General features: G+C 71.4%; 58 protein-coding genes, 1 tRNA gene and 1 pseudogene (1 of these 60 cut by a window edge). 30 read left to right on the forward strand and 30 right to left on the reverse strand.

The features are described 5' to 3' along the window. Positions 1-128: 128 nt before the first annotated feature. The 5 genes from ACFY2A_RS23785 to ACFY2A_RS23805 form a co-directional block, all read right to left on the reverse strand. Positions 129-1094 carry a carbohydrate ABC transporter permease gene (locus tag ACFY2A_RS23785; RefSeq protein ID WP_363924611.1) on the reverse strand — a complete coding sequence of 322 codons (966 nt, stop codon included), beginning with the start codon at positions 1092-1094 and terminating at the stop codon, positions 129-131. A 1-nt stretch (position 1095) separates the two neighbouring features. Then, positions 1096-2148 carry a carbohydrate ABC transporter permease gene (locus ACFY2A_RS23790; RefSeq protein ID WP_387174667.1) on the reverse strand — a complete coding sequence of 351 codons (1053 nt, stop codon included), beginning with the start codon at positions 2146-2148 and terminating at the stop codon, positions 1096-1098. 257 nt (positions 2149-2405) lie between these two features. Beyond that, complete coding sequence (locus ACFY2A_RS23795) at positions 2406-3755, reverse strand: ABC transporter substrate-binding protein (protein WP_363924613.1); 1350 nt, start codon at positions 3753-3755, stop codon at positions 2406-2408. A 340-nt stretch (positions 3756-4095) separates the two neighbouring features. Next, the gene (locus ACFY2A_RS23800) at positions 4096-4590 is read right to left on the reverse strand and encodes a TspO/MBR family protein (RefSeq protein ID WP_363924614.1); all 495 of its coding nucleotides are present in this window, start codon (positions 4588-4590) and stop codon (positions 4096-4098) included. A 146-nt stretch (positions 4591-4736) separates the two neighbouring features. After that, positions 4737-5489, reverse strand: coding sequence for a transcriptional regulator (locus ACFY2A_RS23805; RefSeq protein WP_387174670.1), 753 nt, complete (start codon positions 5487-5489; stop codon positions 4737-4739). Between the two features lie 26 nt (positions 5490-5515). Between ACFY2A_RS23805 and ACFY2A_RS23810 the strand changes: the two genes are divergently transcribed. After that, positions 5516-6202, forward strand: a complete 687-nt coding sequence (locus tag ACFY2A_RS23810; RefSeq protein WP_387174672.1) for an SDR family NAD(P)-dependent oxidoreductase — start codon at positions 5516-5518, stop codon at positions 6200-6202. Between the two features lie 190 nt (positions 6203-6392). Here the strand turns inward: ACFY2A_RS23810 and ACFY2A_RS23815 are convergent, their stop codons facing one another. The 4 genes from ACFY2A_RS23815 to ACFY2A_RS23830 are packed head-to-tail and all read right to left on the reverse strand — an operon-like array spanning position 6393 to position 8170. Beyond that, positions 6393-6536, reverse strand: coding sequence for a GPGG-motif small membrane protein (locus ACFY2A_RS23815; protein ID WP_007464364.1), 144 nt, complete (start codon positions 6534-6536; stop codon positions 6393-6395). Beyond that, on the reverse strand, positions 6527-7303 hold the full coding sequence (locus ACFY2A_RS23820; RefSeq protein WP_363924616.1) for a metallophosphoesterase: 777 nt from the start codon (positions 7301-7303) through the stop codon (positions 6527-6529). The genes ACFY2A_RS23815 and ACFY2A_RS23820 overlap by 10 nt, the downstream gene beginning before the upstream one ends. Positions 7304-7313: 10 nt before the next feature. After that, entirely contained in the window at positions 7314-7589 is a 276-nt protein-coding gene (locus ACFY2A_RS23825) for a hypothetical protein (RefSeq protein WP_363924617.1), read from the reverse strand. Further along, positions 7586-8170 (reverse strand): nucleotidyltransferase family protein, encoded by a 585-nt coding sequence (locus ACFY2A_RS23830; protein ID WP_363924618.1) that lies wholly within the window; start codon positions 8168-8170, stop codon positions 7586-7588. Before ACFY2A_RS23830 ends, ACFY2A_RS23825 begins: the two co-directional genes overlap by 4 nt. 176 nt (positions 8171-8346) lie before the next feature. Between ACFY2A_RS23830 and ACFY2A_RS23835 the strand changes: the two genes are divergently transcribed. Beyond that, entirely contained in the window at positions 8347-9048 is a 702-nt protein-coding gene (locus ACFY2A_RS23835; protein WP_363924669.1) for a dTMP kinase, read from the forward strand. Here the strand turns inward: ACFY2A_RS23835 and ACFY2A_RS23840 are convergent. Continuing rightward, complete coding sequence (locus ACFY2A_RS23840) at positions 9033-9728, reverse strand: SDR family NAD(P)-dependent oxidoreductase (protein WP_387174675.1); 696 nt, start codon at positions 9726-9728, stop codon at positions 9033-9035. The two genes, ACFY2A_RS23835 and ACFY2A_RS23840, sit on opposite strands and share 16 nt — an antisense overlap. Positions 9729-9897: 169 nt before the next feature. Between ACFY2A_RS23840 and ACFY2A_RS23845 the strand changes: the two genes are divergently transcribed. Both ACFY2A_RS23845 and ACFY2A_RS23850 read left to right on the forward strand, forming a co-directional pair. Then, on the forward strand, positions 9898-10812 hold the full coding sequence (locus ACFY2A_RS23845; RefSeq protein ID WP_387174677.1) for a MurR/RpiR family transcriptional regulator: 915 nt from the start codon (positions 9898-9900) through the stop codon (positions 10810-10812). A gap of 718 nt (positions 10813-11530) precedes the next feature. Then, positions 11531-12520: a sigma-70 family RNA polymerase sigma factor gene (locus tag ACFY2A_RS23850; RefSeq protein ID WP_363924670.1), complete on the forward strand. Its 990-nt coding sequence runs from the start codon at positions 11531-11533 to the stop codon at positions 12518-12520. A gap of 111 nt (positions 12521-12631) precedes the next feature. Here ACFY2A_RS23850 and ACFY2A_RS23855 read toward each other — a convergent pair whose 3' ends face one another. After that, complete coding sequence (locus tag ACFY2A_RS23855; RefSeq protein WP_363924621.1) at positions 12632-13603, reverse strand: NlpC/P60 family protein; 972 nt, start codon at positions 13601-13603, stop codon at positions 12632-12634. Positions 13604-14062: 459 nt separating this feature from the next. On the opposite strand from ACFY2A_RS23855, the gene ACFY2A_RS23860 reads away from it, so the two are divergent. Further along, positions 14063-14590 carry a DUF6232 family protein gene (locus tag ACFY2A_RS23860; RefSeq protein WP_363924622.1) on the forward strand — a complete coding sequence of 176 codons (528 nt, stop codon included), beginning with the start codon at positions 14063-14065 and terminating at the stop codon, positions 14588-14590. A 10-nt stretch (positions 14591-14600) separates the two neighbouring features. Here ACFY2A_RS23860 and ACFY2A_RS23865 read toward each other — a convergent pair whose 3' ends face one another. Together ACFY2A_RS23865 and ACFY2A_RS23870 are read right to left on the reverse strand one after the other, a co-directional pair. After that, complete coding sequence (locus tag ACFY2A_RS23865) at positions 14601-14942, reverse strand: DUF3817 domain-containing protein (RefSeq protein WP_387174679.1); 342 nt, start codon at positions 14940-14942, stop codon at positions 14601-14603. 26 nt (positions 14943-14968) lie between these two features. After that, positions 14969-15436 carry a hypothetical protein gene (locus ACFY2A_RS23870; protein WP_387174681.1) on the reverse strand — a complete coding sequence of 156 codons (468 nt, stop codon included), beginning with the start codon at positions 15434-15436 and terminating at the stop codon, positions 14969-14971. A 121-nt stretch (positions 15437-15557) separates the two neighbouring features. Here ACFY2A_RS23870 and ACFY2A_RS23875 point away from each other — a divergent pair, with 121 nt between their 5' ends. The 3 genes from ACFY2A_RS23875 (at position 15558) to ACFY2A_RS23885 (ending at position 16814) form a co-directional block, all read left to right on the forward strand. Further along, entirely contained in the window at positions 15558-15881 is a 324-nt protein-coding gene (locus ACFY2A_RS23875) for a DUF6158 family protein (protein WP_363924625.1), read from the forward strand. Beyond that, on the forward strand, positions 15881-16204 hold the full coding sequence (locus tag ACFY2A_RS23880) for a hypothetical protein (RefSeq protein WP_387174683.1): 324 nt from the start codon (positions 15881-15883) through the stop codon (positions 16202-16204). The genes ACFY2A_RS23875 and ACFY2A_RS23880 overlap by 1 nt, the downstream gene beginning before the upstream one ends. A 76-nt stretch (positions 16205-16280) precedes the next feature. Continuing rightward, positions 16281-16814: a DUF1360 domain-containing protein gene (locus tag ACFY2A_RS23885; RefSeq protein WP_363924627.1), complete on the forward strand. Its 534-nt coding sequence runs from the start codon at positions 16281-16283 to the stop codon at positions 16812-16814. 142 nt (positions 16815-16956) lie between these two features. Here ACFY2A_RS23885 and ACFY2A_RS23890 read toward each other — a convergent pair whose 3' ends face one another. The 3 genes from ACFY2A_RS23890 to ACFY2A_RS23900 all read right to left on the reverse strand — a co-directional run bounded on the left by ACFY2A_RS23890 (position 16957) and on the right by ACFY2A_RS23900 (position 18839). Continuing rightward, a complete protein-coding gene (locus tag ACFY2A_RS23890; RefSeq protein ID WP_093410663.1) occupies positions 16957-17154 on the reverse strand; it encodes a hypothetical protein in 198 nt (65 codons plus the stop codon). A 37-nt stretch (positions 17155-17191) separates the two neighbouring features. Further along, entirely contained in the window at positions 17192-17434 is a 243-nt protein-coding gene (locus ACFY2A_RS23895) for a hypothetical protein (RefSeq protein ID WP_373870692.1), read from the reverse strand. 304 nt (positions 17435-17738) lie between these two features. Continuing rightward, positions 17739-18839 carry a 3-deoxy-7-phosphoheptulonate synthase gene (locus tag ACFY2A_RS23900; protein ID WP_363924628.1) on the reverse strand — a complete coding sequence of 367 codons (1101 nt, stop codon included), beginning with the start codon at positions 18837-18839 and terminating at the stop codon, positions 17739-17741. A 303-nt stretch (positions 18840-19142) separates the two neighbouring features. Here ACFY2A_RS23900 and ACFY2A_RS23905 point away from each other — a divergent pair, with 303 nt between their 5' ends. Together ACFY2A_RS23905 and ACFY2A_RS23910 are read left to right on the forward strand one after the other, a co-directional pair. Then, positions 19143-20294, forward strand: a complete 1152-nt coding sequence (locus tag ACFY2A_RS23905) for an alkaline phosphatase PhoX (protein WP_363924629.1) — start codon at positions 19143-19145, stop codon at positions 20292-20294. 97 nt (positions 20295-20391) lie between these two features. Then, entirely contained in the window at positions 20392-20607 is a 216-nt protein-coding gene (locus ACFY2A_RS23910; RefSeq protein WP_387174686.1) for a hypothetical protein, read from the forward strand. On the opposite strand, the gene ACFY2A_RS23915 is transcribed toward ACFY2A_RS23910, so the two are convergent. After that, entirely contained in the window at positions 20574-21308 is a 735-nt protein-coding gene (locus ACFY2A_RS23915) for a phosphodiesterase (RefSeq protein ID WP_387174688.1), read from the reverse strand. The genes ACFY2A_RS23910 and ACFY2A_RS23915 overlap by 34 nt on opposite strands. A 153-nt stretch (positions 21309-21461) precedes the next feature. On the opposite strand from ACFY2A_RS23915, the gene ACFY2A_RS23920 reads away from it, so the two are divergent. From ACFY2A_RS23920 to ACFY2A_RS23950, 7 genes are all read left to right on the forward strand, one after another. Beyond that, entirely contained in the window at positions 21462-22754 is a 1293-nt protein-coding gene (locus ACFY2A_RS23920; RefSeq protein ID WP_387174690.1) for a M16 family metallopeptidase, read from the forward strand. Between the two features lie 23 nt (positions 22755-22777). Further along, positions 22778-24130 (forward strand): M16 family metallopeptidase, encoded by a 1353-nt coding sequence (locus ACFY2A_RS23925; RefSeq protein WP_387174741.1) that lies wholly within the window; start codon positions 22778-22780, stop codon positions 24128-24130. 232 nt (positions 24131-24362) lie between these two features. After that, a complete protein-coding gene (locus ACFY2A_RS23930) occupies positions 24363-25385 on the forward strand; it encodes an aspartate-semialdehyde dehydrogenase (protein WP_387174692.1) in 1023 nt (340 codons plus the stop codon). A gap of 160 nt (positions 25386-25545) precedes the next feature. Continuing rightward, entirely contained in the window at positions 25546-25962 is a 417-nt protein-coding gene (locus ACFY2A_RS23935; protein ID WP_093410484.1) for a CBS domain-containing protein, read from the forward strand. 207 nt (positions 25963-26169) lie between these two features. Continuing rightward, entirely contained in the window at positions 26170-26538 is a 369-nt protein-coding gene (locus ACFY2A_RS23940) for an SCP2 sterol-binding domain-containing protein (RefSeq protein WP_387174694.1), read from the forward strand. Next, on the forward strand, positions 26538-28598 hold the full coding sequence (locus ACFY2A_RS23945; RefSeq protein ID WP_387174696.1) for a glycogen debranching N-terminal domain-containing protein: 2061 nt from the start codon (positions 26538-26540) through the stop codon (positions 28596-28598). The genes ACFY2A_RS23940 and ACFY2A_RS23945 overlap by 1 nt, the downstream gene beginning before the upstream one ends. Positions 28599-28710: 112 nt before the next feature. Beyond that, complete coding sequence (locus ACFY2A_RS23950) at positions 28711-29460, forward strand: lysophospholipid acyltransferase family protein (RefSeq protein ID WP_387174698.1); 750 nt, start codon at positions 28711-28713, stop codon at positions 29458-29460. A 48-nt stretch (positions 29461-29508) separates the two neighbouring features. Here ACFY2A_RS23950 and ACFY2A_RS23955 read toward each other — a convergent pair whose 3' ends face one another. The 5 genes from ACFY2A_RS23955 to ACFY2A_RS23975 all read right to left on the reverse strand — a co-directional run bounded on the left by ACFY2A_RS23955 (position 29509) and on the right by ACFY2A_RS23975 (position 34075). Continuing rightward, on the reverse strand, positions 29509-30210 hold the full coding sequence (locus ACFY2A_RS23955) for a hypothetical protein (RefSeq protein ID WP_363924637.1): 702 nt from the start codon (positions 30208-30210) through the stop codon (positions 29509-29511). 73 nt (positions 30211-30283) lie between these two features. Further along, complete coding sequence (locus ACFY2A_RS23960) at positions 30284-30997, reverse strand: response regulator transcription factor (RefSeq protein ID WP_363924638.1); 714 nt, start codon at positions 30995-30997, stop codon at positions 30284-30286. Beyond that, positions 30970-32118, reverse strand: coding sequence for a hypothetical protein (locus ACFY2A_RS23965; RefSeq protein ID WP_387174700.1), 1149 nt, complete (start codon positions 32116-32118; stop codon positions 30970-30972). Before ACFY2A_RS23965 ends, ACFY2A_RS23960 begins: the two co-directional genes overlap by 28 nt. Positions 32119-32212: 94 nt before the next feature. Then, positions 32213-33391, reverse strand: coding sequence for a sensor histidine kinase (locus ACFY2A_RS23970; RefSeq protein ID WP_387174702.1), 1179 nt, complete (start codon positions 33389-33391; stop codon positions 32213-32215). A gap of 138 nt (positions 33392-33529) precedes the next feature. Further along, the gene (locus ACFY2A_RS23975; RefSeq protein WP_387174704.1) at positions 33530-34075 is read right to left on the reverse strand and encodes a GNAT family N-acetyltransferase; all 546 of its coding nucleotides are present in this window, start codon (positions 34073-34075) and stop codon (positions 33530-33532) included. 258 nt (positions 34076-34333) lie between these two features. On the opposite strand from ACFY2A_RS23975, the pseudogene ACFY2A_RS23980 reads away from it, so the two are divergent. The 3 genes and pseudogenes from ACFY2A_RS23980 to ACFY2A_RS23990 form a co-directional block, all read left to right on the forward strand. Beyond that, a pseudogene (locus tag ACFY2A_RS23980) lies at positions 34334-35437 on the forward strand (PQQ-dependent sugar dehydrogenase); the annotation flags it as partial. 132 nt (positions 35438-35569) lie between these two features. After that, the gene (locus tag ACFY2A_RS23985; RefSeq protein WP_387174743.1) at positions 35570-35872 is read left to right on the forward strand and encodes a cellulose binding domain-containing protein; all 303 of its coding nucleotides are present in this window, start codon (positions 35570-35572) and stop codon (positions 35870-35872) included. Between the two features lie 165 nt (positions 35873-36037). Continuing rightward, the gene (locus ACFY2A_RS23990; RefSeq protein ID WP_363924643.1) at positions 36038-36778 is read left to right on the forward strand and encodes an HAD family hydrolase; all 741 of its coding nucleotides are present in this window, start codon (positions 36038-36040) and stop codon (positions 36776-36778) included. Between the two features lie 149 nt (positions 36779-36927). Here the strand turns inward: ACFY2A_RS23990 and ACFY2A_RS23995 are convergent, their stop codons facing one another. The 5 genes from ACFY2A_RS23995 to ACFY2A_RS24015 form a co-directional block, all read right to left on the reverse strand. Continuing rightward, positions 36928-37410 carry a hypothetical protein gene (locus tag ACFY2A_RS23995; protein WP_387174706.1) on the reverse strand — a complete coding sequence of 161 codons (483 nt, stop codon included), beginning with the start codon at positions 37408-37410 and terminating at the stop codon, positions 36928-36930. Between the two features lie 350 nt (positions 37411-37760). Beyond that, positions 37761-37833: transfer RNA gene (locus tag ACFY2A_RS24000), tRNA-Arg, on the reverse strand. 115 nt (positions 37834-37948) lie between these two features. Next, positions 37949-38989 (reverse strand): alpha/beta hydrolase, encoded by a 1041-nt coding sequence (locus tag ACFY2A_RS24005; RefSeq protein WP_387174708.1) that lies wholly within the window; start codon positions 38987-38989, stop codon positions 37949-37951. A 78-nt stretch (positions 38990-39067) separates the two neighbouring features. After that, a complete protein-coding gene (locus ACFY2A_RS24010; protein WP_363924650.1) occupies positions 39068-39274 on the reverse strand; it encodes a hypothetical protein in 207 nt (68 codons plus the stop codon). Between the two features lie 57 nt (positions 39275-39331). Continuing rightward, a complete protein-coding gene (locus ACFY2A_RS24015) occupies positions 39332-39748 on the reverse strand; it encodes an HPF/RaiA family ribosome-associated protein (RefSeq protein ID WP_363924651.1) in 417 nt (138 codons plus the stop codon). A gap of 348 nt (positions 39749-40096) precedes the next feature. Between ACFY2A_RS24015 and ACFY2A_RS24020 the strand changes: the two genes are divergently transcribed. The 4 genes from ACFY2A_RS24020 (at position 40097) to ACFY2A_RS24035 (ending at position 44347) form a co-directional block, all read left to right on the forward strand. After that, positions 40097-40879: a single-stranded DNA-binding protein gene (locus tag ACFY2A_RS24020; protein ID WP_387174710.1), complete on the forward strand. Its 783-nt coding sequence runs from the start codon at positions 40097-40099 to the stop codon at positions 40877-40879. Between the two features lie 203 nt (positions 40880-41082). After that, positions 41083-42159, forward strand: coding sequence for a cobalamin biosynthesis protein (locus ACFY2A_RS24025; protein ID WP_387174712.1), 1077 nt, complete (start codon positions 41083-41085; stop codon positions 42157-42159). Next, the gene (locus ACFY2A_RS24030) at positions 42156-43697 is read left to right on the forward strand and encodes a cobyric acid synthase (protein WP_387174714.1); all 1542 of its coding nucleotides are present in this window, start codon (positions 42156-42158) and stop codon (positions 43695-43697) included. The genes ACFY2A_RS24025 and ACFY2A_RS24030 overlap by 4 nt, the downstream gene beginning before the upstream one ends. Positions 43698-43729: 32 nt before the next feature. Then, positions 43730-44347, forward strand: coding sequence for a hypothetical protein (locus ACFY2A_RS24035; protein WP_387174716.1), 618 nt, complete (start codon positions 43730-43732; stop codon positions 44345-44347). A gap of 27 nt (positions 44348-44374) precedes the next feature. Here ACFY2A_RS24035 and ACFY2A_RS24040 read toward each other — a convergent pair whose 3' ends face one another. Further along, complete coding sequence (locus tag ACFY2A_RS24040; RefSeq protein WP_387174745.1) at positions 44375-44776, reverse strand: rhodanese-like domain-containing protein; 402 nt, start codon at positions 44774-44776, stop codon at positions 44375-44377. An 86-nt stretch (positions 44777-44862) separates the two neighbouring features. Between ACFY2A_RS24040 and ACFY2A_RS24045 the strand changes: the two genes are divergently transcribed. From ACFY2A_RS24045 to ACFY2A_RS24060, 4 genes are all read left to right on the forward strand, one after another. After that, complete coding sequence (locus tag ACFY2A_RS24045; protein WP_387174718.1) at positions 44863-45492, forward strand: uridine kinase; 630 nt, start codon at positions 44863-44865, stop codon at positions 45490-45492. A gap of 149 nt (positions 45493-45641) precedes the next feature. Further along, a complete protein-coding gene (locus ACFY2A_RS24050) occupies positions 45642-46988 on the forward strand; it encodes a dipeptidase (protein ID WP_387174747.1) in 1347 nt (448 codons plus the stop codon). Between the two features lie 70 nt (positions 46989-47058). After that, positions 47059-47265, forward strand: coding sequence for a hypothetical protein (locus tag ACFY2A_RS24055; protein WP_093410448.1), 207 nt, complete (start codon positions 47059-47061; stop codon positions 47263-47265). A gap of 118 nt (positions 47266-47383) precedes the next feature. Continuing rightward, positions 47384-48964, forward strand: a complete 1581-nt coding sequence (locus ACFY2A_RS24060; RefSeq protein ID WP_387174720.1) for an ATP-dependent DNA ligase — start codon at positions 47384-47386, stop codon at positions 48962-48964. 4 nt (positions 48965-48968) lie between these two features. Here the strand turns inward: ACFY2A_RS24060 and ACFY2A_RS24065 are convergent, their stop codons facing one another. Then, positions 48969-49787 (reverse strand): SURF1 family protein, encoded by an 819-nt coding sequence (locus tag ACFY2A_RS24065; RefSeq protein WP_363924657.1) that lies wholly within the window; start codon positions 49785-49787, stop codon positions 48969-48971. A gap of 284 nt (positions 49788-50071) precedes the next feature. Here ACFY2A_RS24065 and ACFY2A_RS24070 point away from each other — a divergent pair, with 284 nt between their 5' ends. Then, on the forward strand, positions 50072-51553 hold the full coding sequence (locus ACFY2A_RS24070) for a cobyrinate a,c-diamide synthase (RefSeq protein WP_387174722.1): 1482 nt from the start codon (positions 50072-50074) through the stop codon (positions 51551-51553). Positions 51554-51556: 3 nt separating this feature from the next. Here the strand turns inward: ACFY2A_RS24070 and ACFY2A_RS24075 are convergent, their stop codons facing one another. Then, positions 51557-53689, reverse strand: a complete 2133-nt coding sequence (locus tag ACFY2A_RS24075) for a transglycosylase domain-containing protein (RefSeq protein WP_387174724.1) — start codon at positions 53687-53689, stop codon at positions 51557-51559. A gap of 121 nt (positions 53690-53810) precedes the next feature. Here ACFY2A_RS24075 and cobC point away from each other — a divergent pair, with 121 nt between their 5' ends. Then, positions 53811-54842, forward strand: the 5' portion of a protein-coding gene (cobC, locus tag ACFY2A_RS24080) for an Rv2231c family pyridoxal phosphate-dependent protein CobC (RefSeq protein ID WP_387174726.1). Its footprint extends 54 nt past the window's final position; only the first 1032 of its 1086 coding nucleotides appear in the window; its start codon is at positions 53811-53813; its stop codon lies beyond the right edge, outside the window.

Below are 54842 nucleotides of genomic sequence, written 5' to 3' on the forward strand. Positions count from 1 at the left end.
CCGGGGGGCGGGCGGGGGGGCGCGCGCCCGGCCCCGCGGGCCCGTATTGTATTCCCCCCCCCCCCCCCCCCCGCGGCCCCGGGCGGGGGGGGGCCCCCCCGGCCGGCGCCCCCCCCCCCCACGACGGATCAACCCTTGACGCTGCCGGCGAGCAGCCCACGAACGAAGTAACGCTGCAACGACAGGAACACGATCAGCGGTACGACGATCGAGACGAACGCTCCGGCGGTCAACCGTTGCCACTCGTTGCCACGGGTGCCGGCCAACTCGGCGAGGCGGACCGTGAGTGGCGCGGTGACGTCGCTGCCGCCGGCGAAGATGAGCCCGACCAGCAGGTCGTTCCAGACCCAGAGGAACTGGAAGATGCCGAACGCGGCCAACGCCGGGGCAACCAGGGGCAGCACGATGGTGCGGAAGATCTTCGGGTGCGTGGCCCCGTCGACCCGGGCCGCCTCCATCAGATCCTTCGGCAGTTGCGAGATGAAGTTGTGTAGCAGGTACACGGCGAACGGCAGCGCGAAACAGGTGTGCGCGAACCACACCTGGGCGAAGTTCTGCGCGCCGTCGAGGTTCCAGGCGGGCATCAGGGTGATGCCGCCCAGGCTGACTCCGCGCGAGAAGAAGCTCAGCAGCGGCACCAGGGCCATCTGCAGCGGCACGATCTGGAGCGCGAAGATGCCGATGTACACCCAGTCCCGGCCCCGGAAGTTGATCCAGGCCAGCGCGTACGCGGCCATGGCCGCGAACGCGAGCGGGAACAGTACCGACGGCAGGGTGATCACCAGCGAGTTGATGAAGTAGCTGGCGAGCTGCCCGGACGAGGCGGACTGCCCGAACAGCACCTCCTGGTAGTTCTGGAGGGTGAACTCCGGGTCCCGGAAGAAGGTCCACCAGCCGGTGGTCTTGATCTGGTTCTCCGGCCGGAACGAGGAGACGAACAGGCCGAAGGTGGGGATGGTCCAGACGACCGCGATGACGATGGCGACAAGCGTGGCGGTGTGGGTGTTGAGTCGCTTGCGGACCCGTGACGCCGGCGTCGGCCGCCCGCTGGTGTCCTGTGCGCCGGAGGCGACCGGGGGAGTGGTGGTGGTCATCTCAGCCCTCCCGTCGCTGCTGGCGGAGGTTGCGGATCTGGAAGATCACGATGGGGATCACCAGGACGAAGAGGAAGACCGCCAGCGCGGAGCCCTGCCCGTTCTGGCCGTACCGGAACGCCTGGTTGTACATCTCGTTGGCGATCACGCTGGTGTCGTAGTTGCCGTTGGTCGAGGTGCGGACGATGTCGAAGACCTTCAGCGTGGCGATCGAGATGGTGACCACCACCACGATCAGCGCGGGCCGGATGCTGGGCAGGGTGATCTGCCAGAACATCTGCCACGGGCTCACCCCGTCGAGCCGGGCGGCCTCGACGATGTCGGCCGGAATCGCCTTGATCGCCGCGGACAGCACCACCATCGCGAAACCGGCCTGGATCCAGACCATGATCACGATGAGCAGCAGCGTGTTCAGCGGCGAGTCGAGCAGCCACTGCCGGGGCTCGCCGCCAAGGCTGACCACGATCTGGTTGAGCAGACCGATCTGTTCCTGCTCTTCGCCCCGGAAGGCGTACACGAACTTCCAGATGATGCTGGCGCCGACGAACGAGATCGCCATCGGCATAAAGATCAGCGACTTCGCCACCGCCTCCAGTCGGGCCTTGTCGACCATGACCGCGTAGATCAGGCCGATGGAGGTCGCGACAAGCGGAACCAGGGTGACCCAGACCAGGGTGTTGAGCAGCACCCGCACGATCGAGTCGTCGGCGAACATCCAGCGGTAGTTGTCCAGGCCCACGAAGTTCTGGCTGCCGCCGTCCATGAAGGACAGCAGCGTGGTCCGGATCGCCGGGACGACCAGGCCGATCAGCAGCAGCAGTACCGTCGGCAACAGGAAGAACGTGGCGAACAGCCCCTCTCGGGACTTGGTCCGCCCGGGCAGCGGCGCCCCACTTGCGGACGCGGCCACGAGTTGCGCCTCACGTCGCCGTGCGAAGTAGGACGGCACCGCGTCGAGCAGCACGAGCAAGCCGCCCACCACCACCGCGAAGGCGACAAGCCCCCACAGCAGCATCATCAACTTGGGCGTCTGCTCGGCAAAGTCGAAGTTCATCAACCCTCCCCGGGTCCTCGGTAGAGCCGGGGGGGGGGGGCCCCCCACCCCGCCCCCCCCCCCCCCCCCCCAAAAAAAAGGGGGGGGGGGGGGGGGGGGGGCGGGGGGGGGGGGGCCCCCCCCGGGCCCCCCCCCCCCCCCCCCCCACAAAAAACGGGGGCCGTCGCCCCCCAAACTCCTATTTAAAACACCCCCCCCGGGGCGGGGGGGGGGGCGGGGGGCCCCCCCCCCCCCCCCCCCCCCCCCCACCGCCGGAATTACTTCCAGCTGCTCTCGATGCCCTGGAGGACGGTGGCGGTGTCCCGCCCATTGACCCAGTCGACCATGCCCTTCCAGAAGGTCCCGGCGCCGACGGCGGCGGGCATCAGGTCGGAACCGTCGAACCGGAAGACCGTGCTGTCGTCCTGGAGGATCTCCACCGACAGCTTGTCGATCGGGTTGGCGACGTTGGCCAGGTCGACCTTGTTGTTCGCGGACACCCAGTCGCCGATCTTCGCGCGGCTGTTGGCGTACTCGCCGGAGGCGAGGTACGTCTGCACCGCCTGCACCTCGGGACGGTCAGCGAAGGCCGTCACGAACTCGCCGCCACCCAGCACCGGCTTGCCCTTGGCCGGGTCGATGGCCGGGAAGTAGAAGGCGAAGACGTCGCCGTCCTCGGCCACCCGGGTGCCCTCAGGCCACTGGTTGGCGTAGAAGGACGCCTGCCGGTGCAGTGCGCACTTGCCCTGCGTGATCGGCACGCCCGCCTCCTGGAAGGAGGTGGTGGCGATGCTGCGTACCCCACCGAAGCCACCGTTGACGTACTTGTCGTTCTTCAGGATCGTGCCGGCCCGGTCCAGCGCCTCCGCGACCCGCGGGTCGTTGAAGGGGATCTCGTGCGTGGTCCACTGGTCGTAGACCTCGGGGGTCTGCGTCCGCAGCATCACGTCCTCGATCCAGTCGGTGGCCGGCCAGCCGGTGGCGTCACCGGACTCGATGCCGGCACACCACGGCTTGACGTCGCTCTCGGCGATCGTGTCGCTGAGCTGGATCATCTGGTCCCAGGTGGTCGGAACGGTCCAACCCTTCTCCTGGAACATCTTCGGCGAGTACCAGACGAACGACTTCACGTTCGACCCGAGCGGCGCGCCGTAGAAGGTGCCGTTGACGGTGCTGTACTTCAGCCAGTCGGGCGAGTAGTTCTGCTCGGCCATCGCCTTGGTATCGGCGCTGGCCGGCTTCAGCTGGTTGCGCTCGGCGAACCGGGCGAGCAGGCCGGGCTGGGGGATGAAGGCCAGGTCGGGGGCGTTGCCGCCGTCGACCCGTACGGGGAGTTGGGCCTCGAACTCGCCGCTTCCCTCGTGATTGATCGTGATGCCGGTGCAGTCCTCGAACTGCTTCCAGGACTCCGCCAGCCGGTCGGCCTCGATGTCCCGAATCGACGAGTAGATGTTTACCGTCTTACCTTCGTGGCCCTGGTAGCTCTCGTACGGGGCGCACTCCGCGGAATCGGCGTTGCTGCTCCCGCCGTTGCTGCTGCTTCCGGTGCCGCAAGCGGTGGCGCTGAGTGCCAGTCCGATCGCGCCAACGATCGCGACAGCCTGGCGTGGCCTGGCAGAGACCGCCATGCCGTCCTCCTTCCTGTCCGGCGCCGGCCGGGATCGCATCCGGTTGACCTGGCGCCGGTCCGATGGGCGTTTTCACATGTAAGCGCTTGCATCTCCCCGGGGTCCACCCCTGGAGGGACACGAGCGAGTAACAATCCGGAAACCTGGCAAGCAGCCGAGGATCCGCGCCCATCTGCTGGAAAGAGCCTCGTCTATCAGCGGATACTTCCGCCGACCGCGACGGGGCGTGGGGAGGGTTACCGCGGCGAAGGTTGGCTGGCGGGCAGTGGAGCGCCACTGCCGGGCCGGTCGGCACCGCCGGCGCCGTCCCCGACCGCGGCCCAGGTCGGGCCCGGGCCGGTCAGCTGTTCAGCTGCCAGATCGAGTAGTTGAGGGCCGCGGCGAAGGTCACCCACGCCCAGTAGGGCAGCAGCAGCGCCGCCGCCACCCGACTCGCCCGGGCGAACAGTAGAACGGTCACACCGATCGCCAGCCACAGCAGGACGATTTCGGCGAACGCCAGCCCATACCGGTCACCGGCGAAGAAGAGCGGTGTCCAAGCAGCGTTGAGCACGAGCTGGACCGCCCACGCGCCGAGGGCCGCACCGAAGCCCACCCGGCGCCAGACCAGCCAGGCGGCGACCGCGATCGCCACGTAGAGGACGGTCCAGACCGGGCCGAAGAGCCAGGACGGCGGCGACCACGCGGGCCGGTCGAGGTTCGCGTACTGGTCGGCGGCACCCGACGCGGCCAGGTTGCCGATGACGGCGGCGGCCAGCACGGCCACCGCGAACCCGGCGAGGGCCCACCACTGGCCGGCACCGCTTCGTCGGGTCTGTTCCGCACTCGTCCGCATGGTCGGTGGTTCTCCGCTGAGCGGGGGCGGCAAACCTTCCGGACGGTCCTCGTCGGGCCCAGGGCCACCTCCAGTGGCCCGGACAGCCCAGTGGCCGGCTCAACCGCTTCGGGAAAGCCGCCCTCGCCCTCGTGTCGGTTGTTGATCTACCCGAAGCTGTCGACCCGGGGCGTGGTGGGTAGGCCCGCCGAGGCAAGCAGGGCCAACCGGTCCGCGTCGTCTGACCCGGCGTCTGCGTGGTACACGACGAGCATCAGGTGCTCGGCCCCGCCGATGCCCAGTCGTTCTCGGTTCAGGGTCAGCTCGCCGACCTGCGGATGGTCGATCCGGATCGTCGTCCCACGCTGTCCGCGTACCTCGTGGCGGGCCCAGAGTTCGCGGAACAGAAGGCTGCCCTGGGAGAGCTCACCGGCGAGTTCGACGAAGCGCGGATCGTCGATGTCGTTGCCCACGGCCTGTCGAAGGTTGGCGATCAGGCACTCCGTCATGCTCTCCCAGTCCGGGTGCAGAGCCTGCTCGGCCGGATCCAGGAACATGTCTCTCAGCTGGTTGCCGCCTACCGTGAGGCGGGGTGAGAGCGCCCTGGCATGGGCGTTCGAGGCCAGGATGTCGAAGTAACGCCCCTCGATGAAGGCGGGCTGGACGAGGGAGTCCAGGAGTTTGAGCGCCCCGGGCGGTGGCGTCTCCGTGTGTCGTCTGGCCCGGCGTTGCCGGGGTGTTTCCGACACCAGTGTCCGCAGATGGGCGACGTGGTCGTCGTTGAGGTGGAGCACGCGGGCGATCGATTCGAGCACCTGCGCGGACGGGTTGCGGTCGCGGCCCCGCTCCAACAGACCCCGGGCTCGATGGGGCTCCGGCTGTGGCGAGTAGCTGCCCATACCGTTTCGAACGGCCCGCATGGGCCGCGTATCTCGGGAGGAAGAGCATGAGCGTCACGCTGATCACCGGGGCGAACAAGGGAATTGGCTTCGAGACCGCCAGACACCTACTGGAACTGGGGCACGCCGTTTACGTCGACGCGCGTGATGTCGGGCGAGGGGAGAAGGCCGCCGCAGCGCTCGGCGCGCGGTTCGTGCAACTCGATGTGACCGACGACGCATCGGTGATCAACGCGTTGGCGGCGATCGATGCTGCCGAGGGTCGGCTCGACGTCTTGGTGCACAACGCGGGCATCCTCGGCAACGGCGTCACCGACGGTCCCACGGCGCTGCGGGTCTTCGACACCAACGGGGTGGGAATCGTGCGCGTCACGGAGGCGGCACTTCCCCTGCTACGCAGATCCGCGAACCCTACGGTGGTCACCGTGTCGAGCAGTGCGGGTTCGTTCTGGGCAGTGAACAATCCCGAACGGCCGGAATTCCACCTGTCGGTTCCGCTCTATTCTGCGTCCAAGTCGGCGGCCACCATGCTGACGGTCCAGTACGCCAAATCCCAGCCGGCCGTCGGGTTCAACGCACTCGAGCCGGGCTTCACCGCCATCGATCTGACCGCGGCGGTCGGCGGCGGACGACCTCCGGCGGAAAGCGCCAGAACGGTCGTGCGACTGGCGACCCTCGGCGTCGACGGCCCGACCGGTACCTTCCAGGACGAGGCCGGGGAACTGCCCTGGTAAGGCCGCAGGCGGGGTGCCAGGCCGTGCTGTTGCGGGGCGGGTCAACGGCGACCAGGGGCGGGCACGGTCCCCCGACCGACTGACGACAAGCACGCCGGGGTCGCCGCGTCCGGTAGCTCCTGTCGGGAGGACGGAGTACCGGGCGCGACGACCCCGGCGGGTCCGGTGAGCGACGCCCTGCGCCGCCAGGTCAATTGAAGATGCTTACCCCACCCGGGCCGACGAGCAGCCCGACAACGATGAGGACGATGCCCCAGAGGATCTGCCGGCGGAACAGCGCGAGGATGCCGGCGACCACCAGTACGACTGCGAGAATCCAGAGAATCAGCTCCATGGTTGCTGAATACCCCCGGCGGCGACTTCGGAAACCTCGCCCTGATCAAGGTGATCGCCCAGGTGGAAGATGCTGTACGCCTGCTTGATCACCGGGTGGGCAACGTTGCGCACGCGTACTCCTCCCGGGGTGGTGCCCCGCTCGGAACCGTGGTGGGCGTGCCCGTGCAGGGCGAGCGCGGTCGGCGCGGCGTCGACCGCCTGCCCCAGCTGGTAGCAGCCGAGGAACGGGTAGATCTCCAACGGCTCCCCGGCCAGGGTGTCCGGCACCGGGGCGTAGTGGGTGAGTGCCACCAGCACGTCGCAGTCCAGCGAGCGCAGCGCCTCGCTCAACCGGTCGGCGCTCTCGGTCGTGGTGCGTACGAACGCCTTCATCTCCGGCTCGCCGAAGTCGCTGGCGCACCGGCCGGCGAAACCGCCACCGAAGCCCTTCACCCCGGCGACGCCGAGGCGGCCACCAGGGCAGTCCAGCACCACCCCGTCGCCCTCCAGTACGGTGATGCCCGCCTCCTCCAGCGCCCCGACCACCTGGGGCACCTGGTCGCACTGATGATCGTGGTTGCCGAGCACGGCGATAACCGGTACACCCAGGCCGCCGAACTCCCGGGCGACGCAGCGGGCCTCGGCCTCGGTGCCGTGCCGGGTCAGGTCGCCGGCGAGGAGCAGCGCGTCGACGCTGCCCGGCAGTTGCTCCAGGGTCGGCCGGAACCGGCCGACCACGTCCTCGTCCAGATGCACGTCGCCCACGGCGGCGATCCGGATAACCATCGAACCTCCCTCAGGGCAGTTGCTCGATCTCCGTGGGCGCCTGTACGCGGATCACCCCGATGTCACTGGTGATCGGGACGTCCGGGAAGCGATCGGTCACCCGGCGCAGGATCTCCTCCCGCCGGTGTGCGCTCTCGACCTCGCCGTGCAGCACGAGAGCGCGTTCGGTGCGGACCACGGTGATGCCCTGTTCGGCGACGGCCGGATCTTCGGTGAGCAGCCGGTGGATCTCCGCCTCGACGTACTCGTCGGGCGGACCGGCGCCGGAGTCGAGGTGCGCGGTCACGTTGTCCCCTTCCCGTCGGCCGTGCCGGAGTGCGGCACGACGTCCAGCCTGTCCAGCAGCACCAGGAACGACTCGGCGTACGGCGAGTGCTGCGTCTCCTTGCGTACCCGTTCCCAGTCGATCTGCTCACGTAGCGAGCGCGCCAGCGGCAGCCCGCGGGCGAAATCGCAGTAGTGCTGGGAGAAGCTGAGCAGTTTGTGCACCATCAGTTGGGTGGCCGACAGCACCGGCATGTGGATGGCGTCCACCGGCCGCACGACCGTGTCGGCGAAGGTCTCCTCGGTCACCGGCGTCTCGATCGGGCGGTGGATCAGGTCCACCATCCGGCCGCCGTCGTAGACCTTGACCAGCCAGTCCTCTGGCGGCCGCTCGGCGGTGAAGCCGGCCTGCCCCAGCGCCTCCAGCGCGGCTTCGACGTCGGACTCGCGGATGAGGAAGTCGACGTCGTGCTCGCTGGAGTGCCCTCCGTGCGCGTACACGGCGAAGCTGCCGCCGAGAGCGAATGGGATCTCGGACTGTTTGAACACGGCGGCGACCTTCTTGAGGGTGTGTAGGAGAGTCTCGTCGTCGCGCTCGGCCATCTCGCCTCTCCCGTCGCCTCGTCGGGGATGCCACCGGTGGGATCTCCGATCGGTACCCGGCATTCCGGTCGTCCACACCTGCGCCGCACGTGCAACGGGATGAACAGGTCTGAAACCGGATCTATGGTGCACCCGTCGTGCACCCGTCGGATAGCCTTTCCAGGGTGGCCAGATCGATGGGAGCGCCCGCTTCGACGGGAGTCCGCCGTGCCCGGGGCCGGCTCCGCACCGTAGCTCTGATCGGCATCGACGGCTCAGGCAAGACCACCCAGGCGTACCGGCTCGCCGAGGCGCTCACCGCAGCCGGGTTCCCGGCCACCTACCACCGCAACGCGGGTGGGCGGCGCTGGCTCGGCCGGGCGGCACACCGACTCGGTCGGCCGGATGCCCAGAGTCTCCTCGGACGGGACGGAATGCTCCTGATGGAGTCCGTGCTGCGCTGGCTGGCCATCGCGATGACACTGCTCGGTGGTCTGTTCAACGGGCGGGTGGCCGTGATGGACCGCTACGCGGCCTGCCAGTACGCGAGCCTGCGGGCACATGGCGGGCATCGCTGGGAGCGGCTGGTCCGGGCTGCCTACCGACTCTTCCCCCGACCGCAGGTGACGTTCCTGCTGACCGTCGAGCCGACCGAGGCGTACCGGCGGATCGAGCGCCGGGGCACCGACCACGAGAGCCTTGGCTTCCTGGCCGCCGCCGACCTGGCCTACCGCACCCTGCCGGAGTACCCGACGTTCGTGCCGGTCAATGCCGATCTCCCGGCCGAGGAGATCGCCCGGGAGATCCGGGGGCACCTGAACGCCTGGCTGGCAGCCCCGGGCGAGCCGACCGACACCGCGCCGGTGACGGAACTGGTTCCGCTTCAGGCCCGCCCGTAGACCGGTACGGCCGCGCCGCTGGTGGGCGCCGACTCGTCCGACGCGAGGAAGCGGATCACCGAGGCGATCTCGGCCGGGTCCACCCAGCGGGTGTGGTCGGCGTCCGGCATCGAGTCGCGGTTCGTCGGGGTGTCGATGACACTCGGCAGCACCGTGTTGCAGCGGACCCCGGCCGCCTTGTACTCCACCGCCACGGCGGCGGCGAAGCCGAGCACGGCGGCCTTCGCGGTGACGTAGCCGGCGACTCCCGGGAAGGGCGTGACCGCCGCCCGGGCAGCGACACAGACCACCGCGCCACCACCGGCGGCGACCAGGTGCGGCAGCGCGGCCCGGGTGACCAGGTGGGTCGGGCGGAGGTTGAGCGTGAGCATCCGTTCGAAGTCCTCGACCGGCGTCTCGTGCACCAGACCGCCGCTGGCGTACCCGCCGACGAGGTTGACCACGGCGCGTAGTGGCGCCTCGGGATCCCGGGCCGCCACCTCGGCCACCCGGGCGGCGTCCTGCGGGTCGGTCAGGTCCGCGACGATCCGGACGGGAGCGTTGACCTCGGGTCCACCCACCGGGTCCGGTTGCCGACGCTGGGGCGCGACCACCCGCCACCCGGCCGCCACGAACGCGGCGCTGACCGCCGTGCCCAGTCCGCCCGTGGCCCCGGTGACCAACACACTGCGATTCGCCATGACCTGAGGTTAGTGCGGTGCCCGATCGGCGGGTGCGGAGCCCCACCCGACCGGGTGGACCCGGCCCGGCGGGGGAGGCGGTCCGGCAGCGGCGGGTGACAGGCTGGACCGGCCGCATCGGTGCACGTCACGGTTGACCCTCCCGGATTACTGAAAGTAAGTTTCAAAGGTGGCGAAGAGCCCGAAGGTTTCCGCGAATCCCGCGCCCGCTGGGCTGGTCGTCCACATCAGCGGTCTGCTTCCGGCGCTGTCGCCGGCCGAGCAGCGGGTCGCCCGGCTGGTGGTCGCCGACCCGGCCGACGCCGCCCGCCGGACCATCACCGACCTCGCCACCGCCGCCGAGACCTCCGAGGCGACGGTGATCCGGTTCTGTCGTTCGGTCGGCATGGACGGCTACCCGCAACTGCGGCTCCGGCTGGCCGCCGAGGCCGCCCGGCGCGTCGAGCCGCCGGACACGCGGGTGGTCGGCGGAGACATCCCGCCCGGCGCCGACCTGGCCCAGATCATCGCGACCATCGCCTTCAGCGACGCCCGTGCCGTGGAGGACACTGCCGATCAGCTCGACCCAGCGGTCTGCGAGCGGGTGGTGGACGCGATCGTCGGGGCCGACCGGATCGACATCTACGGTGCCGGTGCGAGTGGCCTCGTCGCCTCGGACTTCCAGCAGAAGCTGCACCGGATCGGCCGCGCCGCCTGCTGCTTCCCCGACGTGCACACCGCGTTGACCTCGGCCGCCCTGCTCGGCCGCGGCGACGTCGCCGTTGGCATCTCACACACCGGCACCACCTCGGAGGTGATCGAGGTACTCGGGCAGGCCCGGTCCGGGGGCGCCACGACGGTGGTGCTCACCAACTTTCCGCGCTCTCCGGTCACCGAGGTCGCCGATCACGTCCTCACCACCGCCGCGCGCGAGACCACCTACCGGTCCGGCGCGACGGCCAGCCGACTGACCCAGCTCACCGTGGTCGACTGCCTCTTCGTCGGGGTGGCCCTGCGTAACCGGCCCCGAACCCGCAAGGCGTTGGAGGCGACCGACGAGGCGGTCCGTTCCCACCGGGTGGACTCCCGCCGGAGGAGAGTGTGACGGCCGAAGCCGATGGGCCGCACCATCCCCACCCACGGCGGCCGTCCGGCCCGTCCGGGCCGGCGTACCGACCGGACGGGCCGGGGCGGACGATGCGGGCCCATCCCGTACGTCCTCGGTGCGCTCGCCGCGTCCCGGGCCAACGGTGCCGCGAGTGCGCTGCTCCGTGCGAACCCGGAGACGCCGGTCCGCCGGGCCGTGGACGCCTTCATCCGGTGGACACCGGACCCGAGGTGGTTGCCGGTCCCCACTGTCCTGATCAGGTACGCGGCCTGCGCCCCGGCTCGCGTTCAGGAACGGGGCAGCCAGTCGAGGCGCCCGACCGTGGCGGGCATAGGACCGGGGCGCGGATTGTTCATCAGGGCGTGGGGTATTACCACCGGCGTGGATGAACCGGGCGGTCCACGTACGCGTATCAGGCAGTGACCAGGATCGCAGCACGGCGGTGACCCGGGTCGCTGCGACTATCGGCCGGGCAGTGCTGCCATGGACCGGGACGGACGGCGATCCATCGATCCGTCGACCTCACGGGGTGCCTGCCGACGACAGTCAGGCAGGGTGCTGACAGCAAACGTGGACGCTGCTCTCAGCGGATTATCAGGCATTCGTGACACTTTCGACCCACGACATGGAATCCCCGACACGTCTCATCTGTTGTGTAGATGTCAGCACCGATGGGCACAGCGGAGGTTACGGGGGAGGGCTGATGGGCGTGGGGATGGCAAGGAACCGGGCAACCGGCGCGAGCGAGGGGACCGTGGGCACCGTGGACAAGAACATCGGAATGCGAACTGACGAGGTCGCCGAGGAGCGCGACCTGGTCGGAGTCTACCTGCACGAGATCTCCCGGACGCCGCTGCTGGACGCCGCCAAGGAGGTCGACCTTTCCAAGGCCATCGAGGCCGGCCTGTACGCCGAGCACCTGCTCGGTGAGGACCGCGTCCCCGACGGGGTCACCCGGGAGGAACTGGAGCGGCTGGTCGCCGACGGTGAGCGGGCCAAGGACCTGTTCATCCGCGCCAACCTGCGACTGGTCGTGTCGATCGCCCGACGTTACGTCCGCTCCGGCATGCCCATGTTGGACCTCATCCAGGAGGGCAACACCGGTCTGGTCCGGGCGGTCGAGAAGTTCGACTACGAGCGTGGCTACAAGTTCTCGACCTATGCGACGTGGTGGATCCGCCAGGCCATCAGCCGGGCGATCGCCCAGCAGGAGCGCACCGTGCGGCTGCCGGTGCACCTGGTGGAGGACGTCAACCGGATGCGTAACGTGGCCCGGCAGCTCACCCGTGAGCTGGGCGGCGACCCGGAGCCGGAGCAGATCGCGGCGGCGCTGGGGGTGACCGTCGAGCGGGTCAACGAACTGGTCCGCTGGTCGCAGGACACCGTGTCGCTGGACACGCCCGTCGGCGACGACGGCGACACCAACCTCGGTGACCTGGTCGCCGACAGCGACGCACCCTCCCCGGAGGAGATCGTCCTCACCGGGTTGGAGCGGCAGCGGATCGAAGGGCTGCTCAACCACCTGGACGACCGTTCGGCCGGCATCATGCGGGCCCGGTACGGGCTGGAGGACGGCCGCGAGCACTCGCTGACCGAGGTGGCGTCGCGGTTCTCCCTGTCCCGGGAGCGGATCCGGCAGCTGGAGATCCAGGCGCTCGGCCGGCTCCGCGAGCTGGCCCGAGCAGAGGGCCTGCAAGCGGCCTGATCAGGCGACAACAACGGCGAACGGCCGGCGTCCGACAACGGACGCCGGCCGTTCGCCGTTCTTCGTTGTCGGTTGCGCCGCCGCCGAAAACGGCACGTCACGACCGGCGGCTCAACGCACCCGACCGTAACCGTACGGTGACATCAGGTCCACGGATCGCTTCTCCACGTTGCGGCCGAAGGTCGGCGCGTGGATGACCTGCCCGTCGCCGACGTAGATGGCCACATGGCCGAGGCTGCGGTAGAAGACCAGGTCGCCGGGGCGCAGCTCACTGCGACTGATGTGGGCCACCACGCCCCACTGCATCCGGGTGTTGTGCGGCAGGGACCGGCCCGCCGCCCGCCAGGCAGCCGAGGTCAGCCCGGAGCAGTCGTAGCTGCCCGGCCCGTCCTGGCCCCAGGCGTACGGCTTGCCCAGCGCGCCGTAGGCGTACCGGACGGCGACGCCGGCCTTGCCAGAGACGGCGGGTGCGTCCTGGGCGCTGCTGGCCCGGTTCGTCGCACGTTCGGTCGCCCGGCCGTACGCCTGGCGGCGCATCTCGTAGAGCTTGGCGAGATCGCGCTCGATCCGCTTCTTCGCCGAGGACAGTTCGCGGGACTGCGCCGCCTGACGGCTGAGCGTGACGTCCAGCCGGGTCTTCTCGTCGAGCAGCCGCCGCTGGTCGGCGGTGTAGCTGGCGATGGTGGACTGCCGCTGCCGGGTCAGGTGGTCCAGCGTGCCGAGCCGGTCCAGCACGGAGGTCGAGTCACCGCCGTGCAGCAACGCGTCGACGGTGCCGAGGTTGCCGGTCTTGTACGCGGTCACCGCCAACTCGCCGACGTCCGCCCGGCTCTGTTCGGCCTGCTGCTCCAGCGGGCCGATCCGGTCCTGCAACCGCTCCACCGCGGCGCGGTTCTCCTTTATCTTCTCCCGCAGTTCGTTGTGGGCCTCCACCACGCGTTCCAACTCGACGGAGGCCTTCTCGATCCGCCGGGTCAGGTCGGCGGGGGAAGGTTCGGCCCGGGCCACCGTCGCCGGCACGAGCAGCGCCAGCGTGAGGGCGGCGACCGTCAGGGCTCGCAGCGTGTGCGTCAGGGACGACAAGAGCCCGAATGCTCCTCTCCCGGGGGCCGGCGCGGGGCGGATGAGGCTCCGCGACGGCGACGGCCCGGTGCCGTCCGGGTGGACGGCGGCCGGCCGGGCCGACCTGCCCAACCTAGTACGGGACGGGAGTCATCCGCAGAGAAAGCCGGGACCACTGGGAGTGCTGTGGCGGAACACGCAGCGACAACCAGCGTCAAGCAGGTTATCGGCGACATGTCGGACTGGTCGCTCCCGGCATATGACGTCGGATGCCGGGACGTTTTGACCGACAAGCCGGACTTGACGGGCTCTTTCCGGCGCCGTCGACCGCTCGCAAGCCCTTGACCATCGGAAACGTCGCGGCCGGAGTGGCGCGGGCGGCCCACAATGAATCGCGCGACCGGGAATCCCGTCAACCGGCGTCGATGCGCAAGGCCGACGGAGACCGACCCGGTGCCACCAGCCGTGGGAGGAGGGGGCGTGAATCCTGATGGCGCGACAACGCGGACGCCACGGACACCCCGAGGCGCCGGCACCGGGCCGACGTTGCTCTACGCCCGGCCCGGGATCATCGTCACGGTCGACCGGTTCACCGTCGGCCGCAGCAGCTGGCGCGTCGCCGAGCTGACCCATCTGCACAGCACCCGAGGCCCGCACGACCGGGCGGCGACCCGGGCAGTGCTGGTCTCGACGGTGGTGATCGGCGGGGTGGGACTGCTGCTGGGGTTCACTGGAGGACTGCAACGGCTCACCGCCGGGGCGTACCTTCTGCTCGGTGCCGTGTTCCTGGTGCCGGTGCTGCTCGCGGCGGCGGGTGACCGCTGGCGGCCACCGGCCTACGAGCTGTGGGGCCGCCGGGCGGGGACCGACGAGCTGCTGTTCAGCAGCGACGACGAGCACCAGTTCGGCCAGGTGAGCCGGGCACTGCGCCGAGCCCGTGAGATGAACAGCTACGGCGGTTGGGAGGACCCGCTGGCCGGTGTCGACCCGTGGCGACCGCGACGATGAGGCCGGGCCGCTAGCCGGCGATCGGCTCGGGCGCCTGCGCCTGCTCCCGCTCCCGCTGCTCGGCCGTGACCAGTGCGCTCACCCGCCGCTCCGCCCAGAAGGAGACGAACGGTACGGTGCCGGCCAGCATCACCAGGATCATGCGCTTGAGCGGCCAGTCGGCCCGCCGGGACAGGTCGAACGCGGCGACCAGGTACACCATGTAGAGGAAGCCGTGTGCCTGGCCCACGGTCTCCACCACGATCGGGTTGTCGAAGCCGTACTTGAGTGGCATGCCGATCACGACCAGCAGGATCAGCACCACGCCGACGACCCAGGCGATCACGCGGTAGCGGGTGAGGGCAGCGCGCACTTCTCGTCCGTCCTTCCGGGCCCGGCTCAGCCGGGATAGTCGCCGGGCTTCGCGCCCGGATTGGCGTTCAACCATGACAGGTAGCGGTTGTAGGCGACCAGGTCGGCGTCGTCCTCACCGGGGCCGGCGGAGACCCGGGCAACCCGCACCGGGCGTCGGATCCCCGTCCGTGGCTGGTCGGTGCGGGCGGGGTCGGCCGAGCCGGAGGCGGTGACGTCGGGCTCGGCTGAGTCGGCCGGACGACCGGCGGATGCCAGGACGACCGGGTCCCGGTTCGGCGGGATGACCGTGCGTAGCGTGTGGCGTACCTCTCGCCACCATACGAAGACCACGAAGCCCGCGAAGATCGGCCACTCCACGGCGTAACCCCAACTGATGGCGTTACCCGCTGCGGCCCGGCTGACCTGCCACCAACCCAGACCGAGAAAAGTGGTCACCAGCACGACCATGGCCACGTGGCGAGCGATCCACGCCGGGGTCCAGAGCCGCTTCATGTCCACGAGGGTACCGAAACCGACCGCCTTCTCCGACGCGGTGTCGTAGTGCGGCGGGGTTTGGCCACACCCGGGGTGGGCAACCGTACAGACGCCAGCCCAGGACGGATGAGGGGGCGAGATGACGGCATCGGGACGACCGGACGGATTTCCCACCGGCGGTACGGAGGTGAGCCCCGAGCAGCGGATTCCGGAGTGGGGCGACGACCGGACACCGGCCCCCGCACCCGAAGCCGACCTGCTCGGCATCGATCCCGCCGAGCTGGGCGAGGAGGATCTCATTCGGGAGATGCAGAGCCTGCATCGCACCCGTCTGGACACGCTGCGCCACGCCACCGACTCGGCGCTCGCCAATCACCTGCGGCGCACCGCCGAGTTGGAGACCGAGTACCTCGCTCGTCACCCGGGGCGCGAGGTCGACCCGAGCCGGCTGCGGGATGCGTGATGGCGTACGCGGAGCGGGGGGTGTCCGCGCCCCCGGAGGTGGTGTTCAACACGGCCACCGATCCCGACCGGATCTCCTCCTGGCTGCCCGAGCCGTTGCTGTCGAGTGACCCGGCCCGGGAGGGCGACGCCGGTCAACTGCGGGCCCGCTGGACTGCCCGTGGCGCCGACTGGTCGGCCGAACTGCACGTGGAACCGGTCGACGCGGGCGGTTCGCGGCTCCGGCTGGAACTCGGCGGGGGCGGCGAGGACGTCGACCGGCTCGCCGACGAGGCGCTGAACAGCCTCGCCCGCGAGGTGGCCGACAACCTGCAGGCCGGCTGACTCGGCCGGCGCTGATTCGATCGGACCCGCCGCCGGACCGCGGCGAAATCGAAGCGTGACCCGAAAAGGAGGCCGGGTGAGCGATCTGAAGCAGAAGGTGGCGCGGTTGCGCCAGGCGTACGCGCCGCACGAGCACCGCCCGCTCGGTGGCTACCTGGCGGCGATGGGCACCTACGCCGGGGTGACCGGCGCGATCGCCGGCCTGGTGAAGGTGACCGGGCGAAGCGTGCCCGAGCGACCCGCCACGTCGGACGTGGTGCTGCTCGCCATCGCCACTCACAAGCTCAGCCGGCTGCTGTCCAAGGACGCGGTGACCAGTCCGTTGCGCGCCCCCTTCACCCGGTACGACCGGCCGATCGGTAGCGGCGAGGTGATGGAGCAGGTACGCGACTCGGGCAGCTCCACCCGCCATGCCATCGGCGAGCTGCTCAGCTGCCCGTTCTGCCTGGCCGTGTGGGTGGCCACCGGTCTCACCGGCGGGCTGGTGCTCGCGCCGCGACTGACCCGGCTCGTCGCCACGGCGCTGACCGCGGTGGCAGCCTCCGACTTCCTGCAGATGGGGTACGCGGTGGCCCAGCAGGCGGCCGAGGGCGGTGGCGAGGAGGATTGACGGTAGGTACGGCGAGGCCGACCCGGGATGCGGGTCGGCCTCGCCGTTGCTGCTGTCTGACCGGTTGCCGGCGGCACGTGCCCGGGCGACTCAGGTTGCCTGGCGTGTCGCGCGGGGCCTCAGGCAGCGGCGGGACGGCGGTTCAGCGCTGCATTCCGGACCAGCCGCGGGGCGACTCCGGCTCCCGCTCGTCCTCGTCGGCACCGGTGATGATGTCCCGGTCGACGGCAGTGCGGTCGTGCTCGTTGGCGAAGTCGGGTTCCGGCAGGGTGTCCGTCCCCTCCGGTGGCTGGCCGAGCGCGGGCGGATGGGGGTGCTGGTCTTCCTCGCGCTGCGTCATCGTGTTCCTCTCCTCGTCGCCGGTGCCGGCGGGCTGGTCACCCCGCCGAGCCACCCAGCAGGTCGGTCACCTCGTCGACCGCGTACTCGCCCTGCGGCAGCGCGTTGAGCCGGGACAGCAGCTGTGCCGGCAGCTCCGCGGCGACCGCGCGGCGGTAGATGTCCACCTGACTGATCCGCTCCTGACCGTGGTAGAGATCGTCGAGCAGTTCGTCGAGTGGACGGGTGTCCACCTCCTCGGTTTCCACCTCGTCACCGACTGCCGCAGCCGTGCCGGGCAGGTCGGTGGTGGGCGGATCGAGCCCGGCGGTGTCGACCACGGGCACGTCGGCCAGGATGGCGTCGGGTAGCCGAGCCTGCGTCGTGGGTGCCGTGGCTGCCTCGGTCACGGGTACGTCGTCAGTCACCCGCGTGACCTACCCGCCCCCACCCCGCCAAAACACCCCACCCCCCCACCCCCCACCCCCCTCGCCCTCACCCCTCGCCCCGTCGCGTTGATCATGAGGTTGGCGGCACCGTGGAGATCGAACACTGCCGCTAACCTCATGATCAACACGAAGGTGGGGGGTGGGGAAGGGGAGAGGGTTAGGCGGGGGTGGGGAGGGAGGTGGTGGCGCGGCGGGCGCGGACGGCGGCGGCCAGGTCGGCCAGCACCTCGTCGGTGGTGTCCCAGCCGATGCAGGCGTCGGTGACCGACTGGCCGTAGGTGAGTTCGCGGGTGGGGTCGAGGTCCTGTCGACCCGGTACCAGGAAGCTCTCCAGCATGATCCCCACGATGCCCCGCTGACCGGCGGCGATCTGCGCGGCCACGTCGGCGGCCACCGCGGGCTGGTTACGGTGGTCCTTGCCGCTGTTGGCGTGACTGGCGTCCACCACGAGGCGTTCCGGCAGCCCAGCGGCTCGCAGCAGGTCCAGTGCGCCGGCCACCGACGCGGCGTCGTAGTTCGGCCGGCCGCCGCCGCCCCGCAGCACCAGATGCCCGTCCGCGTTGCCCCGGGTGTGCATGATCGCCGGAGTGCCGGAGACGTCGATGCCGGGAAAGACGTGCGGCACGCCGGCGGCCCGGATCGCGTCGACCGCGGTGGCGATGCTGCCGTCGGGACGGTTCTTCATGCCGATCGGCATGGACAGCCCGGAGGCGAGCTGGCGGTGCACCTGACTCTCCACGGTGCGCGCCCCGATCGCCCCCCACGCGACGGTGTCCGCGATGTACTGCGGGGTGATCGGGTCGAGGAACTCGCAGCCCACCGGCAGGCCGAGACGCAGCACGTCGAGCAGCAGCGCCCGGGCTCGACGCAGACCCGTGTTGACGTCTCCGGAACCGTCCAGCCCCGGATCGTTGATCAGGCCCTTCCAACCCACGGTGGAACGCGGCTTCTCGAAGTAGACCCGCATCACGACGAGTAGGTCCTCGTCGACCCGCTGGGCCGCCGCCTGGAGCCGTTGGGCGTAGTCGAGGGCAGCGGCGGGGTCGTGGACCGAGCACGGCCCGACCACCACCAGCAACCGGTCGTCGGTCCGGTCGAGCACCTGGCCGACCGCCCGCCGGCCGGCCAGTACGGCCGCCGTGAGGGCGTCGTCCAGGGGCAACTCGTGCAGCAGCAGGGCCGGGGTCGTCAGCGGTACGACACGGTCGATCCGCTGGTCGATGACCCGGTGGTTCTCCGGGGTCGTCACGGTGGGCATCCTTCCGCCGACCGCACCCGGGGCCGGTGCCCGGGTCGAGCCGGCTGCTCGTACGCGAAAGGGCAGGAACGAAAGCTCCTGCCCGGCCGGCTCGACAACGGTGACGTCAGATCATGGTGAAGTCACCGGCCTGCGAGCCGGCTGGCTAAACCATCGATACGAGTGCGTCACGGCGGTAAGCGTACCCGACCGCGCCCGAGCGCTCATCCCCTCGTCGACAAAGCCTCGCCTCGCGTTCATCGGCATCGATAAAACTCCCCGGTACTTCAGCGTCACCGAACGCGGATCATCCGGAGGTCCCCCATGGATCGTCGTACCGTCCTGCGCGCCACCGTCGCCGGTGGTGCCGCCGCCTTCTCCGGCAGCCTGTGGGCGGGTGCCGCCGTGGCCGCACCCGCCCAGCCCGGCCCCAGCCCGTACGGTTCGCTCCGGAGCGCCGACGCCAACGGCATCCAGTTGCCCACCGGATTCACCAGCCGGGTGATCGCCCGGTCCCGCCGGACCGTCTCCGGGACGTCGTACACCTGGCACGACGCCCCCGACGGCGGGGCCTGCTTCGTCGCCGGCACGGGCTGGATCTACGTCTCGAACTCCGAGATCACCCCGGGCGGCGGTGCCTCGGCGGTGCGCTTCAACGCCGATGGCAGCATCGCCTCGGCGTACCGGATCCTCTCGAACACCAACCAGAACTGCGCCGGAGGAGCCACGCCGTGGGGCACCTGGCTCTCCTGCGAGGAGGTCAGCCGCGGGTTCGTCTATGAGACGTACCCGCAGGGCGGCACCGCCGCGGTGCAGCGGCCGGCGATGGGACGGTTCAAGCACGAGGCCGCCGCCTGCGACCCGGACCGCCGGGTGATCTACCTGACCGAGGACGAGAGCAACGGCTGCTTCTACCGGTTCCGGCCGAACAGTTGGGGCAACCTCTCCGCCGGCACCCTGGAGGTGCTGGTCGCGGGGACCGCCACCAGCGGCCCGGTGACCTGGGCGCGGGTACCGGACCCGGACGGGTCCCCGACGGTGACCCGCAGCCAGGTCTCCGGAGCCAAGCGGTTCAACGGTGGCGAGGGCTGCTGGTACGACGACGGCACCTGCTGGTTCACCACCAAGGGCGACAACCGGGTGTGGGCGTACGACGCGGTCAACCAGCGCATCGACCTGGCGTACGACGACTCGCTGGTCTCCGGCTCCGCGCCGCTGACCGGGGTGGACAACATCACCGGCACCGGCTCGGGCGACCTCTTCGTGGCCGAGGACGGCGGCAACATGGAGATCAACATCATCACCCCGGCCGGGGTGGTCGCGCCGTTCCTGCGGATCACCGGCCAGTCCTCCTCGGAGATCTGCGGGCCGGCGTTCTCGCCGGACGGCACCCGGCTGTACTTCTCGTCGCAGCGCGGCACCTCCGGCTCCTCGTCCGGTGGCATCACCTACGAGGTGCGCGGGCCGTTCCGCTGAGCCGAGCTTCGAGGTGACCGGCCGGGCCCCTCCGTCGCCAAGAAGGGGCCCGGCCCTGCCCGAGTGCGGGAGACGGGGGCGGGGTATGAGGAGCGGCATGACTGACGAGCGAAGCGACCAGGAGCGGGTGGAGTCCCGCGCCTACCTGCTACCGGAGGAGGCGGCGGCCGGCAGCGACGACGCGCATGCCCAGGCCGGCGCGATCCTCGCCGAGTCCGACGCCCGGGAGGCCGACCAGAACGTCGCCCCCGACACGGTGCTGGAGCGGCGTACCTCGGATCAGACCGTCAACCCCGTCGAACCGCCGGACTGAGCGGTGGCGCCACGCCCGCGGCGGGAGCCTCGGTAGGTGTGCTGGCGAAGCCAGGCCAGGGGGCCGGCCAACCGCAGTTCCTCCGGGATGTTGCCCACCGGGTCGAAGGCCAGCGCGGCGTCGTCCCGCGCGCTGAGCTGATCGCCGATGGTGACCTGCCCGAACGGCCGCCACGGCCCGGCGGCGGAGGCGACGGCGAGGACCAGCCCCGGCCGGCCGGCCGCCACCGCGGTGGACAGGCCGGCCAGGTCGTGGCCCAGGTCGGGTGATTCCGGGTCGGCCAGCGCGGCCAACCAGAGCCGCCGCCGACCGGTCCGGTACGACATGATCGAGCTGTAGGTGCCGGTGAACCGGCGACGGGGCAGCGGCAGGTGTCGCAGCACCGGCGCGGCGGCGCTGGAGCTGACCAGCAGGTCGAACGGACGTCCGGCCTGGCGGTGGATCCGCACCGCCAGGCCGAGCACGTCGGGCCAGGCGTCCGGGGTGGGCGTTCCCTTGGAGAGGCGGACGGTGGCCGGGTAGTGCCCGGGCCGGTCGAGCAGCCGGACCCCGGTCGGCGGACCGGACGTACCCCAGACGAGCACCTCCCCGGCGAAGGACCGGCCAGCCGGGTGCAGCATCCGGCCCCGGCGGAGCCGGGCCAGGGCCCGTGCCGCTCGTTCGGTGTTGACGGCAGGCTGTGGCCAGGGAGTCGTCGGCATGCCTTCCGCATACCCAGGGCCGTACCGTCGATGCCGCCTTCCGGTACTGCCGCGTCACGGGCCGCCGTCGGGTCTGTGGGCGACCCGTCGGCACGGCTCGCCGCTGGGCGTCCCGGGGCCTGCCGGGGCGAAAGATCGGATAGCGTCGGTGCCATGCCCGACAGCGGTTACCCCTGGCCGATCTCGACGACCCGACTGGACAACGGCCTGCGCGTGGTGGTCAGTGAGGACCGCACCGCCCCGGCGGTCGCGGTCAACCTCTGGTACGACGTCGGTTCCCGGCACGAGCCGGCCGGACAGACCGGCTTCGCCCATCTCTTCGAGCACCTGATGTTCGAGGGCTCGACGCACGTGGCGAAGACCGAGCACATGAAGCTGGTCCAGGGGGCCGGTGGCTCACTGAACGCCACCACCAACCCGGACCGCACCAACTACTTCGAGACGGTCCCGGCGGAGCACCTTGAGCTGGCGCTCTGGCTGGAGGCTGACCGGATGGGCGGGCTGGTGCCGGCGTTGACCCAGGAGACGCTGGACAACCAGCGGGACGTGGTCAAGAACGAGCGGCGGCAGCGCTACGAGAACGTGCCCTACGGCGATGCCTGGCTGCGGCTGCTGCCGCTGCTCTATCCGCCCGGTCACCCGTACCATCACGCCACCATCGGCTCGATGGCCGACCTGAACGCCGCCGACCTGGCCACCTTCCAGGCGTTCCACCAGACCTACTACGCGCCGAACAACGCCGTGCTCACCGTGGTCGGCGACACCACCGTCGACGAGGTCGTCACCCTGGCCGAGAAGTACTTCGGCGGCATCCCGCCCCGGCCGGAGATCCCCCCGGCGCCCGACGGTCGGGTCGTGCCGGCCACCGGAGTGCCCGCCGAGGAGACGGTGGTCACCGAGGTCCCGGCACCCCGCGTGTACGTGGCGCATCGCACCCACCCGTTCGGCAGCCCCGGGTACGACGTGGTGACCGTGCTGGCCACCATCCTCGGCAGCGGTCGGGGCAGCCGGCTCTACCAGCGGCTCGCCGACGGCGAACGGATCGCCCAGCCCGATCTGGTCGGGGCGTACGGGGTGGATCTGGCGCACGCACCGGCCCCGCTGATCGCCACCGCCACCGCCCGCCCGGGCGTGAGTGGCGAGCGGTTGGCCGCCGGGCTCGCCGAGGTGGTCGACGAACTGGCGACCGTACCGGTCACCGCCGCCGAACTGGACCGCGCGAAGGCGTTGCTGACCACCGCCTGGTGGCGGCAGATGTCCACCGTGGACGGCCGGGCGGATGCGCTGAGCCGGTACGCCACCCAGTTCGGTGATCCGGCGACGGTGGCCGAACGGTTACCGGCCTGGCTCGCGGTGACCGCCGAGGAGATCGCCGAGGTGGCGGCCGACACGCTCGCCGCCGACAACCGGGCGACCCTGACCTACCTTCCCGAGGAGAAGCTGTGAGCGCGAGCAGTGAGCGGCCCTCAGTGACCCTGATCGCTGACCGGCCCGGCCCGGGTGCGGCCCGCCCGTACCGTTTTCCCCAGGTCATCCGCCGCTCCGTCGCTGGTGGCGAGGTCGTCGCCGCGCACCTGCCGGGTCAGAACCTCGCCGTGGCGATGCTGCTGCTGGACGCCGGCGCCGGCCGTGAACCGGTGGGCCGCGAGGGGCTGGGCGGGGTGTTGGCCAAGGCGCTGGAGGAGGGCACCACCCAACGCGACGCCACCGCGTACGCGCTGGCCATCGAGGCGCTCGGCACCGAGTTGGTGACCGGGCTGGACTGGGACACCTTCCAGGCGAGCGTGCAGGTGCCGGTGGGCCGGCTGGGCGCGGCGGTGGAACTGCTCGCCGAGGCGGTGCGCACCCCGAGGCTCGACCCGGACGACGTCCGGCGGGTCCGCGACGACGAGGTGACCGCACTGCGGATGGACTGGGCCAACCCGGGGCCGCGAGCCGATGCGGCGTTGCGCGCCGACCTGTTCGGCGCCGGCAACCGCTGGGGCCGTCCGATGTACGGCGACCCCGACTCGGTGGCCGGTCTGGACGTGGAGGACGTCACCGTCTTCCACTCGGAGTGGTTCATCCGTCCGGGCACCCTCGTCGTCGCCGGCGACCTAGACCGGCTCGACCTGGACGCCCTCGCCGCCACGGCGTTCACCGGGACCGGCGGCGGGCCGGTGGACCGGGGCGCACCGATCGACGTGCCGGTGCGCGCCGAGCGGCGGATCATCCTCGTCGACCGGCCCGGATCGGTGCAGTCCACGCTGCGGCTCGGTCACCCCGGACCGCACCGGGCGCACCCGGACCATGTGCCGATCTCGCTCGCCGGCACGGTGCTCGGCGGGGCGTTCACCTCCCGGCTGAACCATCTGATCCGGGAGGTTCGCGGTTACACGTACGGCATCCGGGGCGACTTCGCCTCCTCCCGCCGGTTCGGCCGGTTCGCGGTCAGTTCGGGGGTGCAGACCGCCGTCACCGCACCGGCGCTGGTCGAGGCGGTCGGCGAGATCGCGCGCACCCGGGCCGGTGGGGTGACCGAGGACGAGTTGGCGGTGGCCCGGTCCTGGCGGGCAGGCCAGCTCTCGGTCGAGTTGCAGAGCCCACGGGCCATCGCCGGTGCGTTGAGCACGCTTGTGGTGCACGACCTGCCGGACGACTACCACGCCCGGCTGCGCGAGGAGTTGCTCGGTTCCCAGGTGGCCCAGGTCTCGGCGGCCGCCGCCACCCACCTGCGCCCGGAGTCGCTGACCCTGGTGGTGGAGGGAGACGCCGCGGTGATCAGGGACGAGCTGGTGGCCACCGGTCTCGGTGAGCTGATCGACCACCCGTCGGCGAGCTGACCGCCGCTGGCCTGATCGGCCCCGCCGACCGGGAGTGTGACGTCGGTCGCGGCGAAGGTGGGCCGGGCTGAGATGCTGCGGTCGGCGACGGTGGTGCGGCAGTGTTCTTCCGGCCGAACCGGCCGGCGAGGGGCGACTGTCCCGGACCGGACCGGCTCGGCCCTGCCGGTGGGATCCCCGGCGGTGGGAAAGCGTTCCCGGTCCGGGCACCGGGCTGGGTAGCCTCGCGGGCATGAGGATCGGCATTGTGGGAGCCACCGGCCAGGTCGGTGGCGTGATGCGGCAGGTGCTGGCGGAGCGGAACTTCCCGGCGGACCAGGTGCGGCTGTTCGCCTCGGCGCGCTCGGCCGGGCGTACGCTCCCGTGGCGCGGCGAGGAGATCACGGTCGAGGACGCGGCCAGCGCGGACTACTCCGGGCTGGACATCGTGCTCTTCTCGGCCGGCAAGGGCTCCGCGAAGGAGTTGGCGCCACGGGTCGCCGCCGCGGGTGCGGTCGTCATCGACAACTCCTCGGCGTTCCGGATGGATCCGCAGGTGCCGTTGGTGGTGGCCGAGGTCAACCCGCATGCCGCCGCCGTCCGGCCCAAGGGCATCATCGCCAACCCGAACTGCACCACGATGGCCGCCATGCCGGTGCTGCGTCCGCTGCACGCCGAGGCGGAGCTGGTCGCCCTGGTCGTCTCCACCTACCAGGCGGTCTCCGGTGCCGGCCTGGCCGGCGTCGCCGAGCTGGACGAGCAGGTCCGCAAGGTCGCCGAGACCGCCTCCGGGCTGACCTTCGACGGCGGCGCGGTGGACTTTCCCGCCCCCCGTTCGTTCGCCCAGCCGATCGCCTTCAACGTGCTGCCGCTGGCCGGCTCGATCGTCGACGACGGGTCGGCCGAGACCGACGAGGAGCAGAAGCTTCGCAACGAGAGTCGCAAGATCCTGGAGATCCCCGACCTGAAGGTCTCCGGCACCTGCGTACGGGTGCCGGTCTTCACCGGTCACTCGCTCCAGATCAACGCCCGGTTCGCCCGGCCGATCAGCCCGCAGCGGGCGTACGAGCTGCTCACCGACGCGCCCGGCGTCGCGCTCTCCGACGTGCCGACGCCGTTGCAGGCGGCCGGGCAGGATCCGACGTTCGTGGGCCGGATCCGCGCCGACGAGACCGTCGAGCACGGCCTGGCGCTGTTCTGCTCGAACGACAACCTGCGCAAGGGGGCGGCGCTCAACGCCGTGCAGCTCGCCGAGCTGGTCGCCGCCGAGGGCTGAGCACCGACACCGGACGACGACTTCCGCGGGGCCAAGGTGGCCGACCGCCGACCGCCGACCGCCCCGGCTGGGCGTGGAGCGCCTGGGTGGCGACCGGCCACGTTACTGACTGTGGCGGTCGGGTAGACCCCTGGTTGCCCGACACCCAGAGGGAGGTGCCATGACAACTGTCGGAGAGTTCATGACGACCCGGTTGGTGACCATGGACGGCAACGCCACGCTCGTCGCGGCGGCCCAGGAGATGCGCGACTCCGCGATCGGTGACGTGGTGGTGACCGACGGAGACAACGTGGTCGGCATCGTCACGGACCGGGACATCACGGTCCGAGGCGTGGCGGAGAGCATGGACCCGGACACCACCCGGCTGAACCAGATCACCACCAAGGACGTGGTGACGGTGAGTCAGTACGACGACGCCGTCGCCGCCGCCGACCTGATGCGGACGTACGCCGTGCGGCGGTTGCCCGTGGTGGAGGACGGCCGGCTGATCGGCCTGGTGTCCATGGGTGATCTGGCGGTCGAGCGGGAGCCCCAGTCGGTGCTGGCCGACATCAGCGCGGACGATCCCAACAACTGATCGCCTCCGCCGAGGCGAAGCCGGTTCCCGAGCCGTCGGGAGCCGGCTTCGTGCTGCGCGGTGCCGCCCTCGGGAACACCGGCGCCTGCGACCGCCTCACCCGGGCCCGCCTCCCACACCGAGGGCTCACCCCAAGCGGGTGAGGTTGAGCCCCCGGGCGTCGGGGACCCCTCCTGCGGGACATGAGCGACCGGGAGGAGGGGCCCGATGGCGGACGCGACCACGCGGTTTTTCGAGGACCTCGACCAGCAGGGATACGAACCTCTGCTGGCGAAGACCTCCGGAGCCCTGCGCTTCGACCTGCACGAGGGGCCGCAGAGCACGCACTGGCTGGTGCGGATCGACCGGGGGAACATCCAGGTGAGCCGGCAGGACATGGAGGCCGACACGGTGGTCGGCGCCAGCCCCGCGCTCTTCGAGGAACTGGTCACCGGCCGCGAGAACGGGCTGGCGGCGCTGCTCCGGGGGGACATGACGGTCACCGGTGACGCCCGCCTGGTGGTGCAGGTCGAACGGATCTTTCCCGGGTCGCCGTACGCCAGGGGACCGCAGCGCTACCGGAAGGGGGTGCAGTGATGGCGCCCAGCCACACCGTACGGATTCTCGACGGCAACAACTTCGTCGTCAGCGAGGCCACCGGGGACATCGAGGCGACACCTACCGAACCGACCGGCTTGTTCTCCATCGACACCCGCTTTCTTTCCAAGTGGGTGCTCACGGTCAACGGCGAGCGGCTGAACGCCCTCTCCTACGACGACCTCCAGTACTACGAGTCGCGCTTCTTCCTGGTGCCCGGGCTGGCCACGCACTACGTCGACGCGAAACTGTCGATCATCCGGGAGCGGGCGGTCGGTGGGAGCTTCCGGGAACACATCACCATCCTCAACCACGACGAGAAGGCGGTCGACCTGGAGATCCGGATGGACGCCGGCTGCGACTTCGCCGACCTGTTCGAGGTCAAGGACGAGATCCTCAACAAGAAGGGCGAGATCTATTCCGAGGCCGAGCCGGACCGACTCCGCCTGGGCTACCGGCGCGGCAACTTCAAGCGCGAGACGATCATCTCGTCCTCCGAGCCGGCCCGGTACGACCGCAACGGCTTCGGGTACTCCATTCACCTGGAACCGAACGAGCAGTGGACCACGGACATCGACGTGCAGACGCTGGCGCTCGGCCCGGGCGGTCGGGACCTGCGCTTCGGGTTGCAGGTGCACGGCAACGAACGGCTCGCCCTGCAACACGACCTGGAGGAGTGGATCGCCAAGGCGCCGAAGGTGAACAGCGAGCACGAGGAACTCGCCGCGACGTACCGCAGGTGCATCGTCGACCTGGCGGCGTTGCGGTTCTCGCCGCTGTCGCTGGGTGGCCAGACCCTGCCCGCCGCCGGTCTGCCGTGGTTCATGACCATGTTCGGCCGGGACAGCATCCTGACCTGCCTGCAGACGCTGCCGTTCACACCGGAGCTGAGCGCGACGACGCTGCGGATCCTCGCGGCCCTGCAGGGCACCCGGTTCGACGACTTCCGGGAGGAGGATCCCGGTCGGATTCTGCACGAGATGCGCTACGGCGAGAGCGCCGCGTTCGAGGAGCAGCCGCACTCGCCGTACTACGGAGCGGTCGACTCGACCCCGCTGTTCGTGGTGCTGCTCGACGAGTACGAGCAGTGGAGCGGCGACGCCGCGCTGGTCAAGGAGTTGGAGCAGGAGTGCCGCCGAGCCTTCAAGTGGATCGACGACTACGCCGACCTGGTCGGCAACGGCTACATCTGGTACGAGCGGCGTAACACCGACACCGGCCTGGAGAACCAGTGCTGGAAGGACTCCTGGGACTCCATCTCCTACCGCGACGGGACACTGCCGCCGTTTCCCCGGGCCAGCTGCGAGGTGCAGGGGTACGCGTACGACGCGAAGATGCGCGGCGCGCGGCTGGCCCGTGAGTTCTGGGGTGACCCGGCGTACGCCGACCAGTTGGAGCGGGAGGCCGCGGCCCTCAAGGAACGGTTCAACCGGGACTGGTGGGTCGAGGACGGCGGCTACTACGCGCTCGCGCTCGATCCGGACGGGCGGCAGTGCGACGTGCTCAGCTCCAACATCGGCCACCTGCTCTGGAGCGGGATCGTCGACGGCGACCGGGCCGAGCAGATCGCCAACCACCTGGTCGGACCGCGGCTGTTCACCGGCTGGGGAGTGCGGACCCTGGCCGAGGGCGAGGTGCGTTACAACCCCATCGGGTACCACAACGGCACGGTCTGGCCCTTCGACACCTCGTTCTGCGCCTGGGGTCTGCGCCGGTACGGCTTCGCCGAGGAGGCCGCCGCGATCGCCAATGGCATCCTGGACGCCGCCCGGTACTTCGACGGACGGTTGCCGGAGGCGTTCGGCGGTTACCCGCGCGAGCAGACGAAGTTCCCGGTGGAGTACCCGACGGCGTGCAGTCCGCAGGCGTGGTCGACGGGGGCCCCGCTGCTGTTGCTGCGTACGATGCTCGGCCTGGAGCCACACGAGGGGCACCTGGCGGTCGAGCCGCGACTGCCCGTCGGCATGGGCCGGATCGAGGTGCTGGACATCCCCGGCCGCTGGGGCCGGGTGGACGCCTTCGCGCGTGGCCGGGTCGACCTGCACTCGCTCGCCGGGTGACCGGCGCGGCCGGGTTGCCCAACCGGGCGACGGGCGACCCGGCCGCGCCCCCGTAGGTCGTGGTGACCACCGTCCCTACCGGTGCGTAACCTACTCGGGGTAAAGTTCCGGGATGCCGGAACTCGTGTACCCGCCCGTCATCGCCGCCGCCAAGACGATGTTCCGGGTCCTCGACCTGAAGCTCACCGTCAAGGGCGACCATCACGTTCCCCGTACCGGCGGCGCGGTCCTGGCGAGCAATCACGTGAGCTATCTCGACTTCATCTTCTGCGGCCTGGGTGCCCTCGAATCCCGACGTCTCGTCCGGTTCATGGCCAAGGATTCGGTGTTCCGGCACCGCGTGTCCGGGCCATTGATGCGCGGCATGCGACACATCCCGGTGGACCGGCGTGCCGGCGCCGACTCGTACGCCGCCGCCGTGGCGGCGCTGCGCTCGGGCGAGGTGGTCGGCGTGTTTCCCGAGGCGACGATCAGCCGCTCCTTCACCGTCAAGGAACTCAAGAGCGGAGCCACCCGGATGGCCCGCGAGGCGCAGGTACCGGTGCTGCCCGTCGCGCTCTGGGGAACCCAGCGGCTGTGGACGAAGGGGCGCCCACGTACGCTCACCCGCCGGCACACCCCGGTCACCATCCTGGTCGGCGAACCGATGGATCCGACCGCGTACCCGGACACCGCCACGATGACCGAGGATCTGCGTACCCGGCTGAGCGCGCTTGTCGACCGGGCTCAGCGGGAGTACCCGGACCAGCCCGCCACGCCAACGGACCGGTGGTGGCTGCCAACGCATCTCGGCGGCAGCGCGCCGACCCCGCAGGAGGCCGCCGTGCTCGACGCCGACGACCGGCGTTCCGCGACTCCCTGACCACCTCGGTTCGATCGGTCCACGGGTTACCGCTCAGGTGCCGGCGGCCTATCGCTGGCCGGACGCCGCGTCGTACGGCGGCGCGTCGGCGTACCTCGGCCGGTAGTAGTCGTCCCGGGAGTGGAACTCCACCGGCAGGGCACCGGGCAGCAGCACCCGCCCCGCGCCGCAAGGCGATGCGGTCCGGGTCAGGCGGGCCAGCGCGTCCCGCTCGGGCGGGGACAGGTCCACCAGCTCCGGCCGGACCAGCCGGAACGTGGCGACTGCGTGGCGCAGCTGCCGGGCGAGTGCGCCGATCCGGTCGTCGGGACCGACCAGGGCGAGTGCCGGCTGCCGGATCGTCCGCAGGGCGTCACAGACCACCAGCAACGTCGCCGGGTTGCCGCCGGCAGCGGGCAACAACTCCAGCCGGGACGGCCACTGCCAGCGGATCTGCCCGCTGACCAGCCCGGGCAGCCGGGCCGCCCCACGGCGACCGGCCCCCACGAGGGCGAGCTGCGTTCCGCCGCCCACATACGCCATCCGGCGGTCGGTGACGGTGACGGCTACCGGTGCGGGCAGCGCCCAGGCACGGTAGGCGTCGCTGGGACCGAGCAGGTATCCGGCCACGTCCGCCCGATGACGATCGAGCACCTGCTCGCCGCCCTCCGGCACCAGATCGTGCCGCCGGTCCAGCACCGGGCCCGTGCCGTCGTCCGCCGCGTCGAACCGGTGCGGTGCGATGAAGAACGGGGAGACGTCATCGTGCATCGTCGGGACCTCCGGTGCGGACGGCATCTACGTACGAGCCTCGCCGAGGCGTCCGCTGCTGTCATGACGCCCGTTAGGGGGTCGGCTGATCGGTCGACGCCCGCGACCGGTAGATACCAATTTCCTCCGGTCGGACGAGTCCGTCCTCGATCGCCCGGGCGAGCAGCGCCGCCTTCGTGGCGGCCGGTCGGCCGGCCCGCGTGTATTTGATCCTCGCCCGGTCGACGTACTGCTTGACGGTGTGCTCGCTGATCCGCATCCGCCGGGCCACCGACGCCTTCGACATCGACTGGAACCACAGCAGCAGCGCCTCACGTTCCTTGTCGGACAGCACCGGCCGATCCGGCCGGGGATCGCCGACCATCGCGCCGGCCAGCGCCGGTGCGACGTACGGTCGGTCGCTCGCCGCGTCGAGCACCGTCGCCACACAGTGTTCCCGCCCCTCGTGCTTGGCGAGGAACGCCACCGCCCCGGCGTCCAGCGCGGCCAGCATCGTGGCCGGATCGGAGTGTTCGGAGTAGACCACCACACGGCGTCCGGCCGAGCTCAGCTCGGCCAGCTTGTCCAGCACCAGCCGGCCGTGCAACCGCAGGTCGAGTAGGACCACATCGGCCTGCGGCGCCGCTCGCAACACCTCGTCCGGATCGTCGCCGGTGGCCAGCACGGTCAACCGGGGCTCGGTGGCCAACCAGGCGCGCACCCCGTCGATGACCACCGGGTGGTCGTCCACGATAGCCACACCGACAGGCCGCTCCGGCGTCACCGGTGCCAGCGCGTCTGCGTCCATCTGATGTTCCCGTCCCGTTCGTAGAGGTGCTCCACCTGCCCGTCGTCCTCCGCCGGATGCCCGGTGGTGTCCGGGCCCTCCCGGTCGGGTGTGACGAGACTGACCACCACCTCGTCGGGGCCGGAGACGACGGTCAACCGGGCCCAGTCCTGTGCGTCCGCGAGGCCGGCGGTGAGCGGATCCGCCAGGCTCCGGCGAATCCGCACCGGCAACGGTGGCGGTGTACCAATTGTGACCAGGTCGATCGGTAGGCCGTTGCGCTCGGCCAGATCGACTGCGGCCCGCAGCTCGTGCAGCAGCGGGTGGGGCACGTCGTCGGACTCGGCGATCAGGCGACGCAACTGGGCGGCGGCCCGTACGCAGCGGCGCTGCACCTCCGGGTCGGCCGGGTCGGCCCGCCCCCGAGCCAGCTCGGTCAGCACCTCGCTGGCGGCGCGACCGACCAGATTCAACCGCTCGCCCCGCTCGTGCCGGGCCCGCTCGGCGGCTTCCCGCTCGGCCACCGTCGCGTTCGTGGCCGCTGCCGTGGCGGCCCGCTGCCGGGACAGCGTGGCAAGCGCCGCCGCACCGGCGAAGACCGCCACCGGCAGCGACGACGTGCCGTAGAGAGCCATCGTGGCCCGGGCCAGGTCGGCGGCGCCCGTCGCGCCGTGCAGCACGACCGCGGTAAGTGCGGTGGCCGCGTGAGCGGCCAGCAGCACGAGCAGCCGGTGCACCGGTCGCCCCCAGAGCACCACCAGAAAAAACCAGGCGAGGGTGCCCCACACCCAGTTCGCCGGGCTGAACAGGTGCGGTCGGCCCACGGTGGCGAAGACCGCCACGTCGACGACCAGCAGCAGGCCGGCCAGCGGCGCCGCCGGCAGCGGTGTGTCGCGTAGCAACCGGATCCCGGCGAGCACGCCGAGCGCCGCCACGAGTAACCAGCCACCCAGCACCACCTCGGGCACGGCCAGCGTCGACCCGGCGTGAAGCACCGCGGGCAGCCCGATGGCCAGGTGCCAGACCAGCGCGATGGTGACCGCGACGATCCGGGCACCCCGATCGGAGGTGCGGGCCACCGCGGCGGCCGCCCGGACCGCACCGACCTCGTCGGACGCCGGCCCGACCCTCGGTTCCGGCACCGGAACTGGCCTGGTCCGCTGTGGCAGGAACGTGGCCGTGCCGGCCCCCCGCCCGAACCCCGTCTCGCCTGCCCCCGGGTTTCCCGTCAGCCGCTCAGCCGACATCGGACCACTCCAACCGGATCCGGGTGCCCCGGCCGGGTGCGGAGTTGACGTCGGCACGTCCGCCGATCGTCGTCATCCGGCCGTGGACCGACTCGCGCAGACCGTACCGGTGCGCCGGCACGGTGGCCGGGTCGAAACCGGGACCGTCGTCGACCACCTCGACCGTGACGGTGCCGGCGTACCGCCGCAGTCGCAGCGTCGCCCGCGCGCCGCGGGCATGATTCGCCACATTGACCAGCGCGGCGTATGCGCTCTCCGCGACGGCCTCCGCGACCGGCGCCGCCACCGTGCACGGTGGTAGGTCGGCGGCGACCGGTAGGCCGGGCAGCCGGGCGAGCACGGCCCGGAGACGCTCGTCCAGCCGGGCGGTCGCGTCGTGCGGCACCGAGCGCGCCTCCGCCAGGGCGGCGAGGGTACGCAGGTCGGCGGCACACCGCTCGCGTAGCGCGGTGGAGGGCCCGCCCACCGCGCCCTGCCCGACCATGGTGAGCGTCGCCAGCACGGTGTCGTGCAGGTCGCGGTTCTGCCGTCGTTCCGCCTCGCGCGCGATCCGGGCGACCATGGCGTCCCGGGCGGCCCGCTGGGCGGCGACGAAGGCGGTGTCCGCCCGGGCGATGCGTCGGCGCATTACCGCGGTCATCATCGCCGTGCAGGCGGTCTGGGCCAGCAGGGTGGCCGCGTGGGCCCTGGCCTCGGTCGAGTTCCCGGCCGTGTGCGCACCCGTCGCGTACGCGGCGGTCACCAGCAGCCCGGCCGGAATCGACAAGCGGGCCGGGGCGGTCGCCTGGGCGTTGATCACGGTGGTGCTGGCCAGTACGGCGATCCAACTGGCCTCACCGGGCAGCACCTCGGGTGCGACCAGGACCGGAATCGCCAGGCACGCGGCGCTGGTAAGCGCAACGTCGCCGGCGACGAGTGGCGCGCGGACGCCGTCGCGCCAGGCGTGCAGCGCGTACCAGAGCGACCAGCCGGTCAGCACCGCCACGGTCGGCAGCAGCAGTTCCGGACGTACCGGCGGGGTACGCACGGCGAGCGCCACCACGAGGCAGAACAGGCCGCAGGAGAGCCGCAGCAGCGCCGGCAGCCGGGTGAAGATGAACGCGAACGCGCCGGCGGCCGGACGGTCCACCATGGCAGGTGACGTGATCGGGCTGGGCAGGGCCGGCATCGGGAAGGCGTCCTTTGCGACAAACGACCCGATCCGGGTCCGCGCTGCGGAGATCGACGCCGGAGAATAACACGCGGCAGCGGTGCTGATGACCGTGGGTGACGTCGAAATCGACCCTCAGTCGTCCATCCGTCACGCTCAGCCAGTGACGTCCTCGCGTAGCCCGACGCAGTCCTGCTGCCAGAAGGTGGCCGAGTAGACGAAGGTTCCGGTCATCCAGGGCTCGTACCCGGAGAGCCTGGCCACCTGGAAGGCGGGTGCCGGAATGCGCAGCGACGGCCGGCGAAAGCCCAGATCACCGGCGGCGACGAAGCCGAAGCGGGCGTAGTACCCGGGGTCGCCCTCCAGGAAGACCGCCGGCACGCCGCGCTCGTCCAGGAGGCGCAGCCCGTGTCTGATCAGAGCGCCGCCGATACCGCGTCGCTGCCGGCCCGGCGTGACCGCGAGCGGGCTGAGCACCTGCACCGGTACGAGTCGACGCGGAGCGTCGAGGAGGCTGTGGGTGAACAGCACATGCCCCACGACCTCGCCGTCCTCCTCCGCGACCAGGCTGAGGGCCTCCGGGTCGTCGTCCCGCAGGGCCCGCACGAGAGCCGCCACCACTTCTCCGTGGTCACCGAAGGCCAGCCGGTGCAACTCGTGCACGGCATCCCGATCGGCTACCGGTTCGTCGCGCAGCTGCATGCCGGTGACCATACGGTCGGCGGCGCGGCCCGGACCACTGATATCCGGTGGTGCGGTGACAGCCGGCGTCAGGTCAGCGCGGGGGGCTCGGGCGGGTCGAGCCGGAACGTCGGGTGGTCGGCCGGGTCTGGCAGGTCGGCAACCCCGGTCAACTCGGGCGCGGTGGAACTCCGCCGAGGATCGGGTTCGGCGGGCGCGTGTCCGAGCGAGTGCGGGACGACGTGCTAATTTACCGATATCGATATTTTAGGGGGTGGCATGAAGATCCGACTCGCGGTCGGGGCCGTACTCACCGCCGGTCTGGTCGCCGGCAGTGTCGGCGTCGCCGGCCTGGCCGGCGCGGTCCCGAACGCCGAACGTCCGTCCGGTGCCGGCAACGACGCGCCACCCGCGCTGCTCGCCGTCGGCGACTTCGACTTCTCCCGACCCGAGACGGTCGCCACCGGTCTCCAGGTGCCGTGGGGGATGGACTTCCTGCCCGACGGCAGCGCCCTGGTCGCCCAGCGACCCACCGGGCAGGTGGTGCGGGTCCGGCCCGGCCAGTCGCCGGAGCCCGTGGTCACCGTCTCCGGCGTGACTCCGGTCAGCGAGGGCGGCCTACTCGGCCTGGCCGTATCGCCAACCTACGCCCAGGACGGCTGGATCTACGTCTACTTCACCACCGCGACCGACAACCGGATCGCCCGGTTCCGGCTCACCGCACCGCAGACCCAGCAGCCGATCCTCACCGGGCTGAACCGTGCGGCCATCCACAACGGCGGCCGGATAGCGTTCGGACCGGACGGGATGCTCTATGTCGGCGTCGGCGACGCCGGACAGACCGCCTCGGCACAAGACCCGCAGAGCCGCAACGGAAAGATCCTGCGCATCCGGCCCGACGGCACCGTTCCGTCGGACAACCCGATCGCCGGGTCACCGGTCTACAGCCTCGGTCACCGTCACGTGCAGGGGCTGGCCTGGGACGCCCAGGGCCGACTGTATGCCACCGAGTTCGGTCAGAACACCTGGGACGAGATCAACCTGATCGTCGGTGGCGGCAACTACGGTTGGCCCACCGTGGAGGGACGGGCCAACGATCCACGCTTCCGGGATCCGCTGCTCACCTGGACCCCGGCGGAAGCGTCACCGAGCGGTGCGACAATCGCCGGGAACCGGCTCTTCGTGGCCAGCCTGCGCGGCAACCGGCTGTGGAACGTGCCGTTGAACGGGTCCGGAGGCGTCGATACCCCCACCGCCGAGCTGGCCGGCAGCTACGGTCGCCTGCGCACCGTCGAGTACGGCCCGGACGGCTGGCTCTGGGTCACCACAAGCAACCGGGACGGCCGAGGCACCCCGGCGGCCACCGACGACCGCATCCTCCGCTTCCCTCCCCGTGACGCCACCACGCCCCCTCCCACGACACCCCCTCCGACCACACCCCCGCCCACCACGCCACCCCCCACGACGCCGCCTCCCACCACGCCGCCGCCGACCACCGGGCCGGCCGCCTGCACGGTGAGCTGGACGGCCAACCAGTGGAACACCGGCTTCACCGCGGACGTACGTGTCACCAACCGAGGTGCCGCCCTGACCGGCTGGACCATGACCTGGTCGTTCAGCGGCAACCAGCAGATCACCAACGCGTGGAACGCGCAGGTCACGCAGTCCGGGAGGAACGTGACCGCACGCAACGCCGCCTGGAACGGCAGCCTGCCGACCAACGGCACGGTGAGCTTCGGCTTCCAGGCCACGTACTCCGGCGCCAACGACCGCCCGACCGACTTCCAGCTCAACGGCACCCCCTGCCAGCCGAGCTGACCACCGGGATCGGGGTGTCAGGTCGAGTCAATCCTGGACAGTTTCCGATCTTCGCTGACTGTCAGCGCTGACGGGAACTGTCCAAGATTGACGGTGACGTTGGCCGGCGGCGCGGATGCCCCTCCCCGTCCGGTCCGCACAACCGAGGTACGCGAGGATGGGGGCATGCTGCGATCACCTCGCGCGCTCCTGCTGGACTTCGGCGGTGTCCTGGCCGACGCTCCGCGACAGCCACCGGCGCCACCGGAGCTGGTGACTCGGCTGTTCGACCTGGTCGGCGGTGCGGTGTCGGCCGAGCAGATCGCCGCCGACCTGACCGAGGGCGGCCGGGCCTACGCGCTGTGGCGCGACGACGTCGGCCGCTCGGATGATCCGATCGAGCTGTCGCACGCGCAGGTGTGGGCGAACTTCGTGACCCGTACCTGGCCCGAACCGGCCCGCACGGCGGTCGAGGAAGCGGCGACCCCGCTGGCGTACGCGTGGGCGTGGCGACCGGAGTGGCAGGTCCGCCCGGGGATTCCGGAGGCGCTGCGGGCCGCGGCCGAGGCGGGTCTGCCGATGGCGGTGGTCAGCAACGCGCTCTGCGGCGCGGCGCATCGGGACTTCCTCGCCGCTGCCGGGCTGTCCGACCTGTTCGTGGCCGAGTTCTACAGCGACGAGGCCGGGCTCCGCAAGCCCAACCCCCGCCTGGCCTGGTTGGCGGCGGACGCCGTCGGCGTACCGATCGGCGACTGCTGGTTCGTCGGCGACAGCATGCACCGCGACGTGGCCTGTGCTCGTCGGGCTGGTGCCGGTGCCGCGATCCTGATGCGCTCACCGCGCACCGACCGCGAGCCGTCCCACCCCGACCTGCGACCGGACGCCCGCACCGAGGACGGCCACGGCCTACTCGCGCTCCTGCACTGACGCAGTTCCTCGCCGAGGACGATCTGACCGAGCGTGCCAGTGGCTCTGCCCGACGGGTTCATCCTCGGGCAGAGCCACTGGCAGCATCCAGAGTTACGACCGGCATCTCGCTGAAGATCGTCGATCGTGGTGCATCTGTGCGGTCTTGACTACCAGTTCGGGGGGAGGTAGTTGGACTTCGTAACCCCGCGGTTGCTGGTGATGCGGTAGTTGGACCCGCAGTTTGCCTTGGAGTATCCCCCGATACCCACACCGTTGCCGTAGGCGGTCTTCTTGTTGCCTGTGCTCACGTGCTTGCACTCGGTCCAGGCACGGTAGAAGCCGGTGCCACCCCGACACATGACCCCGTAGGTGGCGGTCCCGGGGGTGCCGTTGCAGTTCGTCGGCAGCGCCTGTGCTGGTGAGGCGGTGACCGTGACAACCCCGAGGGTCGAAGTGAGCGCAAGGGTCAGGGTGACCGCTATCCGTTTCGCGGTGCCGACCCTGTTTCCCGTCCCGTTGTTGCTTGCTCGCACGTTGTGTGTCCCCTCTGCCGGTCGGCAGGTTCCGACTTCGGCCTTGCGTCGGTAGCTCTTGGGGATGCCGCATTCGCGCCGGCACGCCGTCGAAATGAAGATCATCACGTTGGTCACGCCGAGATCCGCAGACCCAGCAACACTCCGTTGTGGACGAGCTCGCGGGTCCACCCCCAGTGCAACCCTTTCAGCATGCGGGCCTGAAGATCAAGCGGCGTGGACGTACCGATGTCAACCGCCGAGTGTCAGATTGACGTTGATCCTGGCTGTCGAGCCGGTCAGTGGTTGGCCGGGTGAGCCAACCTTCGGCCAGGCCGAGGATGTCGCGGTGGCCACCCCGGTTCGCAGCGCCGGTGCAGGGCGCAGCCGAAGTCGCGAAAAGGCAGTGGACCACGGTGAGCTGGGTCAGTCGGCTGGCCGTGGTGGCAACGAGCCGCTCGACGACTCCGCCAACGCTGTATTGCCTGCGCGCCCGGCAGGATTCGAACCTGCGGCCTTGGGATTAGAAGTCCCCTGCTCTATCCGCTGAGCTACGGGCGCAACGTGGTATCGCGCGAGAAGGGTACCGCCGCCAGGGCGTCGGCCGGTGGAACGGGTGGTGAGGGCCGGCGTCGTCACTGGCGGGTCGGCCCGGCGACGGGGGTGTCGGCGAGGTTCAGGCGTCCGCGGCGGAGCGGCTTTCCGCCGCCGGTTGTTGCTCCTCGGCCGGGGGCCGGGGCTGCGGCGGGGCCGGGCGGGTGCTCGTCGGTCCGGCGCCGAGGAAGGCTTCGGCCCACCGGCCGACCTCGGCGAAGACCTTCTCGCGTACGGCGGGGCCGGAGAGCGTGAGGTCGTGCAGGCCGCCGTCGAAGCGGGACAGGGTGACGTGCTGGCCGAGCCGGGGTGCCCAGCGGACCATGTGTTCGACGTCGAGGACGGCGTCGGCCAGGGTTGCCGCGTCCTGCCACTTCGTGCCTCGGAACGACCGGGTCGAACAGGCGAGCAGCACCGGCACGGGGATGTCCAGTCCGGCGCGCAGCCGCCGCTGACCGGTGCGGATGGCGTCCAGCCAGCCGGCCCGGACGGGGAAACCGGCAAGCGGCTTCCAGGACAGGTCGTACGTCCACTCGCCGCGATGATCGGCGTGCAGGCTCTCGCCGTACACGGTGCCGAGCCCGAACGGGAGGATGCGGTGCGGCGCCCTGCGGCCGAGGCGTGCGACGGCGGCCGCGAGGGGTCGCCGCACGAACCAGGGAGCGTTGAGGTCGAAGAAGGGGCTGTTCAGGACAAGCCCGTCGACCAGCCCGGCGTCACGGCGGTCGTTGGCCCACAGTGAGATGATCAGGCCGCCGGTGGAGTGGCCCATGGCCAGCAGGGTGTCGTGCCCGTCCTCATCCCGGATGATCCGTGCGGCGGCGTCCAGCTCGGGGAAGTAGTCGCCGAGGTCGCGGCAGAAGTTCGGGGTCTGGTGCGGCAGCAGACTACGACCGTACTTGCGCAGGTCGAGAGCGTAGAAGTCCCAGCCACGCGCGGCGAAGAAGTCGGCCACGTGGGTCTGAAAGAAATAGTCGACGAAGCCGTGCACGTAGAGCACGGCGCGCCCGGTAGGGCGCTCCGACCTGCGGCGGACCAGCGTCGCCACCACCGGACCCTCGTCGTCCCCGCCCAGGTCGATGATCTGCCGCTCGTAGGGCGGGCCAAGCACGTCCGGTTCCACCCCACCGACGGTACTGCGGCTGGCTACCGGGCGGTAGCCCCCGCCCGCCCGCACCCGGCGGACGAGGGCTACCCGCTGTCAGTCGCCCACGGCCTCTCGGCCGGAGGGCTCGTGTGAGGTCGAGGCCCGTCCACGATCGGGACCGTACGGCGACACCTGGTCGACCGGCACCGAGCGGTGCTCCCGTCGGGCCGAGGACGTACCGCCCTCGATCGGGCCGTCACTGTCCTGGACCAGTCGGGTCTCTCCGCTGCGGCGCATCTCGGGCTGCTGCACGTTGGGCATGTCGTTCACCTCCACGGCGGCGCGTCGGCCGGGCCCTTCCACCGCCCGGCCACGCGGTCACCTCTCGTCGGTCGTCCCGGCGCCGGCCAACTCGTCGGTCGGCGCGGCCGGGCCGGGCGGTTCATTGACCCGCAGGTGCTTGTTGTTGCGGGGCTCCTGCCGGGTCTTCGCATCGTTCAACTGGCGACGCAGGTCGTCGCGGACGTCGTTGAGCGCGGCGTGCAGATCCTCCTCGGTCGAGGTCGCGACGACCCGTTGCCGGCCGGCGATCCAGCATTCCAGGGTGACCTTCTGGCCCTTGGCCTCCCGGTCCTTCACCGACAGCTCCATGTCGGTAGCGTCGGCGTGGAAGCCGGCCAGCCGGGCGTCGAGCGTGGTGAACTGCTCGACGATGCGGTTCCGCTCCCGGTCGGAGAAGCCCGCGCCCAGCCGGAGGCACTTGGCCACGGTGGCGGGGTTCTGCACGGCGCTCATCGCCGCACCTGCCCGGTAAGGCGGGTGGAACGGGTGCCGGTCATCATCATGATCGCTGACCTTTCGTTCGACGTCGTGCTCACGGGTGCGCTTACAGAGATCCCTACCCAGGTCGGCTCCGTCCGGAACGTGACCATTTCCGCTTCCCATTGATCATCGGTGGCCGGCCGGTCAGCGGGTCAGGGGCGATCGGCCTACCACATAGGGACCTTGATCAGGTGTTTGTCCACAGGTGGCCCGGTCGTCCACAGGTGCCGCCTTCTGGGCTGTCCGGAGCGAGCTACGGGCGGCAGGCTCGGTGCCGAGTCGACTCGCCTTAGCCACGCCCCGAACCTTGAAGGAGGGACGATGTTTGACACTTATATGACGATTGTCGGAAATGTTCTTACCGCGCCGGAGTGGCGCCGCACCGCCCAGAGCAACACCTTGGTGGCCAACTTCAAGGTCGCCTCGACCGCCCGACGCCTCGACCGCGACAGCGGGCGCTGGGTCGACGGCAACAGCCTGCGGGTACGCGTCAACTGCTGGCGCAAGCTCGCCGAGGGAGTCGCCGCCTCGGTGATGGTCGGCGACCCGGTGGTGGTCTGTGGTCGGCTCTACACCCGTGACTGGGTCGACGACGCGGGCAACCACCGCACCCTGTACGAGTTGGAGGCCGTCGCGGTCGGGCACGACCTGTCCCGGGGGCGCGGGAGGTTCCTGCGCAACCGGCCCACCCTGACCACCAGCACGGTCTCCGACGCCGACGCGGAGCGGCGGGTGCACGGGGAACCGACCGAGCCGGTGCCGGACGACGAGGCACCGGCCCGGCCCGACCACCGCCCGGTCGACGACGACTTCGAGTTGCCCGACATGTCCGGCTTCGACGCTGGTCCCGCCGGCAACCTCGACTCAGGTCGGCTCGACGGATTCGACCCGGGTTCGGCGGGCGGGTCCGAGTCGTCGGGCGACGACCAGCTGTCGACGGGGGAGTTGGGCGAATTCGCCGACTCCGGCGAACTGGCCCCGGTGTCCGCCGATGCCACCGAGACCGAGGCCGAGTTGGCGGTGCGCCCGGAGGAATCGGGGGTGGGCGATGCCGCGACCGGGCGTGGTCGTCGAGGGCGCGGACGGCTGCCACAGCCGGTCTGACGAGGTGCGGAGGTTGGCCCCTGGGGCTGGGTGGTCGGCACGCGCCTGAGGGTGTGCTCCTCGCCACTGGTGATCAGGTGACCGGGCCGGTGAACGTGCCCGGTCACCCGCCAGCCCATCGTGGCGGCACTCGGGGGAGCGGGTCCGCCGGGCCGATCCGGGTGCTCGGCTCGGCTAGGCTGACCGCCCGGGGGTGACATGCCGTGCGACACGCGGGTGCGGTGGCGAACGCGACGGGACTCGTCGCGGGTTACGCGCTGGACGCACTGTTCGGTGACCCACGCCGGGGCCACCCGGTGGCCGGGTTCGGCCGGGCCGCCGCCGCCCTGGAACGTCGTCTCTACCGTCCGGACCGACTGGCCGGTGGGGTCTTCACCGCGCTCTGCGTCGGTGCGCCGGTGGTGATGGGTGTGGCCGCCACCGTCGGCACCCGGCACCGGCCGGTTGCCCGTGCCGCGCTGGTCGCCGCCGGCACCTGGGCGGCGCTGGGCGGGCGCAGCCTGCGCCACGAGGCGAAGACGATGGGCCGGTCACTGCGCGGTGGTGACCTGCCGGCCGCGCGCCAGCGGCTCGGGCATCTCTGCGGACGGGATCCGTCGACGCTCGACGAGCCCGAACTCGCACGTGCGACGGTGGAATCGGTGGCGGAGAACACCTCTGACGCGGTGGTCGCCCCACTGGTCTGGGGCGCGGTCGCCGGGCTGCCCGGCCTGCTCGGCTACCGCGCGGCGAACACGCTCGACGCGATGGTCGGCCAGCGTAATGTCCGCTACGCCCGCTTCGGTACGCCCGCCGCCCGCTTGGACGACCTGCTCAACCTGGTGCCCGCGCGGCTGACCGGGCTGCTGACCGTGGCTCTGGCGCCGGCCGGCAGGGGAGACCGGGAACGGGCCTGGCGGGTGTGGCGGCGGGACCGCGACGACCATCCGAGCCCCAACGCCGGGCAGTGCGAGGCGGCGATGGCCGGCGCGTTGGGCGTACGCCTGGGCGGACGCAACGTGTACTTCGGCCGTACGGAGGTGCGTCCGTTTCTCGGTGACGGGCCACGTCCTGAGGCTCGGCACCTGGCCCGGGCCGCCCGGATCTCCCGGGCCGTCGGGCTGGCGACGCTCGGTCTCGCGGCGGCGTACCCGTTGACCGTGGGCCGACTGATCGGCGCCGCTTCCCGCCGGACGGTCCGACCGCTCCGGGCCCTCGGGCCGCTGCCGACCGTTCGATCGCTGCCGACTCTCGGACCGCTGCGCGCAATTCGACCGGTCCGCCACCGGAGCGGTCGGTGAGCGGTGGGCTGCTGGTGGCCGGTACGACCTCGGACGCCGGCAAGAGTGTGCTCACCGCCGGCATCTGTCGATGGCTGCACCGGCGCGGTGTGAAGGTGGCGCCCTTCAAGGCGCAGAACATGTCGAACAACTCCGCCGTGGTGCTCGGGCCGGACGGTCGGGGCGGCGAGATCGGCCGAGCCCAGGCGATGCAGGCGGCGGCCTGTGGGCTCGCCCCGGACCTGAGGTTCAACCCGGTGCTGCTCAAGCCCGGCAGCGACCTGGCCAGCCAGGTGGTGCTGCTCGGTCAGGCCGTCGACACGATCACCGCCGGTACCTTCCGAACCCTGCGTCCGCGGCTCGCCGAGACCGCCTACGCGGCCCTGGCCGAGCTCCGGTCGGAGTACGACGTGGTCATCTGCGAGGGTGCCGGCAGCCCTGCAGAGATCAACCTACGCGACGGCGACTATGTGAACATGGGGCTGGCCCGGCACGCGCGGCTGCCCACCATCGTCATCGGTGACATCGACCGGGGTGGCGTGTTCGCCGCCATGTTCGGCACCCTCGCCCTGCTCGACCCCGCCGACCAGGCCCTGCTCGCCGGCTTCGTGGTCAACAAGTTCCGGGGTGACCTGGGCCTGCTCGCTCCCGGGCTGGCGATGCTGCGCCAGCTCACCGGTCGCCCGACATACGGGGTACTGCCGTGGGCGCTGGACCTGTGGCTGGATGCGGAGGATTCGCTGGCCTACGGCCGGGTTCTCGGTCGCCCGGCCGCGCCGCGCGGCACCGAGTGGCTTGACGTGGCCGTCCTGCGGCTACCCCGAATCAGCAACGCCACCGACGTCGAGGCGTTGGCGACCGAGCCGGGGGTGCGGGTGCGGCTGACCGTCGAGCCGGCCGAACTGGCCGCCGCCGACCTGGTGGTGCTACCCGGCTCGAAGTCGACCGTGGCCGACCTGGCCTGGCTGCGGGAGACGGGTCTCGCCGACGCCGTCACCGCGCACGTGGCGGCGGGCCGTCCGGTGCTCGGCATCTGCGGCGGCTACCAGATGCTGGCCCGCGCCATCCACGACCCGGTGGAGAGCCGGCAGGGCAGCGTGCCCGGGCTCGGCCTGCTCCCCATCGAGATCACCTTCGACCGCAGCAAGACCGTCCGACCGGCGGTGGGCAGCGCCGACGGTGCCGTTCCGGTCCACGGCTACGAAATCCACCACGGGTACGTCTCGACCGCCGACCCGCAACTGACCCCGCTGCTGCGGTACACCGGTGGTGCCGAAGAGGGCGCCATGCACGGCGTCGTGCACGGCACCCACTGGCACGGCACGTTCGAGTCCGACGAGTTCCGCCGCTGGTTCCTCACCCGGGCGGCCCACCTCGCCGGCCGTACCGGATTCCGGGTCGCGCCGGACACGTCCTTCGCCGCCGCCCGTGAACGCAATCTCGACCTGCTCGGTGACCTGGTCGAGGAGCACCTGGACACGGACGCCCTGCGGCGGCTCATCGAAGACGGCCCCCCGACCGACCTACCATTCGTCCCTCCTGGTGCCCCACCGGGCTGATCTGTACGGCCCAGTCATGGCAGGATCTCGCCGTGACGTTGCTCGTCCGTCAGCGCCGGGCCGCTGTGCTGCCGCCGGTGCTGCTCGCCGCCCTCCTGGCCGGTTGCGCCCCCTCCTCCTCCGAACCGGCCGCCCCGCCGGCACCCCAGACCGGGTACCACCTGGTCGAGGAGTTGTGTGCGCAACTGGACCCGCAGCCGCTGGTCGCCTTGAACGGCGGCACCCCGAAGACACGCGAGTGGCCGCCACGGCCGGACCGTCGCATGAGCAAGTGCACGCTCGGGGCGAGCCTGCGGGACCCGATCTCCATGCACGTCCTCACCGTGTCCGCGTCGCTCGCCGAATCCCCGGAGCGAGCCCGGGAAAGGCTGCCCCGGCAACCGAAGCCGCAGGCTCGTGGCACCTGGCACGAGGTGCCGCAACTCGGTGACGGCGCCTGGATATGGATCCTGCCGATCGACGAGGGGTTGGAGATTCTCGATCTTCCCGAACCGGTGGCGGCACGTCATGCGACGCTGCACGTGGCGCGCGGCGAGATCTCCGTGATGCTCAATCTGGTGTCCACGGCAACCGAGGTGCCCGACGAGGCCGAGACGGAAGCGCTGCTGGTCACCTACGCGGAGCAGGCGTTGTCGTTGATGGCGCCCTGAGCGGGTCCTCCCGCCGGCCGCCCCGGCTCAGGGACGGACGTCGGCGGACTGGTCGGAGAAGGGCAGGCCGGCCGACCGCCACGCCTCCACCCCGCCGATCATGTCGGTCGCCCGGTGCAGGCCCAGGGCACGCAGGCTCGCGGCGGCGAGGCTGGAGCTGTAACCCTGGCGGCACATCACGACGATCTCAAGGTCGTACCCGGTGGCCTCGGGTATCCGCCAGTCGCTGGCCGGGTCGAGTCGCCACTCCAGCACCGTCCGGTCGATCACGATGACGCCGGGCAGGTCGCCCTGTTCCCGACGCTGCGCGTCGGTGCGCGTGTCGATCAGGAGTGCACCCCGGCTCGCGGCCTGCACCGTCTCCTGCGGGGTCAACCGGGTCATGCCCGCGCGGGCCTGTTCCAGCAACGCCTCGACGCCGGGACTCATCACGGAATGGGACACGCCACGAGCATGCCGCTCGGTGCGCGGGTGTGCGGTCCGAAGTGGCCCGGACAACCCGATCGGTAACGTCGGTGTCCGTGGTGGTGGTCTTCGAGGCGTATGCCGGACTGGCTCGACGGGTGCTGGCGGGGCCGGCCCGGTTGGGGCGTACCCGGCTGGTGGCTATCGACGGGCCCAGTGGCGCCGGCAAGACCGTCTTCGCCGCTCGCCTGGCCGACGCACTCGCCGGTGAGACGCCCGATGCGGCCCGGCCACCGGTGGTGCACACCGACGACCTGCTCAACGGGTGGGATGACCAGCTCAACTTCTGGGACCGGCTGGAGGAGCAGGTGCTGGCGCCGGTCCGTGCCGGGCAGGCCGGTGCCTACCGACGGTACAGCTGGGTGCGACGGCACTTCCTGCCCACGCCGGTGCCGGTCCCGGTGACGCCGGTGCTGATCGTGGAGGGGGTCAGCGCGGCCCGGACAACCGCCGTGGCGGACCTGACCCTGACGGTCTTCGTCACCGCCCCGCAGCCGCTGCGGCTGAACCGGGCGGTGGCCCGCGACGGCCCGACGATCCTGCCGGAGCTGCGTCGCTGGCATGTCACCGAACGCACCCACTTCGTCGCCGACGACACCGAGGCGCGCGCCGACCTGATCGTCGACGGCGCACCCGCCCTGCCGCACGCCGCCGAGCGCTACTACTGCCGACGCGGCTGACGACACCGAACAACCGCCGGCTGACGTCGACCCGCGTCGACGGTGCTGTGCGCGCGTCGGTCCGGGGCTGCGGTGGTGGTCCGACTCGCCACGCCGGCCGCGCCGTCCGGTAAGGCCGGCATACGATGCCGGTCATGACCACACCGATCATGACCGAGTCCGACCTGCGGGAGGCCGTCACCCGGGAACTGCCCGGCGTACGGGCCGACCTGGAGCGCCTCGTCCGCATCCCCGGTATCGCCTTCGAAGGCTTCGATCACGCGCACGTGGATCGGTCCGCCGAGGCGGTGGCCGAGTTGCTGCGCGGCTGCGGCCTCGACGTGGAGGTGGCGCGGGCCGGTGGTCAGCCCGCGGTGATCGGCCGGAAGGCGGCACCACCCGGTGCGCCGACGGTGATGCTCTACGCCCACCACGACGTGCAGCCGATCGGCGATCCGAGTTTGTGGGAGTCCGACCCGTTCGAGCCGGTCGAGCGGGACGGCCGGCTGTACGGGCGGGGTGCCGCCGACGACAAGGCCGGCATCATGGCGCACGTCGCGGCGCTACGCGCGTACGGTGACCGGCTGCCGGTCGGCGTGGTCGTGTTCGTCGAGGGGGAGGAGGAGTACGGCTCCGACTCCCTGGAGCGCCTGCTCGCCGAGCACCGGGACAAGCTCGCCGCCGACGTCATCGTGATCGCCGACTCGACCAACTGGGACGTCGGCGTACCGGCGCTGACCACGTCGTTGCGCGGCATCGTCAACTGCTTCGTCGAGGTGCGCACGCTGGACCACGCCGTGCACAGCGGCATGTTCGGCGGTGCCGTCCCGGACGCGCTCACCACCCTGGTCCGGCTGCTCGCCACGCTGCACGACGACGCCGGGAATGTGGCGGTGGCCGGTCTGGTCGGCCGGGAGGCGGCCCGCGTCGACTACCCCGAGGACCGGTTCCGGGCCGAGGCCGGGCTGGCCGAGGGCGTGCGGTTGTTCGGCACCGGCCGGATCACCGACCGGTTGTGGACCAAGCCGGCGCTCGCCGTGCTCGGCATCGACGCCCCGACCACCGGCGAGGCGCCGAACGCGCTGGTTCCGGCGGCCAAGGCCAAGCTGAGCGTACGCCTGGCGCCGGGCGACGAACCGAAGCAGGCGTACGCGGCGCTCCGCGCCCACCTGGAGAAGTACGCGCCGTGGGGGGCCCAGGTCGAGGTGACCTTCGAGCACGACGGCGCCCCCTGCGTCATCGACGCCAGCGGCCCGATGTTCGACGCGGCCCGGTCGGCCTTCCGTACCGCCTGGGACGGCACCGACGCGGTGGAGATCGGCGTCGGCGGCTCCATCCCGTTCATCGCCACCTTCCAGGAGATGTTCCCGCAGGCGGCGATCCTGGTGACCGGGGTGGAGGACCCGCACGCCCGGGCCCACGGGCCGAACGAGAGCCTGCACCTGGGCGAGTTCGCCCGGGTCTGCCTGGCCGAGGCGTTGCTGCTGGCCAGGGTGGCTGAGGCGGGTCGCGGGTGAAACCGTAACTTCGTGCCTACAGTGGCCGTTTCCGGTGTGTCGGACGCAGGGCTGTTGTAGCCTCTCGAACATGCGTACGAACGAGGTTCTGGCCCGCCTGGAGGCCGCCGTCATCGCTCTGGGGGACGTCGACGTCTCCGCGTGGCCCGAGGACACGCTCAAGGAACAGCTCGGCGAGCTGTCCGCCGCCCTGGTCGCCCTGGATGCGTCGCTGTCGCGCATCGCCGACGGTGTCCGTGCCCGCGGGCTGCGGATCGAGGAGCCGGTCCCGGCCTGACACCGCGCCGACGTCGGCGGGCGCGGGTGACGTCGGCGGCCGCCGTCCTGGTGGCGTGGCTGGCGGGTCCGCACGCGGGTCGCGCCGGTTTGTCGGTGGTGGCTGGCAGGATGAGGTCGTGCGGTTCCTCGACCTGGCTGCCACCACCGCGGCCGTCGGCGCCACCAGCGGTCGTCGGGCCAAGGTGGAGTTGCTCGCCGATGCCCTGCGGCAGCTCGACCCGCCCGAGGTGGCGGCGGGCTCCGGTTGGCTTGCCGGCGAGCTGCGCCAGCGGCAGACCGGCGTCGGCTGGGCCAGCCTGCGTGACCTGCCGCAGCCGGCGGCCGAGCCGACGCTGACGGTGTCGGCGGTCGACGCCGCGATAGACGAGATCGCGGCCGTGCGCGGCGCGGGCTCGCAGGCTCGCCGTCGGGCCCTGGTGCACGCGCTCTACGCGGCCGCCACCGCGGACGAGCAGCGCCTGCTGACCGGCCTGTTCCTCGGCGAGCTGCGGCACGGCGCACAGGCCGGTCTGCTCGCCGACGCGATCGCCCGGGCCGCCGGGGTCTCCGTCGCCGTCGTACGCCGGGCGCTGCTGCTCGCGGGCGACCTGCGGGCGGTGGCGGTGGCCGCCCTCGGCGGCGGAGCCGCGGCGTTGGCCGCGTTCGGCCTGCGGGTCGGTCGGCCCCTGGCGCCGATGCTGGCGCAGAGTGCGTCCACGGTCGACGAGGCGCTCGCCGCCACCGGAGTCCCCGCAGTGGTCGACGTGAAGCTCGACGGCATCCGCATCCAGGTGCACCGCAGTGGTTCCGACATCGCCGTGTTCTCCCGCAGCCTCGACGAGATCACCGCCCGGGTGCCCGAGGTGGTCGCCGCCGTGCGCACCCTGCCCGCCCGGGAGATCGTCCTCGACGGGGAGGCCATCGGACTGGACGCCACCGGCCGGCCCCTGCCCTTCCAGCAGACGTCCAGTGCCGCCGCCCGCCGGGCCGGGGCCGCCGGGCCCGGGGCACCGGTCGCACCGGCGGTGCGAGCCGCGGCCGAACGCGCCGGTGAGACCGTGCTCACGCCGTACTTCTTCGATCTGCTGCACCTCGACGGGGCGGATCTGATCGATCTGCCGGGCCGCGAGCGGTGGGCGGCACTGCGCGGCACGGCCGACGCGTCGCTGCTGGTCGGGCGGATGGAGGTGGACGACCCGGAGCGTGCCGGCGAGGCCTTCGCCGCCGCACTCGACGCGGGCCAGGAAGGCGTGGTGGTCAAGGCGCCCGACGCGCCCTACGACGCCGGACGGCGCGGGGCCGGCTGGGTCAAGGTGAAGCCCCGGCACACCCTCGACCTGGTCGTGCTCGCCGTGGAGTGGGGCAGCGGCCGACGCACCGGATGGTTGTCGAACCTGCACCTGGGTGCCCGCGACCCGGGCACCGGTGGGTTCGTGATGCTCGGCAAGACCTTCAAGGGGCTAACCGACGAGCTGCTGCGCTGGCAGACCGAGCGCTTCCTCGGCCTCGCGGTGGAGCGCGGGGACTGGGTCGTCCGGGTCCGGCCCGAGCAGGTCGTGGAGATCGCCTTCGACGGTGTGCAGAGCAGTTCGCGCTATCCCGGTGGGGTAGCGCTGCGATTCGCCCGGGTGGTCCGCTACCGGGACGACAAGACGGCAGCCGAGGCCGACACGATCGACGCCGTCCGGGCGATCCACGCCGGTCGCCCGCCCGGCTGAGCGGTCAGGTCGCGGCCGGCGTGCCGGAGTCGGCGGCTCGGTCGCGGGGGCGTTCGTCGACCACTCCGGCGATCCGGCGAGCCTCACGCCGGGCGATCCAGCCGTAGCCGACCACTGTCATCGCCGCGAAGATCCACCACTGGACGACGTAGCCGAGGTTCTGCCAGTTGTTGGCGTGGCCGATCGACACCGCCCGGAACGTCGGGTCGGCTGCCGGCACCTGTTCGTCGAGGAGCACGTACGCGCCGTGCACCGGGTACGGCAGCTCGCCGGCGAGCTGAGGCACGGAGACCCGGCGGCTCTCCAACCGGCCCGCCCGGCGGGACACCTTGGCGTCGCCGCTCTCGCTCGCGTGCACCCGACCCTCGACGGTCACCTCACCTGCCGGCGTCGGTGGCACGTCCGGCTGTGCCACCGCCCCACCCGGGGCGGGCGGGATCCAACCCCGGTCCACCAGGACGGCGGTGCCGTCGGCCAGCAGCAGTGGGGTGACCACCTCGAAGCCGACCCGACTGTCGACCGTGCGGCCCCGCACCAGGACGATGTTGTCGGTGTCGTACCGGCCGGTCACGGTGACCCGGGTGAAGGTCCGTTCCGCCGCCGGTGGCGCACCGACCGTGCCGGGGCCACCGGTCGGCGCGGGCAGCGCCTCGCGCAGCGGCACCGGGTCCATCCGCAGGCCGGCGTCGATGCGTTCGTTGATCGCGGTCCGGCCGTGGTAGCGGTCCAACTGCCAGTTGCCGAGCAGCACCATCACCGTGGCGGCGGCCAGGGCCAGCACGAGAAGGCCCAGCCAGCGCGGCGTCAGCAGGAACCGGTACACGCCACGAGATTACCCGTGTGACCGCCGCCACTGCCCCCGAGCCGGCGCGGCGCGCGTGCGCCGTCGTCGCCCGGGGCTGCCGCAGGCAGTGGCTCCGACCGGAGACGGGCGGAGGCGGCCTGGCCGTGGCGGAGCGTGCCCGCGTCGGGGCGGTCCGCCACCGACGGCCTGACCTGCCACGGACGGGACGGCGGAGGGTGCGTGTACGGCGTCCGCTTCAGCTATCGTCACGCGGGCGGAGCGCGCCGACGGTCGGCACGCCGACCGCTCGCGAGGAGTCGATGATGACCGTCGTGCCGCGTCTGGTGCTCAGTGCCCCCTCCTCCGGACACGGCAAGAACGCGCTGGCGATCGGCCTGCTCGCCGCGTTCGCCGACCGGGGCCTGGAGGTGGCCGGCTTCAAGATCGGTCCCGATCAGGTAGATGCGGCGTACCTCGGGCTGGCCAGCGGCCGACCGGGGCGCATCCTGGATCCGCGGCTGGTGGGCGCCGAACGCATCGCCCCGCTGCTGCTGCACGGTGCGGGCGGCACGGACCTCGCCGTGGTGCAGGGCAGCATGGGTCTGTACGACAGCCTGACCGGCCGGAGCGAGACGGAGTCGACCGCCGCCGTCGCCACCGGACTGCGCAGCCCGGTGGTGCTGGTGGTCGACGTCGCCGCGATGGGCCAGTCGGTGGCCGCCCTGGTGCACGGCTTCCGGGCGTACGACGAACAGTTGTGGATCGGTGGTGTGATCCTCAACCGGGTCGCCTCCGCCCGACACGAGGCGCTGCTGCGTGAGGCGCTCGACGACATCGGCATTCCGGTCTACGGCGCGCTGCGCCGGCAGGATCTGCCCTCGGTGCTGCCGTCCCGTCGGCACGGCGTGGTGCCGGTGCTCGAAGGTGCCGGCGAGGCCGCCCGGGCGGTCCGGCGGTTGGGTGAGGCGGTGACCGCCACGGTCGACCTGGAGCGGCTGCTCGGGCTGGCCCGCTCGGCACCGGCGCTTGGCGTGCAGCCATGGTCGCCGCAGACCACCGACGAGGCCGCCCCGGCCCTGCCCGCCGGTGCCGCTCGTCCGGTCGTGGCGCTGCTCGGTGGACCGGGTGGCAGCTTCAGCCACGCCGAGACGGCCGAACTGCTGCGGACCGCCGGTGCGGAGGTGACGACGCTCGACCCGTTCGCCGACGAGGTGCTGCCGGCCGGCACCCGGGCCCTGGTGGTCGGCGGGGCGCTGCCCGAGTCGTACGCGGAGCAGCTCTCCGCAAACCGGCGGCTCTGCATCGCCGTCGCCGAGCTGGCCCGGACCGGCCGTCCGGTGGTCGCCGAGGGGGCCGGCCTGCTCTGGCTGGCCCGGGAACTCGACGGGCTGCCGATGTGCGGGGTGCTCGATGCGATCGGCAGTCTGCGGGACGGGCTGGTGGTCGGCTACCGGGAGGCGACCGCGCAGGGCGACAGTGTGGTCGCCGTCCGGGGCGAGGTGGTGACCGGGCACAAGGAGCACCGGGCCGTGCTCACTCCCCGGGGTGGGCAGCGCCCGGCGTGGAGCTGGCCGGGCGGTGCGCCGGAGGGTTTCATCTGGCGGGGCGTACACGCCTCCCAGCTCGTTCCGCACTGGGCCGCGTACCCGGGGATCGCGACGCGGCTGGTGGCCGCCGCTGCGGCCGAGCCGGCCACGGTCCCGGTCGGGGTCGGCGGCGGTGCCCCGGCCGGGCCGGCGGGTGTCGCGCCGGGCGACCCGGCCGGTGCGGTGGCGTCCGGGCCGGCCGCGGGGCAGCCAGACTGATCGTCAACCGACGATCCGGTCCGACGGTGGGACGAAGTCCCGAACGGGTATGCCCTTCAGGGCGTCGCGGAGGGTGTTCGACACCGCGGCGATCGGGATCTGCGACTGGCCGTCACCCACCGCGTTGAACGGATTGTCGGGGTCGGAGATGAAGCTGGCCGCCGCCAGTTCCGGCGTGTAGCCGACGAACCAGGCGGATCGCGTGCTGTCCGTGGTACCGGTCTTACCGGCCACCGGGCGGCCCACCGTCCCGCGCACGCTGTCCGCCGTGGACCAGCCGCCGCAGCTGCCCTTGGCCGGGGTGTCGCCGGTGGGGCAGCGGGCGGCGTCGGTGGCCGCCCGCGCCGCGTCGGCGCTTACCACCTGGCGGCAGCGCGGCTTGGCGACCTCACGTTCGATGCCACCCGGTGTGGTGTACGTGGCCGGGGTGCCGTCCCGGTTGTAGATGGCGTTCACCGGCAGCGCCTCGCAGTAGCGCCCGTCGGCAGCGACCGCGGCGTACGCGTTGGCCATCTCCAGCGGAGTGGCGTCGGAGACGCCCAGGGTGAAGGCACCCCACTTGTTGGCCTTCGCCGGGGAGGCGTGCTCCCGGTCCACGTCGGTACGCCAGCGCAGTCCCAGTTGCTCGGCGAGCCGCACGGCCCGTTCCGCCCCGACCTGCTCCTCCAGCCAGACGAAGTAGGTGTTCACCGACTTACCGAAGCCGGACCACATGGTCTGGGTGCCGCTCATCGCGCCGCTGGCGTTTGAGGGCTGCCAGCCGTCGTAGATCTCGGAGCGGTAGCTGTGTGGCGCGTTGAAGGTGGTGTTCAGGGTCATGCCGGCGTCGAGGGCGGCCAGCATGGGGAACATCTTGAACGTCGACCCTGCCTGGTACCCGGGCAGGTCACCGCCGCCCATCAGGGGCGCCACCGTGTTCGGGTAGTTGGCCCGCACCTCTGGACCCGCCTCCGGGTTGGAGCTGAGCGGATTCTCGTCGACCTCAAGCGAGTAGGTGCGGTTCACCGCCATCGCCTTGACCCGCCCGGTGCCCGGCTCGGAGACCACGATGCCGTTGGCGAACGGGCTGCCGGTGTTTCCCTGGGTCCCGACGTTCTTCTCCGCCGCCGTCTGGATCTTCGGGTCCATGCTGAGCACGATCCGGTAGCCGCCCCGGCGTAGCTTGTCCAACCGCTGGAGCGGGTTCTCACCGAACGCCGGCTGGGCGCTCCACCAGTTCTTCAGGTAGTCGCAGAGGAAGCCCCAACTGTTCCACTTCTCGGGGACCGCGGCGCAGTCGTTGGGTGGGTAGGTCAGCCGGAGCCGGATCGGCTCGCCCTTCGCGGCCTGCGCCGAGTCCGGCGATAGGTAGCCGAGCCGGGCCATGTTGTCGAGCACGTAGTTGCGCCGGGCGGTGGCGTCCTTCTGGTCGGAACTGGCCGGGTCGTACTGGGATGGTGACTTCACCAGCCCGGCGAGGGTGGCCGCCTCGACCGCGGTCAGTTCCTTGGGGGTCTTCGAGAAGAAGATCTCGCTGGCGGCGTAGATGCCGTACGCGCGGTGCCCGAAGTACGCCGAGTTGAGGTACCGCTCCAGGATCTGCTCCTTGCTCAACTCCTTCTCCAGGTCGACCGCCATGCGCATTTCCTTGATCTTGCGCGTCGGGGTCTGCGCCGTGGCCTCCTGCACCTCCCTCGGGGTGGTGGCGCTGTCGCGCAGCGCCATCCGGACGTACTGCATGGTGAGCGTGGAAGCTCCCTGGGAGACCCCGCTGGAACGGGCGTTGGCCACGAAGGCGCGGGCGACGCCCTTCGGGTCGACGCCGTGGTGCTGGTAGAAGCGGTTGTCTTCGGCGGCCACGATGGCCTGCTGCATGTTGGGCGAGATGTCCGACAGCTTGGTGTACTGCCGGTATTCCTCGAAGAACATGGTCAGCACGGTCTTGCCGTCCGGTGCGTACAGGTAGGAGGTCTCGGCGGGCAGGGCAGTGGTCAGCAGTCGGGTCTTGCTCTCCACGGCGTGCGCGGTGGCCTTGGCGCCGATGCCGGTGACCGCGACGACCGGATACGCGGCGGCGGCGACGACGATGCCGGCGATCAGCCCGGCACGGAGAAGAGGAACGAGACGACCAGCGGCAGCAAGGGGTCGGTAGCTCACACCGCCAAGTTATGACATTTCCGATTCGTGCATGAGAAATACTCATGAAGTGATCGGTGGTGATGTGGCCCACCCGCCGGGTCGCTGTCCCCCGCGCCGCCTTCCCGGCAGGATCGCGGTCATGCATGGGCAGCTGACCACGAGATCCAGCGCGTCGGTGGCCGAGCCGGATCTCGCCCACCACGGTGACGCCGAGGTCGCCGCGGGCCTGGTCGACCTCGCCGTCAACGTGCGACGCGCCCCACTGCCGCCCTGGCTGGCCGGGTCCATCACCGCGTCGATGACTGACCTCGCCGCGTACCCAGACCCACGCCCGGCCCGCGCCGCCGTGGCCGCCCGGCACCGCCGGCCGCCGGAGGAGGTGCTGCTCACCGCCGGTGCCGCCGAGGGCTTCGTGCTACTCGCACAGGCACTGCGCGGGCTACGCCGACCGGTGGTGGTGCACCCGCAGTTCACCGAGCCGGAGGCCGCGCTGCGGGCAGCCGGGCACACCGTGCGGCGGGTGCTGCTCGACCCGGCGGACGGTTTCCGGCTGCACCCGGAGCGGATACCCACCGACGCCGACCTGGTGGTCATCGGCAACCCGACGAATCCCACCTCCGTGCTGCACCCCGCCGCCGACCTCGCCGCACTCGCCCGCCCCGGACGCGTACTCGTGGTCGACGAGGCGTTCGCGGACACCGCCGCCACGCCCGGGGTACCCGGTGAACCCGAATCGCTGGCCGCTCGCCGGGACCTGCCGGGGCTGCTGGTCGTACGCAGCCTCACCAAGACGTGGGGGCTGGCCGGGCTGCGGATCGGCTACCTGCTCGGCGAGGCCGCGCTGCTGCGCCGGCTGGCCTCCGTACAGCCGCTGTGGGCGGTCTCCACCCCCGCTCTGGCCGCCGCCGAAGCCTGTGCGAGCCCCGAGGCGGCCCAGGCCGAACGGGTCATCGCCGCGCAGCTCGCGGCCGACCGCGACCACCTGGTCGCGCGCCTTGCGGCACTGCCCGGGGTACGCGTGGCCGGCCGCCCGGCCAGCGCCTTCGTGCTGGTGCGGATCTCCGGCGCCGACCGGATCCGGGACCTGCTGCGGGCGCGTGGCTGGGCGGTACGCCGGGGCGACACTTTTCCGGGGCTCGGCTCCGACTGGCTCCGGATCGCAGTTCGGGAT

The organism is Micromonospora sp. NPDC000442 (assembly GCF_042898635.1).
GTDB lineage: Bacteria > Actinomycetota > Actinomycetes > Mycobacteriales > Micromonosporaceae > Micromonospora.

Bases quoted from the DNA above. Each gene is read 5' to 3' on its own strand.
- ACFY2A_RS23785 (WP_363924611.1), bottom strand. From the start codon at position 1,094: ATGACCACCACCACTCCCCCGGTCGCCTCCGGCGCACAGGACACCAGC.
- ACFY2A_RS23790 (WP_387174667.1), bottom strand. From the start codon at position 2,148: ATGAACTTCGACTTTGCCGAGCAGACGCCCAAGTTGATGATGCTGCTG.
- ACFY2A_RS23795 (WP_363924613.1), bottom strand. From the start codon at position 3,755: ATGGCGGTCTCTGCCAGGCCACGCCAGGCTGTCGCGATCGTTGGCGCG.
- ACFY2A_RS23800 (WP_363924614.1), bottom strand. From the start codon at position 4,590: ATGCGGACGAGTGCGGAACAGACCCGACGAAGCGGTGCCGGCCAGTGG.
- ACFY2A_RS23805 (WP_387174670.1), bottom strand. From the start codon at position 5,489: ATGCGGGCCGTTCGAAACGGTATGGGCAGCTACTCGCCACAGCCGGAG.
- ACFY2A_RS23810 (WP_387174672.1), top strand. From the start codon at position 5,516: ATGAGCGTCACGCTGATCACCGGGGCGAACAAGGGAATTGGCTTCGAG.
- ACFY2A_RS23815 (WP_007464364.1), bottom strand. From the start codon at position 6,536: ATGGAGCTGATTCTCTGGATTCTCGCAGTCGTACTGGTGGTCGCCGGC.
- ACFY2A_RS23820 (WP_363924616.1), bottom strand. From the start codon at position 7,303: ATGGTTATCCGGATCGCCGCCGTGGGCGACGTGCATCTGGACGAGGAC.
- ACFY2A_RS23830 (WP_363924618.1), bottom strand. From the start codon at position 8,170: ATGGCCGAGCGCGACGACGAGACTCTCCTACACACCCTCAAGAAGGTC.
- ACFY2A_RS23835 (WP_363924669.1), top strand. From the start codon at position 8,347: ATGGGAGCGCCCGCTTCGACGGGAGTCCGCCGTGCCCGGGGCCGGCTC.
- ACFY2A_RS23840 (WP_387174675.1), bottom strand. From the start codon at position 9,728: ATGGCGAATCGCAGTGTGTTGGTCACCGGGGCCACGGGCGGACTGGGC.
- ACFY2A_RS23850 (WP_363924670.1), top strand. From the start codon at position 11,531: ATGGCAAGGAACCGGGCAACCGGCGCGAGCGAGGGGACCGTGGGCACC.
- ACFY2A_RS23870 (WP_387174681.1), bottom strand. From the start codon at position 15,436: ATGAAGCGGCTCTGGACCCCGGCGTGGATCGCTCGCCACGTGGCCATG.
- ACFY2A_RS23875 (WP_363924625.1), top strand. From the start codon at position 15,558: ATGACGGCATCGGGACGACCGGACGGATTTCCCACCGGCGGTACGGAG.
- ACFY2A_RS23880 (WP_387174683.1), top strand. From the start codon at position 15,881: ATGGCGTACGCGGAGCGGGGGGTGTCCGCGCCCCCGGAGGTGGTGTTC.
- ACFY2A_RS23890 (WP_093410663.1), bottom strand. From the start codon at position 17,154: ATGACGCAGCGCGAGGAAGACCAGCACCCCCATCCGCCCGCGCTCGGC.
- ACFY2A_RS23900 (WP_363924628.1), bottom strand. From the start codon at position 18,839: ATGCCCACCGTGACGACCCCGGAGAACCACCGGGTCATCGACCAGCGG.
- ACFY2A_RS23905 (WP_363924629.1), top strand. From the start codon at position 19,143: ATGGATCGTCGTACCGTCCTGCGCGCCACCGTCGCCGGTGGTGCCGCC.
- ACFY2A_RS23910 (WP_387174686.1), top strand. From the start codon at position 20,392: ATGACTGACGAGCGAAGCGACCAGGAGCGGGTGGAGTCCCGCGCCTAC.
- ACFY2A_RS23915 (WP_387174688.1), bottom strand. From the start codon at position 21,308: ATGCCGACGACTCCCTGGCCACAGCCTGCCGTCAACACCGAACGAGCG.
- ACFY2A_RS23920 (WP_387174690.1), top strand. From the start codon at position 21,462: ATGCCCGACAGCGGTTACCCCTGGCCGATCTCGACGACCCGACTGGAC.
- ACFY2A_RS23930 (WP_387174692.1), top strand. From the start codon at position 24,363: ATGAGGATCGGCATTGTGGGAGCCACCGGCCAGGTCGGTGGCGTGATG.
- ACFY2A_RS23935 (WP_093410484.1), top strand. From the start codon at position 25,546: ATGACAACTGTCGGAGAGTTCATGACGACCCGGTTGGTGACCATGGAC.
- ACFY2A_RS23940 (WP_387174694.1), top strand. From the start codon at position 26,170: ATGGCGGACGCGACCACGCGGTTTTTCGAGGACCTCGACCAGCAGGGA.
- ACFY2A_RS23945 (WP_387174696.1), top strand. From the start codon at position 26,538: ATGGCGCCCAGCCACACCGTACGGATTCTCGACGGCAACAACTTCGTC.
- ACFY2A_RS23950 (WP_387174698.1), top strand. From the start codon at position 28,711: ATGCCGGAACTCGTGTACCCGCCCGTCATCGCCGCCGCCAAGACGATG.
- ACFY2A_RS23955 (WP_363924637.1), bottom strand. From the start codon at position 30,210: ATGCACGATGACGTCTCCCCGTTCTTCATCGCACCGCACCGGTTCGAC.
- ACFY2A_RS23960 (WP_363924638.1), bottom strand. From the start codon at position 30,997: ATGGACGCAGACGCGCTGGCACCGGTGACGCCGGAGCGGCCTGTCGGT.
- ACFY2A_RS23970 (WP_387174702.1), bottom strand. From the start codon at position 33,391: ATGCCGGCCCTGCCCAGCCCGATCACGTCACCTGCCATGGTGGACCGT.
- ACFY2A_RS23975 (WP_387174704.1), bottom strand. From the start codon at position 34,075: ATGCAGCTGCGCGACGAACCGGTAGCCGATCGGGATGCCGTGCACGAG.
- ACFY2A_RS23990 (WP_363924643.1), top strand. From the start codon at position 36,038: ATGCTGCGATCACCTCGCGCGCTCCTGCTGGACTTCGGCGGTGTCCTG.
- ACFY2A_RS24010 (WP_363924650.1), bottom strand. From the start codon at position 39,274: ATGCCCAACGTGCAGCAGCCCGAGATGCGCCGCAGCGGAGAGACCCGA.
- ACFY2A_RS24015 (WP_363924651.1), bottom strand. From the start codon at position 39,748: ATGAGCGCCGTGCAGAACCCCGCCACCGTGGCCAAGTGCCTCCGGCTG.
- ACFY2A_RS24020 (WP_387174710.1), top strand. From the start codon at position 40,097: ATGTTTGACACTTATATGACGATTGTCGGAAATGTTCTTACCGCGCCG.
- ACFY2A_RS24040 (WP_387174745.1), bottom strand. From the start codon at position 44,776: ATGAGTCCCGGCGTCGAGGCGTTGCTGGAACAGGCCCGCGCGGGCATG.
- ACFY2A_RS24050 (WP_387174747.1), top strand. From the start codon at position 45,642: ATGACCGAGTCCGACCTGCGGGAGGCCGTCACCCGGGAACTGCCCGGC.
- ACFY2A_RS24055 (WP_093410448.1), top strand. From the start codon at position 47,059: ATGCGTACGAACGAGGTTCTGGCCCGCCTGGAGGCCGCCGTCATCGCT.
- ACFY2A_RS24070 (WP_387174722.1), top strand. From the start codon at position 50,072: ATGACCGTCGTGCCGCGTCTGGTGCTCAGTGCCCCCTCCTCCGGACAC.